Annotated in this window: 52 protein-coding genes, 1 pseudogene and 1 riboswitch (1 of these 54 only partly in view); of the genes and pseudogenes, 29 read left to right on the top strand and 24 right to left on the bottom strand. The window is 65.1% G+C overall.

Translation table 11 applies throughout. The features are described from left to right. A protein-coding gene (locus FJ417_RS26445) for an SDR family oxidoreductase (protein ID WP_140785455.1) crosses the window boundary here: on the bottom strand, positions 1 to 227 show its 5' end (the start). It extends 508 nt beyond the left edge of the window; 227 of the gene's 735 nt are visible here — the first part of the coding sequence; its start codon is at positions 225 to 227; the stop codon falls past the left edge of the window. A gap of 266 nt (positions 228 to 493) precedes the next feature. Here FJ417_RS26445 and FJ417_RS26440 point away from each other — a divergent pair, with 266 nt between their 5' ends. Continuing rightward, on the top strand, positions 494 to 1,390 hold the full coding sequence (locus FJ417_RS26440) for a LysR family transcriptional regulator (protein ID WP_140785454.1): 897 nt from the start codon (positions 494 to 496) through the stop codon (positions 1,388 to 1,390). Positions 1,391 to 1,783: 393 nt separating this feature from the next. After that, on the top strand, positions 1,784 to 2,914 hold the full coding sequence (locus FJ417_RS26435; RefSeq protein WP_181182738.1) for a DUF6551 family protein: 1,131 nt from the start codon (positions 1,784 to 1,786) through the stop codon (positions 2,912 to 2,914). Between the two features lie 270 nt (positions 2,915 to 3,184). Here the strand turns inward: FJ417_RS26435 and FJ417_RS26430 are convergent. Together FJ417_RS26430 and hutH are read right to left on the bottom strand one after the other, a co-directional pair. Further along, positions 3,185 to 3,546: pseudogene (locus FJ417_RS26430) on the bottom strand (acetyl-CoA C-acetyltransferase); the annotation flags it as partial. 132 nt (positions 3,547 to 3,678) lie between these two features. Beyond that, positions 3,679 to 5,175 carry a histidine ammonia-lyase gene (gene hutH / locus FJ417_RS26425; RefSeq protein WP_140704997.1) on the bottom strand — a complete coding sequence of 499 codons (1,497 nt, stop codon included), beginning with the start codon at positions 5,173 to 5,175 and terminating at the stop codon, positions 3,679 to 3,681. A 261-nt stretch (positions 5,176 to 5,436) separates the two neighbouring features. Here hutH and FJ417_RS26420 point away from each other — a divergent pair, with 261 nt between their 5' ends. Next, the gene (locus FJ417_RS26420; RefSeq protein ID WP_226891947.1) at positions 5,437 to 5,706 is read left to right on the top strand and encodes a hypothetical protein; all 270 of its coding nucleotides are present in this window, start codon (positions 5,437 to 5,439) and stop codon (positions 5,704 to 5,706) included. A gap of 183 nt (positions 5,707 to 5,889) precedes the next feature. On the opposite strand, the gene FJ417_RS26415 is transcribed toward FJ417_RS26420, so the two are convergent. Then, entirely contained in the window at positions 5,890 to 6,792 is a 903-nt protein-coding gene (locus FJ417_RS26415) for an SDR family oxidoreductase (protein ID WP_140785452.1), read from the bottom strand. A gap of 98 nt (positions 6,793 to 6,890) precedes the next feature. Between FJ417_RS26415 and FJ417_RS26410 the strand changes: the two genes are divergently transcribed. Both FJ417_RS26410 and FJ417_RS33670 read left to right on the top strand, forming a co-directional pair. Then, positions 6,891 to 7,727 (top strand): helix-turn-helix transcriptional regulator, encoded by an 837-nt coding sequence (locus FJ417_RS26410; protein ID WP_140657364.1) that lies wholly within the window; start codon positions 6,891 to 6,893, stop codon positions 7,725 to 7,727. Between the two features lie 212 nt (positions 7,728 to 7,939). Then, complete coding sequence (locus FJ417_RS33670; RefSeq protein WP_348639951.1) at positions 7,940 to 8,170, top strand: hypothetical protein; 231 nt, start codon at positions 7,940 to 7,942, stop codon at positions 8,168 to 8,170. Positions 8,171 to 8,308: 138 nt separating this feature from the next. Here the strand turns inward: FJ417_RS33670 and FJ417_RS26400 are convergent, their stop codons facing one another. Further along, entirely contained in the window at positions 8,309 to 9,289 is a 981-nt protein-coding gene (locus FJ417_RS26400) for a LysR family transcriptional regulator (RefSeq protein WP_140785451.1), read from the bottom strand. Between the two features lie 85 nt (positions 9,290 to 9,374). Between FJ417_RS26400 and FJ417_RS26395 the strand changes: the two genes are divergently transcribed. Together FJ417_RS26395 and FJ417_RS26390 are read left to right on the top strand one after the other, a co-directional pair. Then, the gene (locus FJ417_RS26395; RefSeq protein ID WP_140705004.1) at positions 9,375 to 10,202 is read left to right on the top strand and encodes a class I SAM-dependent methyltransferase; all 828 of its coding nucleotides are present in this window, start codon (positions 9,375 to 9,377) and stop codon (positions 10,200 to 10,202) included. Between the two features lie 95 nt (positions 10,203 to 10,297). Beyond that, entirely contained in the window at positions 10,298 to 10,801 is a 504-nt protein-coding gene (locus FJ417_RS26390) for a hypothetical protein (RefSeq protein WP_140785450.1), read from the top strand. On the opposite strand, the gene FJ417_RS26385 is transcribed toward FJ417_RS26390, so the two are convergent. Next, the gene (locus FJ417_RS26385) at positions 10,798 to 11,337 is read right to left on the bottom strand and encodes an Lrp/AsnC family transcriptional regulator (RefSeq protein WP_140785449.1); all 540 of its coding nucleotides are present in this window, start codon (positions 11,335 to 11,337) and stop codon (positions 10,798 to 10,800) included. The genes FJ417_RS26390 and FJ417_RS26385 overlap by 4 nt on opposite strands. A gap of 48 nt (positions 11,338 to 11,385) precedes the next feature. On the opposite strand from FJ417_RS26385, the gene FJ417_RS26380 reads away from it, so the two are divergent. Both FJ417_RS26380 and FJ417_RS26375 read left to right on the top strand, forming a co-directional pair. Beyond that, complete coding sequence (locus FJ417_RS26380; RefSeq protein WP_140785448.1) at positions 11,386 to 12,570, top strand: MFS transporter; 1,185 nt, start codon at positions 11,386 to 11,388, stop codon at positions 12,568 to 12,570. A gap of 95 nt (positions 12,571 to 12,665) precedes the next feature. After that, positions 12,666 to 13,091: a GNAT family N-acetyltransferase gene (locus FJ417_RS26375; protein ID WP_140646893.1), complete on the top strand. Its 426-nt coding sequence runs from the start codon at positions 12,666 to 12,668 to the stop codon at positions 13,089 to 13,091. Here the strand turns inward: FJ417_RS26375 and FJ417_RS26370 are convergent, their stop codons facing one another. Beyond that, a complete protein-coding gene (locus FJ417_RS26370) occupies positions 13,092 to 14,207 on the bottom strand; it encodes an anhydro-N-acetylmuramic acid kinase (RefSeq protein ID WP_140785447.1) in 1,116 nt (371 codons plus the stop codon). Between the two features lie 189 nt (positions 14,208 to 14,396). On the opposite strand from FJ417_RS26370, the gene FJ417_RS26365 reads away from it, so the two are divergent. The 5 genes from FJ417_RS26365 to FJ417_RS26345 all read left to right on the top strand — a co-directional run bounded on the left by FJ417_RS26365 (position 14,397) and on the right by FJ417_RS26345 (position 19,555). Further along, positions 14,397 to 15,086: an SDR family NAD(P)-dependent oxidoreductase gene (locus FJ417_RS26365; protein WP_140785446.1), complete on the top strand. Its 690-nt coding sequence runs from the start codon at positions 14,397 to 14,399 to the stop codon at positions 15,084 to 15,086. Between the two features lie 200 nt (positions 15,087 to 15,286). Next, positions 15,287 to 16,123: a transporter substrate-binding domain-containing protein gene (locus FJ417_RS26360; protein WP_181183304.1), complete on the top strand. Its 837-nt coding sequence runs from the start codon at positions 15,287 to 15,289 to the stop codon at positions 16,121 to 16,123. Positions 16,124 to 16,125: 2 nt separating this feature from the next. Continuing rightward, on the top strand, positions 16,126 to 17,490 hold the full coding sequence (locus FJ417_RS26355) for a cation:dicarboxylase symporter family transporter (RefSeq protein ID WP_140785445.1): 1,365 nt from the start codon (positions 16,126 to 16,128) through the stop codon (positions 17,488 to 17,490). Between the two features lie 85 nt (positions 17,491 to 17,575). Next, on the top strand, positions 17,576 to 18,280 hold the full coding sequence (locus FJ417_RS26350) for an amino acid racemase (RefSeq protein ID WP_246687548.1): 705 nt from the start codon (positions 17,576 to 17,578) through the stop codon (positions 18,278 to 18,280). A 255-nt stretch (positions 18,281 to 18,535) separates the two neighbouring features. Next, positions 18,536 to 19,555, top strand: a complete 1,020-nt coding sequence (locus FJ417_RS26345; protein ID WP_140785444.1) for an isopenicillin N synthase family oxygenase — start codon at positions 18,536 to 18,538, stop codon at positions 19,553 to 19,555. Between the two features lie 219 nt (positions 19,556 to 19,774). On the opposite strand, the gene hpaH is transcribed toward FJ417_RS26345, so the two are convergent. From hpaH to FJ417_RS26320, 5 genes are read right to left on the bottom strand one after another with little or no spacing between them, the layout of a single operon-like run. After that, entirely contained in the window at positions 19,775 to 20,578 is an 804-nt protein-coding gene (hpaH, locus tag FJ417_RS26340; RefSeq protein WP_181183303.1) for a 2-oxo-hept-4-ene-1,7-dioate hydratase, read from the bottom strand. After that, entirely contained in the window at positions 20,575 to 21,450 is an 876-nt protein-coding gene (locus FJ417_RS26335; protein WP_140785443.1) for a fumarylacetoacetate hydrolase family protein, read from the bottom strand. The genes hpaH and FJ417_RS26335 overlap by 4 nt, the downstream gene beginning before the upstream one ends. A 12-nt stretch (positions 21,451 to 21,462) precedes the next feature. After that, complete coding sequence (hpaD, locus tag FJ417_RS26330) at positions 21,463 to 22,443, bottom strand: 3,4-dihydroxyphenylacetate 2,3-dioxygenase (protein WP_140785442.1); 981 nt, start codon at positions 22,441 to 22,443, stop codon at positions 21,463 to 21,465. 13 nt (positions 22,444 to 22,456) lie between these two features. After that, positions 22,457 to 23,974: a 5-carboxymethyl-2-hydroxymuconate semialdehyde dehydrogenase gene (hpaE, locus tag FJ417_RS26325; RefSeq protein ID WP_140785441.1), complete on the bottom strand. Its 1,518-nt coding sequence runs from the start codon at positions 23,972 to 23,974 to the stop codon at positions 22,457 to 22,459. A gap of 20 nt (positions 23,975 to 23,994) precedes the next feature. Beyond that, positions 23,995 to 24,381, bottom strand: coding sequence for a 5-carboxymethyl-2-hydroxymuconate Delta-isomerase (locus tag FJ417_RS26320; RefSeq protein WP_140785440.1), 387 nt, complete (start codon positions 24,379 to 24,381; stop codon positions 23,995 to 23,997). Between the two features lie 221 nt (positions 24,382 to 24,602). Here FJ417_RS26320 and hpaR point away from each other — a divergent pair, with 221 nt between their 5' ends. Continuing rightward, the gene (gene hpaR / locus FJ417_RS26315) at positions 24,603 to 25,007 is read left to right on the top strand and encodes a homoprotocatechuate degradation operon regulator HpaR (protein ID WP_246680882.1); all 405 of its coding nucleotides are present in this window, start codon (positions 24,603 to 24,605) and stop codon (positions 25,005 to 25,007) included. A 5-nt stretch (positions 25,008 to 25,012) separates the two neighbouring features. Here the strand turns inward: hpaR and FJ417_RS26310 are convergent, their stop codons facing one another. Then, positions 25,013 to 25,522 carry a flavin reductase gene (locus FJ417_RS26310; protein WP_140785438.1) on the bottom strand — a complete coding sequence of 170 codons (510 nt, stop codon included), beginning with the start codon at positions 25,520 to 25,522 and terminating at the stop codon, positions 25,013 to 25,015. 23 nt (positions 25,523 to 25,545) lie between these two features. Continuing rightward, positions 25,546 to 27,090: a 4-hydroxyphenylacetate 3-hydroxylase N-terminal domain-containing protein gene (locus FJ417_RS26305; RefSeq protein WP_140785437.1), complete on the bottom strand. Its 1,545-nt coding sequence runs from the start codon at positions 27,088 to 27,090 to the stop codon at positions 25,546 to 25,548. A 95-nt stretch (positions 27,091 to 27,185) separates the two neighbouring features. Here FJ417_RS26305 and FJ417_RS26300 point away from each other — a divergent pair, with 95 nt between their 5' ends. Further along, positions 27,186 to 28,058, top strand: coding sequence for a helix-turn-helix domain-containing protein (locus tag FJ417_RS26300; protein ID WP_140785436.1), 873 nt, complete (start codon positions 27,186 to 27,188; stop codon positions 28,056 to 28,058). A 73-nt stretch (positions 28,059 to 28,131) separates the two neighbouring features. Here FJ417_RS26300 and FJ417_RS26295 read toward each other — a convergent pair whose 3' ends face one another. The 4 genes from FJ417_RS26295 to FJ417_RS26280 are packed head-to-tail and all read right to left on the bottom strand — an operon-like array spanning position 28,132 to position 32,224. Next, positions 28,132 to 29,487, bottom strand: coding sequence for an aminotransferase class III-fold pyridoxal phosphate-dependent enzyme (locus tag FJ417_RS26295; RefSeq protein WP_140785435.1), 1,356 nt, complete (start codon positions 29,485 to 29,487; stop codon positions 28,132 to 28,134). A 23-nt stretch (positions 29,488 to 29,510) separates the two neighbouring features. After that, positions 29,511 to 30,176: an HAD-IA family hydrolase gene (locus tag FJ417_RS26290; RefSeq protein ID WP_140657333.1), complete on the bottom strand. Its 666-nt coding sequence runs from the start codon at positions 30,174 to 30,176 to the stop codon at positions 29,511 to 29,513. Continuing rightward, positions 30,173 to 31,432: a Tm-1-like ATP-binding domain-containing protein gene (locus FJ417_RS26285; RefSeq protein WP_140785434.1), complete on the bottom strand. Its 1,260-nt coding sequence runs from the start codon at positions 31,430 to 31,432 to the stop codon at positions 30,173 to 30,175. The genes FJ417_RS26290 and FJ417_RS26285 overlap by 4 nt, the downstream gene beginning before the upstream one ends. 30 nt (positions 31,433 to 31,462) lie before the next feature. Beyond that, the gene (locus FJ417_RS26280; RefSeq protein ID WP_140785433.1) at positions 31,463 to 32,224 is read right to left on the bottom strand and encodes an IclR family transcriptional regulator; all 762 of its coding nucleotides are present in this window, start codon (positions 32,222 to 32,224) and stop codon (positions 31,463 to 31,465) included. A gap of 166 nt (positions 32,225 to 32,390) precedes the next feature. On the opposite strand from FJ417_RS26280, the gene FJ417_RS26275 reads away from it, so the two are divergent. From FJ417_RS26275 to FJ417_RS26260, 4 genes are all read left to right on the top strand, one after another. Beyond that, on the top strand, positions 32,391 to 33,848 hold the full coding sequence (locus FJ417_RS26275) for an APC family permease (protein ID WP_181183302.1): 1,458 nt from the start codon (positions 32,391 to 32,393) through the stop codon (positions 33,846 to 33,848). A 69-nt stretch (positions 33,849 to 33,917) separates the two neighbouring features. Further along, positions 33,918 to 35,105, top strand: a complete 1,188-nt coding sequence (locus FJ417_RS26270) for a cytochrome P450 (RefSeq protein WP_140785431.1) — start codon at positions 33,918 to 33,920, stop codon at positions 35,103 to 35,105. A 2-nt stretch (positions 35,106 to 35,107) separates the two neighbouring features. After that, entirely contained in the window at positions 35,108 to 36,595 is a 1,488-nt protein-coding gene (locus tag FJ417_RS26265; protein WP_140785430.1) for an aldehyde dehydrogenase, read from the top strand. Between the two features lie 135 nt (positions 36,596 to 36,730). Beyond that, positions 36,731 to 37,690, top strand: coding sequence for a dihydrodipicolinate synthase family protein (locus tag FJ417_RS26260; RefSeq protein ID WP_140657321.1), 960 nt, complete (start codon positions 36,731 to 36,733; stop codon positions 37,688 to 37,690). Between the two features lie 75 nt (positions 37,691 to 37,765). On the opposite strand, the gene FJ417_RS26255 is transcribed toward FJ417_RS26260, so the two are convergent. Continuing rightward, entirely contained in the window at positions 37,766 to 41,170 is a 3,405-nt protein-coding gene (locus FJ417_RS26255) for an acyl-[ACP]--phospholipid O-acyltransferase (protein ID WP_140785429.1), read from the bottom strand. Positions 41,171 to 41,599: 429 nt separating this feature from the next. Continuing rightward, entirely contained in the window at positions 41,600 to 42,346 is a 747-nt protein-coding gene (locus tag FJ417_RS26250; protein WP_140785428.1) for an IclR family transcriptional regulator, read from the bottom strand. Positions 42,347 to 42,504: 158 nt separating this feature from the next. Between FJ417_RS26250 and FJ417_RS26245 the strand changes: the two genes are divergently transcribed. The 9 genes from FJ417_RS26245 (at position 42,505) to FJ417_RS26205 (ending at position 52,838) form a co-directional block, all read left to right on the top strand. Next, positions 42,505 to 43,899, top strand: coding sequence for a transaminase (locus FJ417_RS26245; protein ID WP_246687547.1), 1,395 nt, complete (start codon positions 42,505 to 42,507; stop codon positions 43,897 to 43,899). Positions 43,900 to 43,902: 3 nt separating this feature from the next. After that, positions 43,903 to 44,700, top strand: coding sequence for an SDR family oxidoreductase (locus FJ417_RS26240; RefSeq protein WP_140785427.1), 798 nt, complete (start codon positions 43,903 to 43,905; stop codon positions 44,698 to 44,700). Next, entirely contained in the window at positions 44,697 to 45,470 is a 774-nt protein-coding gene (locus FJ417_RS26235) for an SDR family oxidoreductase (protein ID WP_140785426.1), read from the top strand. The genes FJ417_RS26240 and FJ417_RS26235 overlap by 4 nt, the downstream gene beginning before the upstream one ends. Before the next feature lie 63 nt (positions 45,471 to 45,533). Further along, entirely contained in the window at positions 45,534 to 47,198 is a 1,665-nt protein-coding gene (locus tag FJ417_RS26230) for an amidohydrolase (RefSeq protein ID WP_140785425.1), read from the top strand. Next, complete coding sequence (locus tag FJ417_RS26225) at positions 47,185 to 48,273, top strand: GTP-binding protein (RefSeq protein ID WP_140785424.1); 1,089 nt, start codon at positions 47,185 to 47,187, stop codon at positions 48,271 to 48,273. Before FJ417_RS26230 ends, FJ417_RS26225 begins: the two co-directional genes overlap by 14 nt. A gap of 37 nt (positions 48,274 to 48,310) precedes the next feature. After that, positions 48,311 to 49,495 (top strand): ABC transporter substrate-binding protein, encoded by a 1,185-nt coding sequence (locus FJ417_RS26220; RefSeq protein ID WP_140785423.1) that lies wholly within the window; start codon positions 48,311 to 48,313, stop codon positions 49,493 to 49,495. A 58-nt stretch (positions 49,496 to 49,553) separates the two neighbouring features. Next, positions 49,554 to 50,423, top strand: coding sequence for a branched-chain amino acid ABC transporter permease (locus FJ417_RS26215; protein ID WP_140785422.1), 870 nt, complete (start codon positions 49,554 to 49,556; stop codon positions 50,421 to 50,423). Then, complete coding sequence (locus FJ417_RS26210) at positions 50,410 to 52,128, top strand: ATP-binding cassette domain-containing protein (RefSeq protein WP_140785421.1); 1,719 nt, start codon at positions 50,410 to 50,412, stop codon at positions 52,126 to 52,128. Before FJ417_RS26215 ends, FJ417_RS26210 begins: the two co-directional genes overlap by 14 nt. Further along, complete coding sequence (locus FJ417_RS26205; RefSeq protein ID WP_140785420.1) at positions 52,125 to 52,838, top strand: ABC transporter ATP-binding protein; 714 nt, start codon at positions 52,125 to 52,127, stop codon at positions 52,836 to 52,838. Before FJ417_RS26210 ends, FJ417_RS26205 begins: the two co-directional genes overlap by 4 nt. A 6-nt stretch (positions 52,839 to 52,844) precedes the next feature. On the opposite strand, the gene FJ417_RS26200 is transcribed toward FJ417_RS26205, so the two are convergent. From FJ417_RS26200 to FJ417_RS26185, 4 genes are all read right to left on the bottom strand, one after another. Then, on the bottom strand, positions 52,845 to 53,570 hold the full coding sequence (locus FJ417_RS26200; protein ID WP_140785419.1) for an MgtC/SapB family protein: 726 nt from the start codon (positions 53,568 to 53,570) through the stop codon (positions 52,845 to 52,847). Positions 53,571 to 53,684: 114 nt separating this feature from the next. Next, positions 53,685 to 53,843: a peptide ABC transporter permease gene (locus FJ417_RS26195; RefSeq protein WP_140785418.1), complete on the bottom strand. Its 159-nt coding sequence runs from the start codon at positions 53,841 to 53,843 to the stop codon at positions 53,685 to 53,687. 132 nt (positions 53,844 to 53,975) lie between these two features. Next, complete coding sequence (fba, locus tag FJ417_RS26190) at positions 53,976 to 55,040, bottom strand: class II fructose-bisphosphate aldolase (RefSeq protein WP_140675387.1); 1,065 nt, start codon at positions 55,038 to 55,040, stop codon at positions 53,976 to 53,978. A 161-nt stretch (positions 55,041 to 55,201) separates the two neighbouring features. Continuing rightward, complete coding sequence (locus FJ417_RS26185; RefSeq protein ID WP_140785417.1) at positions 55,202 to 55,669, bottom strand: 6,7-dimethyl-8-ribityllumazine synthase; 468 nt, start codon at positions 55,667 to 55,669, stop codon at positions 55,202 to 55,204. A 78-nt stretch (positions 55,670 to 55,747) separates the two neighbouring features. Continuing rightward, a riboswitch (FMN riboswitch) is annotated at positions 55,748 to 55,895 on the bottom strand. Positions 55,896 to 56,079 lie beyond the last annotated feature (184 nt).

Raw genomic sequence — 56,079 nt, 5'->3', positions numbered from 1 at the left:
CGCTTGACCGTATCGAACAGACGGTCGAGGTCGTCGAGATTGGCCGCGTCGCCGCGCACGCCGGTCGCGTTCCGGCCGATCAGCCTGGCGGCCTCGTCGAGCGCCTCCTGTTTCCGGCCCGTGATGAAAACATAGGCGCCTTCTTCAACGAACCGCTTGGCGCTCGCCAGTGCCATGCCGCTCGATCCACCTGTGATGACTGCAACCTTACCATCTAACTTTCCCATGACTTTCCTTCCAGGCTCCATCTTTGGTCGTTCGGGGAGGCCCCGAGAACCTCAAGATGGGGCGGCCGCAGTCAGGCGTTGAGTGCGGAAGCGCGCACATCGGTGGTGCGAAATCGATCCGGTTGGACGACTGACGCCAGCCACGACGATCGGTTGTCCGCCGTTTGGAATTGGGCCGCGCTTGTCCGCTTAGGCTATGACGGCCGCCCGTTCTGCTGTTAGATGCGGGCTTTGGAAGGCGCACCCCAGCGGTGCTGGATTGCACCATGATCGACTGGGATGACGTTCGCTACTTTCTTGCCGTCGCGCGCGCAGGCTCGGTGCGGGCTGCCGCCGAGCGCCTCGGAGTGAACCACTCGACCGTGCTGCGACGCGTCGCTCAGCTCGAGGAACGGCTCGGGGCGCACATGTTCGAGAAGCTGCCTTCGGGTTATCGCCTGACGGCTGCGGGGGAGGAGGTCCTTGAGCTTGCCGACCAGATGGAAATGTCGTCGCACCAGCTGGAGACGCGCGTCCTTGGCCGCGACCAGAGCGTGCGCGGCTTACTGCGGGTGACACTGGCGCCGCCGCTGGCGACACACCTGCTCATGCCGGACTTCTCCGATTTCGCGCGTCTGTATCCGGACATCGAGATGGAAATCTTGTCGTCCGGCGAGCTGGCAAATCTGACCAACCGCGAGGCCGACGTCGCGATCCGCGTCGTCTACGACCGCAAAACCCTGCCGCTCAATCTTCACGGCCTCAAGGGATCGGATGTATTCGGCGGTATCTACATGTCCCGCGATCGACTGGCCGCGTGGCATGCGGGCGCGCCTGATCCCATCCGATGGATCGTCATAAGCATTCATGGAATCCCGGACTGGGCCCACTCGGGTGAGGTTCGCGCCGCCGAGGTTCCGTTCAGGGTCACGGATGCCGAGGCGCAAGTCGTCGCGGTGCGGCAGGGGCTCGGGATGACGACGCTGCCGTGCTTCGTGGGAGATGCCGACCCTCTGCTGGCGAGGGTGCCGGGTACCGACCTGCACATGTACGGAACGCTCTGGCTTCTCACGCAGGGGGAGACACGCAAGACGAAGCGCGTACGGCTCTTCACCGAGTTCGTATCCCGCAGGCTCGCCGCCTACGCGCCGCTTCTCGCGGGACTGTCCTTATCGCCGGACTGACGCGCGACAGGTAGCCGGCGACGCCTGCCGCAATCCGGATGGAAGCCGCAATCGCTCCAAGTGTCAGTCCGTCCTGCCAAGCCAGCTCAACCACCGAACTATGACATATCGGCGGGGATTCCGCCGATACCTGCGTATAGTGGTGGACAACTGCCCGGGATCGTTGAGCGCCGATTTCACTGAGACAGGACCTTGGCGTCCATCAAACCAATAACGTCCAAGAAGAATCCCTACGCGAGCGTGTTCAGCGCCTCTTTCTCTGGAATTCTTGCGAAAGTCGGATCAGCGCCACCTCAGGCGGCGTTGATCTTAAGTCATCCAGATTGCACGTCCGCAATGCATTTCCTTCTCGCTCGCCGGCATGAAGCTTGCGAGACTTTTAGGAGACGCCACATGGTAATCGAGCAAACTTTCGGCCAATCCCGCGACGTTCGCAATTGGAAGAATGACAGATCGGCCATTCCGGATTGGGTACGCAATCAAATGTCTGGCGGCGTTGCATCCAATGGTACCTTCCTTATAGCCACACCTGTAGGCACCGTACGCGTGCACTTGGGCGACGTTGTCGTCGAGCACCGAGGCCAACTTTGGTCCCGCTCGCCTGATGAAATTTCGCAACTGATCAACGGGTTCGAGGCAGAAGTCGCACTGCCAATCGCTGCCATAGGTCCTGGCAAGGACGCTCAGTTCGGGACGAGGAGCAAGGCCGGAAAGGCTAGAATCCGCGGAGGTGAACGCAAAACCGGATTTCGGCCACCCGTTGGAAAAATGCCGAGCATCGAATGGGTGCACACTACTGAACTGACCGTCGACCAGTCCTATCAGCGGTCGATCGATAATGCAGGGTCTCGACGCCTGATTGCGAGCATTGCGGCCAACTTCGACTGGCGCCTTTGCGCTCCGCTCGTCATTTCGAGGCGTCCAGACGGATCGAAGGTCATCATAGATGGCCAGCATCGATGGGCTGCAGCAGTGCGAAGGGGTGATTTGCTACAATTGCCGTGCTGTCTTTTCGCCTATGACAATCCCGAAGATGAAGCTCGGATGTTCATTGTCGCGAATCGTGCCCGCAAGCCCATGAACCGCCTGGACGATTTCCATGCAGCCTTGGCGGCGGCAGATGAAGATGCCGTCGAGATTCAGCGACTTGTAACCGAAGCGGGATTGAAAATGGCCCGCAATACTTCATCGACTGCGTGGAAGGCCGGTGAGGTTGCTTTCACATCTTCTATAGCAACTGCACTGCGGCGACATGGGCCGGCGATTGTATCTGCTGCACTGACTAGCATAGCTGAGGCCTATGAGGGGCGTTCTCTTACCTACGGCGCATCAATATTCGGCGCTCTAATCAAGCTCTTTGCAAATTCGCCTTGTGGCTTTGATCCTGACGACGTCGTGCCCACGTTGCGACGGTTCGATATGGCTGTGCTGGGCGAGATCGTGACAGGCCTTAGCGGTGGCGATTCCCGTGCGGTAGCCGTTCACGCAGCCATTCTCGAAAGCCTGAGCCGGCAAAAAAATTGACGGTCAAACGTTGAAGCAATTTCGATGATTAAATGGATGTCGCGCTCGGAGTTTGTTCCGAGCGCGACATGTTCATTCCTGCTGGGCCTTGATCAAGATCCACGGGACATCAGCAGTCCGACCGGGAATTGTCATATCGAAGATGCGAGAGTTTTGCCCCATCCTGAGGCATCGCACGTCGGCTATGGCGTGAATAGCGAAAGAGTGGCCAAGCGGTCTTGGTGATTAAGCGCCGCATTGACCGAACGAGCCTGCACAATCGCCCCGGGCTCACCGCTGCAGGCAGATCGCCACGCCCTGGCCGCCGCCGATGCAGAGCGAAGCCAATCCTTTGCGCGCATCGCGGCGGATCATCTCGTAGAGCAGCGTCACCGCGATGCGGCAGCCGGAACCGGCCAGCGGATGTCCTGGCGCGATGGCGCCGCCACTTAAGTTGATGATGTGTCCTCGTTCCAGCCCATCTCGCGATTGACGGCGATGGCCTGGGCGGCAAAAGCCTCGTTGACCTCCATCACATCGAGGTCAGAGGCCTGCCATCCCGCCTTCTCCAGCGCCAGGCGTGAAGCAGCGACGGGACCGAGCCCCATATCTATCGGCTCGACATCGGCGGAAGCATAGCAGGCGATGCGGCTGTTCTTCGCCTAGGATCTCTCGGCCTTCGTCACCGGGCAGGCGCTCAACGTCGCGGCGGTATCTACTACCACTGAGGCCAGGCACGATCTCGCCGACTGACGCGGCGCTGGTAGCGGGCCTGTCGGCCCGCTCTACAGCCGAGGCCCCGCCACCATGCGCGCCACCCGCGCCATGTCGGCGCTCATTTCGCGGTCGTCGTCGAGCGGGGCGACCAGCGCCCGCACGGCCTCATAGCTGCGCCGCGGCCCTTCGCCCATGCTGTCCAGCACGCCGCGCAGCTCGACGCCGGTGGCGGCGAAGATCAACTCCATCGCCACCAGATAGCGCAGGCGTTCTATGATAGCGGCGGTCTTGGCTACCACGCGTGGCGCCATCGACGACTGGTCCTCGACGCCATCCGAGATGGCCAAGGGGCTGAGCGACATCGGATTGGCAAGGTGGCGGATCTCGGCTTCGAGCGCCGCGATCGGCTTCTGCAGTTCCGCATATCCCTGGCGGCTGCCGCCTTTGGCCGACAGGAACCGGGGCAGCTCCGCCACCGTCGGCGACATCAGCTTCATCGAGCGGTTGGCGGTGCCGACGGCGCAATGCGCCAGCGCCTGGCCGAGATTTTCCCAGGTCAGCGTGAACGCGGTCAGGTCGAAATTGCCGTTGGAGACGACCCGCTCAGCCTCCGGCAGGATGACGGGATTGTCGCCCGAATGGCCAAGCTCGATCTCCGTCGCCAGCTTCGCCTGCTCATAGGCGTGGAGCAGGCCGCCCCACACCTGCGGAACGCAACGGAAGCTGAGCGGATCCTGCAGGCGTCGCGCGGCATTCTCCTGCCACAGCCCACTGCCCGAAAGCTCCGTCCGCAGCCGCGCGCCGATCTCGACTTGGCCGAAGGCCGGCCGCGCTGCCAGCGCATCCTCGTCGATGGCCTTGAGGGACGAGCGGAATGCCTCGTAATTCAGCGCCACCGCCGCCAGCGACCAGTCGATCAGGCATGCGATCTCCTCGAGGGCGAGACAGGCCGTTCCGGTTGAAAGGCTGTTGGCGACGATGATGGCGTGGCCGTCCTTCTCGCGCAGGGCGAGCGGTTCGAGCCCGGCGAGCTTGAGCGCCTCGGTCGATGGCATGATCCTGCCCTGATATTCGCTCTCGCCGTCGCCGCGCAGCGCCCTGGCCAGATGACCGAGCGGCGCAAGGTCCGCGGCGCCCACCGATCCCCAGCTCGGAATGACCGGATGAACGCCTGCGTTGAGCGCCGCGACCAGGCCCATGACGACGCCCTCCGACGTGCCTGTGCCGCCCGCGGCCATGCCGCAGATGCGCGCGACCATCAGCGCCCGCACAGCCTCGGTCGGCAGCGACGGCCCGGCGCCCATCGAGTGGCTGAGCGGCACGCTGTGCTGGAAGGCGATCAGGTCGGCCTCGGCGAGCGGCGTGTCGACACACGCGCCAAGCCCGGTGGTGACGCCATAGAGCGGCTTGCCGAGCTGGGTGAGATGCTCGATGAGTGCCCGGCTGGCGCGGATGCGGCGCATGGCTTCCTCGCCGAGCGCGAGCCGGGCATTGCGTCGTGCGATCTCGGCGACGTCTTCCGTACCAAGCGGCTTGGCGTCGAGGACGATCACTCTGGCTGTCATCGGGCTATTCCTTGGCCTTCGGGAACGGTGGCCGAACGAATGCAGGATATCCGGCATCGGCGCCGGCCATTGTCGAAAATCCGCCGTCGCGACTGCCGTTATCTTTCTTCGATTGGCGATACGGCAGGCAAAAATCGGACGCCGATGTCACAACAGGCCGAGCCTCGCTCGCCTTGAAGTCGGCGGCGGGCAAACGGGAACTTTTGCTCTGCTGGCGATTTTGGATATGCTGCAGATCCAAATTGCCAGAAGGTCGCTGCCATGACGAAACATTTTGCAATCGCCGCGCTCACGCTTGCCGCGGCAGCCGCGATGGCCGGCCCGGTTGCCGCCGGCGAACATCGCCACCGCGTCACCGAACAGGAACGTTATGTCCCGGCCAGCGACGATATCATCGAGACGCTGTTTGGCGGGCCGCGCTATTACGATCAGCAGATGACCAACACGGCGGCGGGCGCCTGCGCGTATCACCGCGTCGGACCGGACGCGAATGCGGTGAACGACATCAACGACCACTATTGCGGGAAGTAGGGTTCCCCGACGGTATTCCTCCGGAGCCGGCGACAGCGCCGACGCGGCCGCCCTGATGAACAGCCATCTGGTCGACCTTCTGTCCGGGCTCGACCTCACCGACAAGGTCGAAAAGTCTGACAGCCTGGCGCACCTGCTGCAGACTGCGGTCCAGCCGGGTCGCTGAACCGCCGGAGGACTGGGCTAGGCCGCGGCCGCCTGCGAATAATCCATCCGTTCGAGATCGGCGATCAGGCCGGGTCCCGACGGCTGCCAGCCGAGATGCGCGCGCGTCCATTCGCTCGAGGCCGGCATATCGAGACCGGCGAAGATCGAAAGCCATCCGAAATGATCGGCCGCTTCTTCCTGCGAGAGCGAGACCACCGGCACGTCGAGGCCGGCGCCGATCACTTCCGCGATCTCGCGCATGGCGATGCCTTCCTCGGCGACGGCGTTGTAGCGCACGCCGGCTTCCTGCTTGTCCAGCGCCAGACGGTAGAGCTTGGCGACATCCAGCACATGCGCCGCCGACCACCGGTTGCGGCCCTCGCCAAGATAGGCCGACACGCCCTTGGCGCGCGTCTGCGCGATCAGCGGCGTGATCAGGCCTTGCTTCATCGTGTCATGCACCTGCGGCAACCGCACCACCGATACCTTGACGCCCTTCTCGGCCATCGCCGCACCGGTAAGCTCGGACAGGATACGCGGATTGCGGTGTTCGGTGTTGAAGATGTCTTCTCTCGCCGGCTGTCCGTGTTCGGCAGAACCCATGCCCACACCCGAGGTGATGATGAGCAGCCGGTCCGACCCGGCGAGCGCCCCGCCCAGCGCTTCGATCACGCGCTTGTCCTTCTCGCAATTCGCGACGAAATTCGAGAAATTGTGATCGAAGGCGGTGTGGATCACCGCATCTGACTTCGCCGCGCCGTCGCGCAGGCTGTCGAGGTCTTCGATGTCGCCGCGATGGGGCTCGGCTCCGGCAGCCGCAAGCGACCGCGCACCGGCTTCGGAGCGGGTCAGGCCGAGCACCTGATGGCCCGCGGCGAGAAGCTCAGGCACGATTCTGGAACCGATGAAGCCGGTAGCGCCGGTGAGGAATACACGCATGGGAGATCTCCGCTTGTTGTTCGGAGGCCTTATTTGCGCTATAAATCATTCTGTTAAAGTAGTGACTTTATCATGGTATAACAGCCAACAGGATCGCAATGCCAGCCGAGACGGCCAACAAGCTGGGCACCTTTCTACGGGACCGCCGCATGCGCCTCGATCCGGCCGCCTTCGGTTTTGCCACGGGGCGGCGGCGCACCCAAGGGCTGCGCCGCGAAGAAGTGGCACAGCGCGCCAATATCAGCCCGACCTGGTACACCTGGCTGGAGCAGGGACGGGGCGGCGCGCCCTCGGCGGACGTGCTCAACCGCATCGCGACCGGGCTGATGCTGACCGAGCCCGAACGCGAGCATCTGTTCATGCTGGGTCTCGGCCGGCCCCCGGAGGTCCGCTACAGAAACGTCGACAGCGTGACGCCGCGCCTGCAGCGCGTCCTTGACGCTTTGGACCCCAGCCCGGCGATCATCAAGACCGCGACATGGGACGTGGTTGCCTGGAACCGTGCAGCCGCGGCGATGCTAACCGACTATTCCAAGCTGCCGCGCGAGCAGCGCAACATCCTTCGTCTGATGTTCGGCAACTCGCGCGTGCGCGACGCGCAGGACGATTGGGAGAGTGTCGCGCGCTTCGTGGTCGGATCGTTCAGGGCGGATGCCACGAGGGCGGGCGCAGGCGCGGAAATCACCCAACTCGTCGAAGAGCTTTGCCGGATCAGTCCGGAATTCGAGGCGCTGTGGCGCGACAACGACATCGTGCCGGCCCACGGCGAGGGCGTGAAGCGCCTGCGGCATCCCGAGATCGGGCTGATCGAGCTGGAGTTCTCCGTCTTTGCGGTCGATGGCCGCCCGGAACTCGGCATGATCGTCTACAATCCCGCCACGCAGGCGGATGCAGAACGTATTCGATCACTAATCGCGGCTCGTTCCGCAGAATGATGGCCGCCATGTGCGGTATTCCGCCAAGGTGCGGCGGCGAAGCGGAAAACAGGTCACAAGGCGACTCGGTTAGGATAATATCCACCGCCCGATTCTTCGTGGAAGATGTCTATGACCTTGAATGAGCTTAGTTGGTCGCCCTCGGAAAAGAAAGTTGCCCGCGCCGCATATGACAAGGCTCTTGAGAGGGCACTGGCCAGCATCATGGCCGAATTCAAAAGACGAACGCCGCGACCACGCCCTCCGAGATATGGGAGGTCGAGGACTATCTGAAGGAGCAACGTCGCGATTTGGATCGGACGTTCGACTATCGCTATTCGCAACTGACCGTCGTTTTCGCAACTCTCATCCGGCAAGGATACCTGGACGAGGACTTACTCTCGGGTCTGTCGGAAGAAAAACGCGAGGAGATCCGCAGAATGCTTGCGTGGCACAAAGGATAAGGGTTTAGAAGCGTTACCTTCGCGCCGTCGCACGCTGGATCGCTTGCGGTGGTTGGCCGAAGCTCCTCATGAAGACGCGGCGCATGCGGCCGGCATCGCCGAAGCCGCTCTGTTCGGTCGAGCGGCTTATTGCCTGGCTCAACCGCCTTCACGGGCCTTCGAAGCGTCAGCTTTGCCACCGCCTGCCCGATCGCTTCGGGGGACGTCAGCGGCGCCCGGCTGCCGGATATGGTTGATGAAGGCGCGCAGCTTGGGCAGCACCTGGTGCCTTTCCGGGTAATAGAGAAAGACGCCCGGCGTGGTCACCGCGAAGCGGCTAAGCAGCGCCTGCAGGCGCCCGTCGGCGATCGGCGCTTCGGCGATCGGGCCTGGCACCTGCGCCAGCCCGACACCCTGGATCGCCGCACCGAGAAGCGAGGGGTAGTCATGCGCGATTAACGGTCCCGAGACGATCGCCTCTATCGTCTTGTTGCCGTCGACAAAGGACCAAGGCGCGACCGAGCCGTTCGAACGGCGCAGGCGCAGGCAGGCATGGTCGCGTAGATCCTCGATGCGCTCGGGCGCCGCGCCCCGGCGCAAGTAATCGGGACTGCCGACCACCACCATCGGAAAGGAGGGCGTCAGCCGGACCGCGACCATGTCGGGCGCGATCAGATCGCCCATCCGGATGCCGGCGTCGAATCCTTCGGTCGCGAGATCGGCGAGCTCGCCGCTGGCGACGATCTCCAGCTCGATCTCGGGATAGGCCTGGCAGAAGGAGGCGACCATCGGCTCCAGCAGCATCGGCACCACGGCCGGCGGTACCGAAAGGCGCAGGAGCCCCGCCGGCCGCTGGCCCATCCCGCGCGCGATCTCGCTTGCCGCGATCAGTTCCTCGAAGGCCGGCCGGGCACGCGCGAAAAAGCGCTCGCCGGCTTCCGTCAGGCCGACGCTGCGCGTCGTGCGGACGAAGAGCGCAGCGCCGATGCGCGCCTCGAGCGTTCGTATCGCCTGGCTGATCGCCGACGGAGTGACGGCGAGCTCGACCGCCGCCTTGCGGAAATTGCGGTGCTTGGCCACACTCAAAAACGCCTCGACACCATCGAGCGCGCCGTGCCTGACTGTGAAGTTCTGCTTCATGACCCATCGACATTATCGTGGATAGTGGTTCGCGGAAAGCGGCCGTATTTCTTGCGTGACTTTGGAAGCCTGAAGGGAAATGGCAATGACCGATGAACTCGATCGCGTGCGCGATCACTATCGCGCGACCGGCCTGACCGATCGGTTGAAGACCGCGCTGGCGGTGTTTGGACCCGAGCAACAGCGGCTGAAGCCCGAGCAACTGGCGACCCTCGATCAGTTCCACACCCGCGGGCTGGCCGCGACGGCGGAGCTCGCCGATCTTGCCGTCATCACCGCCGACATGTCGGTGCTCGACGTCGGATCTGGCATCGGCGGGCCGGCTCGCTTCCTGGAGGCGACATATGGCTGCGCGGTGACCGGTGTCGATCTCAGCGAACCCTTCGTCGAGGCCGCGCACTATCTGACAGCGCGAACCGGGCAGGCCGGCCAAGTGTCGTTCGAAGCCGGTAGCGCTTTGTCGCTTCCCTTCGAGGATGGCCGTTTCGACGCCGCGCTTTTGCAGCATGTGGCGATGAACATCGCCGACCGGCCGTTGCTCTACCGCGAGGTCAGGCGCGTTTTGAAGCCGGGCGGAAAATTCGCCACATTCGACGTCGTGCTGAATGGTGGCGATCCGCTCTATCCGGTGCCCTGGGCGAAGACGCCGGGCGAAAGCTTCCTGTTGACGGCCGAGGAGACCTGCGAAGCGATCGAAGCCGCCGGCTTCGGCACGCTCGTCCGCCGTGACGACACGGCTGCCGCCAAGGCCTGGTTCGCCGAGCTCCGTGCCTCCGGCCCGCCGCCTTCGCTCAATCTCGGGGTCGTCATGGGCCAGGGTTTCGCCGAATTCGCCACCAACCTCGGGCGCAATCTCATGGAGGGACGGCTGGGCATTCTGACGGCTGTGTTTGAGGCCGTTCCGGTCAATTGAGCAATTCCAGGAAAATCGTTCGGCGGTCAGGCTCGGCGGTTTGGCCGTAGCCTTCCGTCCGGAATTGCGAAAAACCAACACTGAAGGAGGCGAAGATGTCACCAGCGATGATCTTCAACATCCACCTCGCGCTTGGCTATGTGCCGTGGCTGCTTTGCTTCGTCGCCTATATCTTGCCAAGGCTGAGGTCGATGGAGCCGATAGAGGCGCAGCGCGCGATAGCAACGCTGCACAGCTTCCGCTTCTTCGGCCTCGTCTTCCTCATCCCGGGCGTGGTCGGTCCCGACCTTGCTCCTGACTTCGCAAGCTTCGCCGCCTATGGCGACTTCGCCACCGGCCTGCTCGCCATGCTGGCGCTGCTCGCGGTGGCGAGGCCTGCGATCTTCTGGCCGTTGGTCGTCGCCTTCAACGTCGCGGGCGTGGTGGACCTTGTCGGCGACTACTATCTCGGCACCGTGCTCGACCTTCCTGGCCATGCCGGCCAGTTGGGCGCGACCTATGCGATCCCGATCCTCTACGTGCCGCTGCTGATGATCACGCATGTCGCGGCGTTCTATCTGCTGGCGCGTTCCAGGCGCCACCAGATCGCGGCGACTTAATAAACCGGTGTCGCCATGTGCTTCGGCGCCGGCCATTCGTTTGTGATCTCGGGCTGCACCGGCCGCTCGAGATAGGTCGAGAGCACCACATAGCTGCGCGTCGAGGTGACGCCGGGCGTATCGTAGAGACGGGCCAGCAGGCCCTCCAGCGCGCGCGTGTCCTCGGTGCGCACCTTGAGCAGCATGCAAGTGTCGCCGGCGACTGTGTGGATCTCCTCGACTTCCGGATATTTGGAGACCGCCATCAGTTCCGGCGTCTTGCCCCAGCCCCTTGTGTCGATATGCACGAAGGCCAGCAGCGGCTTCTTCACCGCCCTCGGATCGATGATCGCCGAGGTGGCGCGGATGGCGCCGCTGCGCTTCAGCCGCTTGACCCGCTCATGCGCCGCCGGCGGCGACAGGCCGACGCGTTCGCCGAGCTCGGCATAGCTGATGGTCGCGTCCTCGACGAGGACGCCTAATATCTTTCGGTCGATAGGGTCGACCTCGCGGGCCGGATGCTTGTTCCGCTGAATGTCATCTGTTTCTGTGTCCATATGGAAATTCTCCATTGCTGCGGAATTAAATTCGGCCATTATGGAGATATGTCGAACACCAATCAATCTGCAATTATGACCCACGCGCCTCGGGCGCCGATACCGGCCGCCGCCTATCTGCTGACGGGCTGTATCGCCGTCATCGGCTCCAACTCGCTGGTTCTGGGACCGATCGCGCCGGCGGTGGCTGCATCATTCGGCGCCAGCGTGCCAGCGGTGATGACGGCTGCCGCCGCCTTCGGCCTCGGCACGTCGGCCAGCGCGCTCTTCCTTGCCCGCTACATCGACCGGATCGGCGCGCGCCGCATGCTGCAGGGCGCATTGCTGTTGCTGGCTCTGGCGCTCGTCGCCAGTGCTTTGGCGCCGACGGTCGTGTTGCTCGTCACGGCGCAACTCGTTGCCGGCATTGCCGCCGGCATCGCCATGCCGGCGATCTATGCCAGCTCGGCCGCGATCGCGCCGCCCGGCCGCGAGAGCGGCACCATCGGCGTGGTGCTGACCGGCTGGACGCTTTCGATGGTCGCCGGTGTCTCGCTGTCGGCCGTGATCGCCGATCTCATCCATTGGCGCGCCGTCTTCGCGGCCGTGGCGCTGCTGGCGGGAGCGGCCGTTGCCGGCCTTGCGATGAGTTCGCTGCACGACGTCAGGAAAAGCGGTCCGGCGCCGTCGCCGCTCGGCGCGCTCGCCGTTCCCGGCATCCTGCCGCTGCTCATTGCTTGCGGCGCCTTCATGACCGCCTTTTACGGCGTCTACGGCTATCTCGGCGACCATCTTCATGAAGCCCTCGGCGAGCCGGTCAGCGCCAACGGACTGGCGGCGGTCGCCTACGGTCTCGGCTTCGGCGCGGCCGCTTTGCTCGATGGCGTCATCGACCGGCTCGGTGCGCGCCGTGTCATGCCGTTCGCCTATCTGCTGGTCGCCGCCGTCTATGTCGCCATCGCCTTGGCAAGCGCCGGCTTCGGCCTGCTGCTTGCGTCGATAGGCGTATGGGGTCTCGCCAACCATTTCGGGCTGAACGTGCTGGTCATGCGCCTCACCGCGCTCGATCCGGCGCGGCGCGGCACCATCATGGGTCTGAACAGCGCGGTCACCTATCTTGCCGTCACTGTCGGCACCGCAGGCTTCGGCCCGCTCTACACGACCCTCGGCTTCGCCAACTGCTCCTTGATCGCCGCGGGACTGATGCTGGTTGCGGCGGGCGCCGCGGCGTGGCGGCCGGCTGGTCCTCGATAACAGGCCTGCCTCACTCTTCGCTTCCGGCCGGAAATCCGTTTCGCACTTTTCCTGGGATTGCTCTAAGGCTGGCTTGCGAACCGGAGTCGCAGCCGATGAAGACGAGCCTCCAGATCACCGCCGAGCCCTTGCCGCAGGACCTCGCTTTCCTGAGCGGGAGCCTCACCGCCTTCAACGATGCCGATGTCGGCGCGTCAGGCAGGAAGGCGCTGGCGGTTATCGTGCGTGACGAACATGGTGTCATCGTCGCCGGCATTTCCGGCTACACCGCCTGGGGCTGGCTCTACGTGCAGTGGCTGTGGGTCGACGAAAGATTGCGCGGCCGGCGCGCAGCCGCCGGCATGCTCGACGCCGCCGAACGGGAAGCCATCGCACGCGGTTGTCACGGTGCCTGGATCGACACCTTCAACCCGGTCGCCGAAAAGGTCTATCGGCGTCAGGGCTACCAGCCGTTCGGCACGCTGCCTGACTTCCCCACCGGCCGCAGCCGCATCTTCCTGCAGAAGAAGCTGCCGTCCTGATCAGCCAGCCAGCTTTCCGCCGCGCATCGGCGCGGGCGCGCCGGTGGTGCTTGGAAAGCTGATCGGCAGGCCGCGCAGCACGCGCACAGCTAGGAAAGCAAAGCATTCCGCCTCCACCGCGTCGCCCTTCCAGCCCAACGTCTCGGCCTGCGCGACCTCGACGCTGGCGCGGCTTTCGAGCATTGCCATCATCGTCGGATTGTGGCGGCCGCCGCCGCTGACCGCCAGCCGCTTCGGCCGGCGCGGCAACAGGTCGAGCGCCTTGCCGACGGCTGACACGGTGAAGGCCGTCAGCAATGCTGCGCCGTCCTCCGCGCCGAGCCCCTCGGCCATCGCTGCGGTGAAGTCGAAGCGGTCGAGCGATTTTGGATAGGGTTTGGTGAGATACGGATGCTGCAGCAGCCGGGCGAGCCGCTCCTCGTCGACCTTGCCGGCAGCCGCCAGCTTGCCGTCGCGGTCCATCTCGCCGAGGCCTTTCGACTTGATGAAATCGTTGACCGGCGCATTGGCCGGGCCGGTGTCGAAGGCGACGATATTGTCCTTGCCGTCCCACCAGGTGATGTTGCCGACACCGCCGAGATTGAGCACGGCGGTGTCGCCGCTGGCGTCCGCCTCTTTAAGCAACGCGGCATGATAGGCCGCGGCTAGAGGCGCGCCTTGTCCGCCAGCCGCGACATCGGCCGAGCGGAAATCATAGGCGACCTTGGTGCCGAGCAGCGAGGCCATCAGCTCGCCATCGCCGAGCTGGCGGGTGCGGCCGATACGTCCCGGCTGCGGCGCGCGATGCAGCACGGTCTGGCCGTGGAAGCCGACGACGCCGATATCGGTCATTCGCATGCCCTGGCTCTCGACCAGATCCCTGACCGCCGCCGATTGCGCGCGCGTCAGCGCCTCCTCGGCTTCGCGAAAGATCGCCGGCTCCGGTCCCTCGAAATTCCAGGCGCGCGCCTGGCGCAGCGTCTCTTCGAGCAAGGTGCGGATCGACTGCGGGTAGGGGGCCAGCGTGTAGGTGCCGGTGTCGGCGATGCGTTCGCCATCGGTCTTGATCAGCGCCACGTCGATATTGCCGTCGAGCACCGTGCCGGTCATCAGGCCGACGGCCCAGATTGGTTCCATGGTCGTTCCTCGAATCGCCCTTCATCCACGTGTCGGATGGATCAGCCCCGCAGGCAAGTCTTTCGCCGCGCCCTTCCAGGTCGCCTTTTGCGCCAAATGGCGAAAATCGAGCAGCCACGTTCTTGCCTCTTGGCGCCAAAGGCGCGAGCCTGCGGGTTCGACATCGAGGTACCTCAAGGAGGAAACGTCATGGCAGCCAATGTTGCGGTGATCGCGGGCGCCGGCTCCGGGCTAAGCGCCTCGCTGGCGCGGCTTCTAGCCAAGGAGGGATTCCGCGTCGTCCTTGCCGCGCGTAACGTCGACAAGTTAGCGGCGCTGGTCAAGGAAACCGGCGCGCAAGCCGTCGAAACCGATGTGTCGGACGCTGCTTCCGTCGAGCACCTGTTCGAGGCGGCCGACAAGGAAGGCCCGCTCGAAATTGCCGTCTTCAACGCCAGCGGCCGCACGCGCGGTCCAATCGCCGAGCTCGATCCCGAGGCGGTCAAGCAAGCCCTGCTCGTCGGCGCCTATGGCGGCTTCCTTGTCGGCCAGCAGGCAGCGCGCCGGCTTCTGGCACGTGGTTCCGGCTCGATCCTGTTCACCGGCGCCAGCGCAAGCCTGAAAGGGTTCTCCGGCTCCGCCGGTTTCGCCATGCCGAAATTCGGCCTGCGCGGGCTGGCGCAATCGATGGCACGCGAGCTCGGCCCGAAGAACATCCATGTCGCGCATTTCATCATCGACGGCCAGATCGAGCCGGCCGGACAGGCGCCCGAGTCCGACCGGCCGGATCGTCGCCTCTCGCCCGATGCGATCGCCGAGACCTATCTCGCCGTCCATCGCCAGCATCGCAGCGCCTGGAGCTTCGAGGTCGAGTTGAGGCCGTGGGTCGAGACGTTCTGACGACCCATTGCGCGAAACGTACAGTAACACACCTCGATGCTGCTCATTATTTTAGAAAGTATGCATATTTCCTGACGCCGTTTTAGCGGTCTGCAATGTAAAAAAGCGCAAAATAAAATATACCTTTACTTAACTTCGGCATGCATACTGCGCGTTGTCAGATCTGTTGTCCGGCTCTCCTGCACGAATTGAGAATGGGCATGCCGCTTACACGTCGCACGCTGTTTGCAGCCGGAGGCGGAGGGCTGCTCATTGCGCAGGCGCAAGCCGCGGCCACGCCGGCCCAGGCGCAAGACGCTCCAAAACCCATCGTCAGCGACAACAAGCTGCGCATCGCCATGCCGGTCTTCGCGTCCGATCCGTTCTTTCCGGCCGACGGCTCCGGTGACAAGGGCATCGACATGGACCTGGCGCGCGGCATAGCCGCGGAGCTTGGCGTCGAACCGGTGTTCGACCGGTCCGCCGTGACCTTCGACGCCATGGTGCAAAAGCTGACTTCCGGTGAGGCGGACCTGGCGATCGGCAAGTTGAGCCGCACCCTTCAGCGCGGTCGCTCGATCCTCTATTCCCGGCCCTACGCGATGCTGCACCAAGGGTTGCTCGCCAACCGCGTGAACCTGGCGCGCATCGCGCAAGGCGAGCCGCCTGAGCGGATCATCCGCGATTTCTCCGGCGATCTCGGCGTCATCGAAGGCTCGTCTTTCGCCACTTATGCGGCCACCACGTTCCCGCACGCGCAGATCCGACGCTTCGCGGGCTGGAATACGGTTGTCGATGCGATCCGCAACGGCGCAATCGACCTGGCCTATCGCGACGATTTCGAGATCAAGAAGCTGATGGTCGACGATCCCTCGATGACGGTCGTCGCGCGCTCGATCACGCTGACCGACAAGGTCGACACGATCGCGGTCGGCATCAGTCCGGACAATCCGCATCTCGCGGCCTTTGTCGATCTCTATCTCGACCTGGCAAGGGGCCAGCAGGTCCTCAACACCGACGAGATCATCGCGCGCTACCGCCAGGGGAGCAAAGCCTGACAATGGCCGTCTCGGATGTAGCCGCACCCATGCCCTTCGATTGGCGCCTGGCGGCGAAACGCATCCTGCGCTCGCCGGCGACGACGATCATCATGATCCTGGCCGGAATCCTGTGCGGCCTCTACTACCCGGCCTTCGCCCATGCGATCAGCCCCCTCGCGCAGATCTACCTGAATTTCCTCAAGATGGTCGTCCTGCCCTATCTGGTCTCGTCCGTCATCTTCTCCATCACCGCGATGGTCCAGGATCCGAAATCGGTCCGCTACCTCGGCAAGGTGGGCATAGCCGTGCTGGTCGTGTCGTTCCTCGCCGTGCTGGTGAGCGGCACCTATTCGCTGATCCTCAAGCCCGGCCAGATCGAGAACCCGCAGTCGCGCATCGAGCTCGGCGAGTTCATCAATTCGCAAGGCAGCGTATCCACCGATCTCGCATTTCCGTTCCAGCCGCCGCCGCTCACCGGCGATCCGAATGGCGGGCATTCGATCTTCATGGATCTGGTGCCGAACAACGTCTTCAACGCGCTGGCCTCGGGCCAGACAATCCAGGTCCTGTTGTTCTGCCTGCTTTTCGGTCTGGCGATGGGCAAGATCCCCCAGCCCTCGTCGCTCAGCCTGTCGCAGGCGCTCAACGCGGTGTACCGGGCGTGCACGGTGCTGACCAACTGGTTCGTCTGGGGATTGCCCTTTGCAACCTTCATCCTGATCGCCGACCAGACTGCGTCGACCGGCACCAAGCCGCTGATGCTGATGGGCGGCTACCTGCTGGTGATGGGCCTTTCCTGCCTGACATTTCTCGCCGGCGCGTTTGCAATTATCGCCATACGCTCGCGGCGGAGCTACTGGGCCACGATCAAGACCTGCCAACCGCTCCTGATGGTGGCCATCACCACGCGCTCCTCGGTCGCCTCGCTGCCCTGGGTCATCAACCTGTTGAGCGAGCGGCTGCGCTTCAACCTGGTGGTCGTCGAGCTGCTCGTGCCGCTGCAGGCGGCGCTGCTGCGAACGGGCCCGGCGCTGGTCTACACCTCGGGCGTCCTGTTCATCGCCCAGCTCTACGGCCATCAATTGGCGATCCCGGACCTCTTGCTCGTCGGTATCGTCTCGGCGCTTCTGGCGCTGACCACCGGCGGCATGGGCAGCCTGCTCATCCTGTCCCAGATGTCCATCGTCTGCGGCTATCTGAAGCTTCCCTTCGAGGCGGCGTTCGCCCTGTTCGTCGCGGTCGACGCGGCTGTCGATACGTTTATGACGCTGTCCAGCGTCTGCACCGTGGCGGCGAGCACGGCTATGATCGCGCCCAGCCACAGGGAGGCGACACAATCTGAAGAACCCGTCGCGGACGAGCTCGAAGCCGAGCCCGTCCGATGATCGACGACAGCATCTGCCCCCAGCTTGGCATCATCGGCGGTCTCGGGCCGCTGGCATCGGCGGACTCTACTTCAAGCTGACCCGGATGACCGAAGCGCTCGGCGACAACGACCATGTGCCTTCCGTCATCCTCAGCGTGCCGCAACTGCCTGACAGGACCGAAGCGATCCTTGGCGGTCATGACGGACCGCTGGCGCCGCTGCAGGCCGCGGTCTCGACGCTCAACGAGCTCGGCGTCGCCTGTATCGCCATGCCCTGCAACACCGCCCATCTTTGGTACGATCGATTGGCGGCGAACTCGCGGGCCGAGATCATCCATATCGGCGACGCGGCGGTGGCGGAAATCCGTCGCGGCCTGGATCGCGGCAGGGTCGCGAATCTCGCAACCCGGGGCACGCTGGCCTCCGGCTTCTACCAGGACAGGATATCGGCGGCGGGTTTCGAGCTTTGCCTTCCGCAAGGCACGGAGTTCCAGGAGCGCGTCGACAGCGCCATCGGCCTCGTCAAGGCCGGCTCGATCGCGCAGGCCGCGACCGAGACCGAGCGGGCGCTTCATCTCGCGCAACTGGCTGGCGCCGATGCCGCACTTCTCGGCTGCACCGAACTGTCGGTGGTGGCGGCCAGCCTCGGCGATACGAACGGATTGATCGTCATCGACAGCAACGCCGCCCTGGCGCGGGCCAGCCTGACGCGATTGGGCTTCGGCATTCAGGAAGCGCGAGGCCTGCCGACGGTGCTGCGGCCAACGGCGCATGACCGGTTGCCCTGGCGCGCCGCGCAACGCGTCTGATGCGCGCTGCCGCCCGGTAGAAATGCCTGATTTGCGTCGGCCGAAGCCCATTTGAACGCGATTTGCCGCAAAACCCGGGAATTGAGCGCCGGCTTGCTCCGTTTGCAGTGAGATTGGTTGGTGCGTTTCTTCACCCGCAATGGCGCACATGTCATCGTGCCGCGGGGGGTCGCTAGAGCAATTCCAAGGAAAGTGTGCAGCGGTTTTCCGTCCGGAATTGCGAAAAACAAGAGTTACCGTAGGAGGAGCCTGTCCATGCCCAGAATAATTCCGGTGCTCGATCTCGATCGCTTGGAGCAGGGTCCGTCGGAGCTTCGAACTTTTCTGTTTGACTTGCGCACAGCCGCCCGCGACGTCGGCTTCTTCTATCTCAGCGGCCACGGCATCACCCAACCGGAGGTCGATGCGGTGCTGGGCGCCGCCCACCGCTTCTTCGCTCTGCCGGAGGCCGACAAGCTCGGCATCGAAATGGTGAAGTCGCCGCAGTTCCGTGGCTATACGCGCGCCGGCGGCGAACTGACCAGGGGCAAGGCCGACTGGCGCGAGCAGCTCGACATCGGCGTCGAGCGTACGACCATTGCGCAGGGTCCGGGAGTGCCGGCCTGGACGCGGCTGCAGGGTCCAAACCAGTGGCCGGCCGCATTTCCCGATCTGAAGCCCGCGCTGCTCGCCTGGCAGGCAAAGGCGACCGACGTGGCGATCCGGCTGCTCAAGGCTTTCGCGCTGTCGCTCGACCAGCCGGAGGACGCTTTCGATCCGATCTATCGCGGCGAACCGAACCATCGCATGAAGATCGTGCGCTATCCCGGCCGCGACGCCACCGGCGACGAGCAGGATGTCGGCGGGCACAAGGATGGCGGTTTCCTGACCCTCCTGCTGCAGGACGAGAACAAGGGCCTGCAGGTCGAATATGACGGCAGCTGGGTCGATGTCGACCCGATCCCGCAGACGCTCGTCGTCAACATCGGCGAACTGCTCGAACTCGCCTCGAACGGCTATCTCAGGGCTACCGTGCATCGCGTCGTCACGCCGCCGGCTGGCGTCGAGCGCATTTCGGTTCCGTTCTTCTTCAGCGCTCGGCTCGACGCCACGATCCCGCTTCTCGACCTGGCCAAGGAATTGGCGGCCGAAGCGCGCGGCCCGGCTAGCGACCCTGACAATCCACTCTTCCGCAACGTCGGGACCAATGTGCTGAAGAGCCGGCTGAGGTCGCATCCCGACGTGGCGCGGCGTCATTATGCCGATCTGTTGGAAAAGGCATCGGCCGCTGGCTGAAGATTTCGCGCAGTCGAGCGAGTTTTTTTCGCAATTTCGATCTTTTTTGGAATTCCGTTCGTGGAAAATGTGCCGCTCAGGCCCCAAATAAGAGTCATCGCTCGGTGTTTTCCTCCCATTGCGCCGGGCGATGTTCCCCTCTGAAGGTTATGACCTTCATGCTTGGCCGGGCCGCTTTCGCGCCCGGCCTTTTTCTTTCCTGTGCTGGGAATAAGCCGATCAGGCGAAGCTTAAACGGATGGTTCCGTATGGGCCGAAATCCGAGACGATCTCGTCGCCATGTCGGCATTCGACCGGCCGGATGAAGGAGCCCGACAGCACGACCTGACCGGCCTCGATGCGCATGCCGTACTGATGCAGCCGGTTGGCGAGCCAGACGATGCCCTTGGCTGGATGATCGAGCACGCCGGCGCCCAAGCCCGTCTCCTCCACCTCGCCGTTGCGCGACACGATGGCGCCGATCCAGCGCATATCCGCCTCGCGCGGGCCGGCCTTGCGGCCGCCGACGACGATGCCGGCATTGGCGGCATTGTCCGAGATCGTGTCGAAGAAGGTCCTGATCTTGCCCGTCTCCTTGTTCATCCGCTCGATGCGGGTGTCGAGGATTTCAAGCGCAGGCGTGATGTGATCGGTGGCGTCGAGCACATCGTCGATCGAGATGTCAGGACCAGCCAGAGGCGCCTTCATGACGAAGGCGATCTCGGCCTCGATACGCGGCTGGATGAAACGATCGGCCGGCACCGTGCCGCCGTCCTCGAAGAACATGTCGTCGAACAGGATCCCGGAATCGGGAATGTCGATGCTGAGCGCCGACTGCATCGCCTTCGAGGTCAGGCCGATCTTCCAGCCCTTGATCGTCAGTCCCGATGCGGCCTTCCGCTTCACCAGCGCCGCCTGCACGCGATAGGCGTCGTCCATCGTCGCTTGAGGAAAATCGAGGCTGAGCAGCCTGATCTGCCGGCGGTCGCGCTCGGCTTCGAACAGCCTGCGGGCGGCGTCCTCGACTTGGCTTTCCGTCATCATCGGCCGGTTCCCTCGTCGACGACGCCGTTGCGAAGCTGCCCGATGCCGTCGGCCTCGACCTCGACCACATCGCCCGGCTTCAGCCAGACCGGCGGGTCGAAGCGGGCGCCGGCGCCGGTCGGCGTGCCGGTGACGATGACGTCGCCCGGCACCAGCGTGGTGAAGGTCGAGATGTAATTGATGATCTTGGCGAACGAAAAGATCATGCGCCCAGTGCGGTCCTGCTGGCGCAGCTCGCCGTTGACGCGGGTGGTCAGCGAAATGTCGGCGATCTGCGCTTCGTCGATGAACGGCACCAGCCAGGGACCGATCGAGCCGGTCCGGTCGAAATTCTTGCCTTGGGTGACGTTGAACTTGGCGTGACGCACCCAGTCGCGGATCGTGCCTTCGTTGCACAGCGAGAGCGCCGCGATATGGCCGAGCGCATTGGTCTCCGATATGCGGCGGCCGCCCTTGCCGATGACGACGACGACCTCGCCCTCATAGTCGAGCTGCGGTGATTCCGGTGGTCGCACCAACGGCGCGCTATGGCCGACGAAGGAACGCGGGAAGCGGATGAACAGCGACGGGTTCGAAGGCGCCGCCTGCCCGTCCTTGTACTCCTCGTTGCGGTCCGGATAGTTGACGCCGACGCAGATGATCTTTTCAGGTGAGGGGATCGGGATTTCGTAGGCGATGTCCTTGACGCTGAAATCGGCTGCTAGACCCTCGGCCTCTTCGGCGAGTTTGCCGAGCGCGCCGGCCTCGATCACTTCGCGCAGCGTCGGCAATTCGGGATGACGCGCCGAGAGCTCGACGACACCCTTGTCGGTGATGGCGCCGTAGCGCGTCTTGCCGCCGGCGGTGAAGGTGGCGAGGCGTCCCGCGCTCATGCTGATGCTCCGTTAAGGCGCCACGATCGGCGAGGCCGCCAGGTCGGACTTGCGCGGCTCGACACCCGCGAACACGCTGCCTTCCTCGAACCAGCTTCGCGGCGCCGGCGCGCCCCACAGCGTCTGGCGCTGCGGGTCCTTGAGGTCCCATTTGATCGGCTCGAGATCGGGATCGACCGTCTGGTAGTCCGAGCAATAGATTTCGATGCGATGGTTGTCCGGGTCGCGGATGTAGAGGAAGAAGGCGTTGGAGATGCCGTGCCGTCCAGGCCCGCGCTCGATATTGCCGACATAGCCGGTGGTTGCCATCAGGTCGAGCAGGTCGATGATGTTGAGCGGCGTCGGCACCCAGAAGGCGACATGGTGCAGCCGCGGGCCAAGGCCGTTGGTGAAGGCGATGTCGTGCACGCCGCCCTTGCGGTGCGTCCAGGCCGCCCACAGCTTTCCGGTCTCGGCGTCCTCGGTGTATTCGGTCACGCGGAAGCCGAGCTCGTTGTAGAAGGCAACCGATTCATCGACATTCGGCGAGAAGCAGTTGAAGTGGTCGATGCGCAGCGGCTTCACGCCCTTATAAAGCGCGTATTTCTGGTGGATCGGCGGCAGCCGCTCCATCTTCGAATAGAATTCGAGCGGGATGCCGTGCGGGTCGCGGGTGCGGAAGGTGCGCGACTGGTAGGGCCGCTCGACCCACTCCACCGGCAGGCCCTTGGCTTTGAAGAAATGCTCGGCCTTGTCGAGGTCCTCGTCGGAGAAGACCTTGAAGCCGAGCTCGCGCGCTTCCGGCGCCGTCGCCTTGCGCAGCACGATGCAGTGATGGCCGCGCTCTTCCATGGCGCGCAGATAGATGGCGCCGCTGGTCTCGTCCGTCACCTGCAGGCCGAGCGTGTCGACATAGAAGGCGCGGGATTTCGCCAGGTCGGTGACGGCGAGCTCGACATGGCTGAGCCGCACGATGTTGAAGGCGGGATAGAGATTGGGTTGGGGCAGGGCCATCATGTGTCTCCGGTCAGCCGCCGAGCTTCTGGATCGAATGCGGCGCCGTGGCGAACGCAATGTTCTTGGTTTCCATGTAGAAGTCGAACGACCAGTCGCCGCCGTCGCGGCCGATGCCGGAGCTCTTGACGCCGCCGAACGGCGTCGGCAGATGCCGCACATTCTCCGAATTCACCCAGATCATGCCGGCGTCGAGCGCGTCGGTGAAGCGCAGCGCGCGGGTGACGTCGGAGGTCCATAAATAGCCGGTGAGCCCATATTGCGTGTCGTTGGCCAGAGCCAGCGCATCGGCCTCGTCCTTGAACGGGATCGCCGTCAGCACCGGCCCGAAGATCTCCTCCTGGGCGATGCGCATCTTGTTGGTGGCGCCGACGAACAGCGTCGGGCTGACATAGCAGCCGCCGCCCGGGCCGGCGAACTTGCCGCCGCCGGCGGCGACCACCGCGCCTTCCGATTTGCCGATCTCGATATAGGAGAGCACTTTTTCCTCGTGCACCGGATGGATCAGCGGCCCGACCACAGTTTCGGGATCGAGCGGATGGCCGATCCTGATGCGCTTGGCTTTCTCAGCCACCATGTCGGTGAATTTGTCGTGGACGGATGCCTCGACCAGCAGGCGGGACGACGAGGTGCAGCGTTCGCCGTTCAGCGAATAGATCATGAAGACGGCGGCGTCCGCCGCGCGTTCCAGGTCGGCGTCGGCGAAGACGATGACCGGGTTCTTGCCGCCGAGCTCGAAATGCACGCGCTTCAGCGTTTCGGCGCCCTGCTTCATGATCATCGAGCCGGTGCGGCTTTCGCCGACGAAGCCGATCGCCTTGATGTCGGGGTGCTCGGTCAGCGCCCGGCCGGCATCCTCGCCGAAGCCGTTGACCAGATTCCACACGCCCTTGGGCAGGCCGGCTTCCTCCGCGATCTCGACCAGCAGCCGTGCCGTCAGCGGCGACAGCTCCGCCGGCTTGTGCACGATAGTGCAGCCGGCGGCCAGCGCCGGCGCGATCTTCCAGGTCGACAGCATGAAGGGCGTGTTCCACGGCGTGATCACGCCGACCGGGCCGATCGGCACGCGCGTCGTCAGATTGAGCTGATTCGGCGCTCTCAGCGAGCGGCCGTCACGCGCTTCCGGCGCGCGGTCGGCATAGAAGCGGAAGTTCTCGGCGCCGCGCAATGCCGCCTTGGCCATGAATTTCAGCGACTGCCCAGTGTCCATGCATTCGACGAAGGCGATCTCTTCGGCACGCGCGATGATGGCGTCCGCTATTCTATGCAGCAGCTTCTTGCGTGCGTCGCCGGGGATCGCCGCCCAGTCCTTGAAGGCAGCCTTGGCCGCTCTTGCCGCGCGGTCGATGTCGGCGGCCTTGCCGCGTGCCACGGTGGCAATCGGCTTGAGGTCGACGGGCGAAAGCGTCTCGAAGGTCGAGCCGTCCGCGGCAGGCGCCGCTTCGCCGCCGATCTGGTTGAGCACGCCGTCCTTCCGGAAGCGTTCCAGATAGGCCTCGGCCTTTCTCAGATTGTCGTCCAGTGCCGCCATGATTTCTTTCCCGTTCTAGATCACTTGCCACGCAGGCGCGGATGGATGGCGTTCTTCTTCCAGCTCAGTTCGGCGTCGATCTCGCGGATCTCCAGCGACAGCGCGAAATGCGGCGTGGCGAACAGTGACGAGAGATAATCGGTGACAGCTGCGAAGATCGCCTCGCCGGCGCTCTTCTTTTCCGCCGCGCTGCGGCCCTTGCCGATGCGGAAATTCATGTCGATGAAGCCGTTCTCCGGCAACCGGTCGGCAATCGCGTACGCTTCGGCGCGGAACGCGCGCACCCTGACCGCGCCCGGTTCGAACAGCCCGGTTTCGAGAATGGTTCGCGAGACCAGCGCGCAAAGCTCGTTGATGTCGACCTTCGCGTCGAGATTGGCCGAATATTCGATCGCCATGTGGGGCAAGGTTTCCTCCACCTTGTAGTTAACATGTGAATTACATCTTGACGACCGAATGTCAAGCGTCGTTCTCTGCGCGGATGCAGCTTCCGGGTGGGATTGCCGCTCTCGGCAAAATCGCGGATATAGCTGCGATCCGGGCCCTAATCTTTGTTGCGAGTCGTACTGGACTGGAATTTTTCGGAGACTTGATTTTGCTACCGCTCAGCACCCGCCGCTCCTTGCCCATGGCTCTGCTTCGCGCCCGCGAAGTGATCATGGCGCATTTCCGGCCGATGCTCGCACGCCACGATATCACCGAGCAGCAATGGCGCGTGCTGCGCGTGCTGGCCGAAACCGGGCCGCTGGAGGCGACCGAGCTCGCCAACCGCGCCTCGATCCTGCCGCCGAGCCTCACCCGCATCATCAAGGCGATGGAACAGCGGGAGTTCATCACCCGCAACAAGGTCAAGGATGACGGCCGCCGCGCCTTGCTCGCGATCAGCCCGGCCGGCGTGGCCTTGATCGAGGAACTGGCGCCCGAGCGTGTCGCCATCTACGACGCCATCGAGAAGCGCTACGGCGCCGAAGAGCACGAGCGCTTGCTGGACATGCTGGAGAGCCTGATCCAGTCGGAGTCGGTGGACGGCTGAGAAGCCTACCCTCCAAAACTCCCCAGCGCGCTCGGCTGCATGTAGTTGCGCCCGACATAGAGCAGCGCCGCCTCGTCGCTGCCGTGGCGGATGTCGACGACACGACCGAACATCACGTGATGCGTGCCGACCTTGTTCACCGCGCCGATCTCGCAATCGAAGCTGACGATGGCGTCGAGCAGCGCCGGCATGCCGGACGGCATGGTCTGCCAGCGCGCGGCCTGATAGCGCTCGGCCATGTCGCGGATCGCGCCGGCGAATTTTGCCGCCAGATGCATGTGCGATTGGGTCAGCACGTTGACGCAGAAGCGTTGGTTGGCGAGGAACATGCCGGTCTGCGCCGAACGCTCGTTCATGCAGACCAGCAGCGTCGGCGGATCGTCGGAGACGCTGCACATGGCGGTCGCGGTGAAGCCGCCGCGCCCGGCCGGACCGTCCGTGGTGACGATGTTGACCGGCGCGCAGACCCGCGCCATGGCCTCGCGGAATTCCAGCCTCGCGACTTGTGTTGTCATGGCCGCTTCCATCGCCGGCCCCGTCAGTTGGGCTGGGCGGCAATCGGCGGCAGCCAGGTGTCGCCGGTCCAGCCCTTTTCGTCATAGTCGGCCATGCATTGGTCGACCAGTTCCTCCATCTGCTTCAGCCGGCCCCCGCGCTCGGCGCCCTTCAGCACCTGCAGCCGCACCTCTTCCGGCGCACCTGCATAGTTGAGCTCGTAGAGCGCGTGGCGGCCGCCGAATTCGGTGCCGGTCGCGTCCCATAACAGCTTCATGATCTTGATGCGCTCGACATGGCCCATGTCGTCGGAGCCGCGCACATATTGCGCGAGATAGCGGTCGATCTCGGGATTGTCGAAGTCGCGCGCCGAGGACGGCAGATAGATCAGCCCCGAGGCGATCACCCGGCGCACCGTGTCGATGACGCGCGGATACGCTTCCGACATGAAGGTCCGGTAGGCGAGCGCGGCCTCGAGATTGGGCAGCACCGCGCCGTTCGCCCACGGTATCGGATTGTGCGCCATCGCATTGGAAAAGCTCCAGAACATGTGGCGCAGCGCAATCACCTCGCCGAGCGCCGCCTGGTTGCCGCGAAAGGCATCGCCGCCTGTCGCCCGCAGCGCCTTGGCGAGCAGTCCGGCGAGGAAGTCGAGCTTGACGGCGAAGCGCGTGCAGCCCTGGAAGCAATAGCCATGCATGAAGCCCGACGCCGGATGGAAGGACAGGATCTTCTGCGCATCGCGCAGCACCAGCACGTCCTCCCAGGGGATGAAGACGTTGTCGAGCACCAGGATCGCGTCGTTCTCGTCGAAGCGCGACGACAGCGGATAGTCGAAGGGATGGCCGACTGTGTTGGCCGTCTGCTCATAGGAGACACGGCAGAACATCTTTATGCCAGGCCCATTCATCGGCACGATGAACATCACCGACAGCGATGGATCTTCCGTCACTGTCGCCGAGCTCTGCGCCAGGAAATTGTAGTGGGTGAGCGCCGACGACGTCGCCACCACCTTGGCGCCGGACACCCAAATGCCGGCGTCGTTCTCCTTGGTGATGTGCACGAACACGTCCTTCACCTGCTCGGCCGGCTTGTGGCGATCGATCGGCGGGTTGACGATGGCGTGGTTCATGAACAGGACCGCCTCCTGGGCCCGCTTGTGCCAGGCGCGCGCATTGTCCTTGAACGGGCCGTACCATTCGGCATTGGCGCCGAGCGTGTTCATCAGCGCCGCCTTGTAGTCGGCGGTGCGACCCATCCAGCCATAGGTCATGCGCGCCCAATGCGCGATCGCGCTTTGCTGCGCGGCAAGATCGGCAGGGGAATGGGCGACGCGGAAATATTTGTGGGTGTAGCCGCCCGAGCCGGTATCGGTCGGCGAGGTCAGCACAGGCTGCTGGTTCGGATCGTGCAGCGCGTCGTAGAGGCGGGCCAGCGAACGCACCGAATTGCGCATTGCCGGATGGCTGGTGACATCGGCCACCCGTTCGCCATTGATGTAGACCTCGCGCCCGTCGCGCAGGCTCGCCAGATATTCGGCGCCCGTGAACGGCCGCGAATTGTCGGCCCGGAATTCTTCCGATCGCATCATGATCCTCCCTTGGATTGTTGGAGAGTAGCCGCAAGCCGCTGGATGGTTTATGGACGAAAGCGTAAAACCGATTGGACTTTTTCGGGCGTCTCATGAGCCAGACCGCCATCCCGGAATTCTTCGTCTACGGCGAGCCGGCGCGGGCGCTCGACGTCGGCTTCCTGCATGTCGAGACCGTGCAAGCCCGCGCTTCCATGCACCGCGGCCGGGTTCTGGCGCACAAACATCCGCAAATGGCGCAGATCACCTTCTGGACGAGCGGGCAGGGCGTCTATCGGATCGAGGACAAGACCTGGAGTTTTTCGGCACCGACGGTGAGCTTCATGCCGAGCGGCGTCGTGCATGGGTTCGACATCGAGCCGGGCACCGACGCCATCGTCGTCTCGGTCGCGGACGCTGCGCTCGCGGCCATCGCCGAGCAATCGGCCCTCCAGCTTGATCAGCCGGTTTTCGTGACCGGGCGGGGTGACGCGGCGCCTTGGGAGCGGCTTACCGACACCATCAAGATGATCCAGGCCGAATATGTCGAGGCTCAAGCCGGCGCGGAAAAGATCCTGCCGCCGCTGATCGCTGTGGCATTGTCGCACATCGCCCGTCTCGACGCCCAGTCGCATGCGGTGACCGTGCCGGCCGTGGTGGCTCTCGGCGGCCGGCTCAGGCGGCTGATCGACCGGCATTTTCGCGATGACTGGCCGGTCGAGCGCTATGTCGGGGAGCTCGGCACCACGCGCCATCTGCTCGACAAAGCGGCGCATCAGGTGCTGGGCTCGGGCGTGCGTCAGGCGATCGGCGAAAGACGCCTGGTCGAGGCCAAGCGCCTGCTGCTCTTCACCATCCGCACGGTCGAGGACATCGCCTACGAAACCGGCTTCAACGATCCCGCCTATTTCTCGCGCTTCTTTCGGCAGGCGGTTGGCGTGTCGCCGGCGGCGTGGCGGAAAGAGCGAATAGTGAGTAGCAAATAGCGAATAGCGAGTAGGTTCGGTCACTACTCACTACTCACCTACTCCCTACTCCCTACTCCCTATTCCCTATTCCCTAGGCCGCGGCAGCGGCCAGCCCCGCATCCAGCCCCTCGGCAATCTTCGCCACATCGGCGGCGGTTATGATCAGCGGTGGCGACAGGATGATGTTGTTGCCGGAGACGCGCAGCATGACGCCGGCCTCGTAGGCGCCGTCCGCGACGGCGGCCATCGTCTTCTTGTCGACCGGCTTCTTGGCGGCGCGGTCCGAGACCAGCTCAAGGGCCGCCATCAGGCCTTGGTAACGAACATCGCCGACCAGTTGGTGCTTGGCCTTCAGCGCCTCCAGCGCCTTGCCGAGCTCGACGCCGCGCGCGGCAGCATTCTCGTTGACGCCCAGCCGCTTCGTCTCGGCCAGAGCCGCCAGACCGGCCGCGCAGCCGACCGGATGGCCGGAATAGGTATAGCCATGGCCGATCGCGCCGAAGCTCGTCTTGTCGGCCTCGAAGACGTCGGCGACCTTGGCGCCGATCAATGTCGCGCCGAGCGGGAAATAGCCCGATGTGATCGCCTTGGCGATGGTCATGAAATCCGGCTTCGTGCTGGAGAGCCGCGAGCCTGACCAGGCGCCGGTGCGGCCGAAGCCGGTCACCACCTCGTCGGCAATCAACAGGATGTCGTGACGGTCGCAGATCGCCCGCACCATCGGCATGAAGCTCTCATGCGGGACGATGACGCCGCCGGCGCCGAGCACCGGTTCCATGATGAAGGCGGCGATCGTATCGGCGCCCTGGAAGGCGATCTCTTCCTCGATCGCCCGCGCGCAGAGTTTCGCAAGCTTCGCCGGGTCGGTCTCGTCGAAAGGGTTGCGGTAGGTCATCGGCGCCGGCGTGTGGAAGACGCCGGGCAGGAGCGGTTCGTAGTTGCGTCGGAAATTGGCATTGCCGTTGACCGAGGCGCCGCCGAAATGCGTGCCGTGATAGCCCTTCTTCAGCGCCAGGAATTTCGTGCGGTCGCCCTGGCCGCGGATCTTCCAATATTGCCGCGCGAGCCGCAGCGCCGTCTCGACCGAGTCCGAGCCGCCCGAGGTGAAGAAGGCGCGCGCCATGCCCTCTGCCGCGAACCACTGGGTCAGCTCGTAAGCGAGCTCGATCGATGGCCCGGTCGAGGTGCCGCGAAAGCCTGAGTAATAGGGGAGCGCGTCGAGCTGTCCCGTCATCGCCTTCTTGATCGGATCGCAGCTGTAGCCGAGGTTGACGTTCCAGAGGCCGCCGACGGCGTCGAGCACCGTGCGGCCTTCGGCGTCGGTCACCGAAACGCCTTCGCCCTTCATGATGATCTTCGGCGGGCTCGCCCGCATTTCGGCCGGATGCGCCATCGGATGCCAGATCGGCTTGGCGTTGTTTTCGGTGAGGAAGTTGATGTCACGCATCGGGAGGAACTCCGGTTTTGCAATCAGGAGAGCGTTAGGCCGAAATGGCTGAGCGCCTCGGCATAGCTTTGCGCCGGTCGGGCGACGTCGAAATGAACGGTCGGCATGCCGGCGGCAATCGCACCGTCGACATTGCGCTTCTGGTCGTCGACGAAGACGCAGGCCGCAAGCGGCAGCCGCAGCGCCTCGCCGACCATCGCATAGGCGCGGGCATCGGGCTTGAGGATTTTCGTATAGGTCGCATCGACGATCGTCTCGAAAAGCGAAAGCAGCGGCAGGCGCTGGCGAAAATCAGCGCCATAGAACAGGTCGAGCTCGTTCGACAGGATGGCGAGGCGGACACCGGCGGCATGCGCCGTGCGGATGGCTTGGTCGGCCTCCGGTCGCAGCACTTTTTCCGGCTCCGCTCCGCGCGCCCGCTGCACGAAGGTCTGCATGTCCTGCCAGTCTTCTCCGACCAATTGGCCGACTTCGCGCGTACGCGTTTTCCAGTAGTCGCGTTCGCTGATCTCGTCGGCCTGCATTGAGCGCCACAACGCATCGGAAACCGGGTCGAATGGTCCGCGCCAACCGAGCGTGCCGGGCTTGAGGCCAAGCGCCTGCTCGGTCAGCGCATGCGTCTCGAACAAAGTGCGGGTGACCACGCCGCCGAAGTCCAACACCAGCGCCCGCGGCTTCACCTGGCTCATGCCGCGCGCCTGCCGGTCACGCCGGGCGGAACGATGCCTTCCGCCACCCAGCGGTCGAAGATTTCCAGCGCCTTGGCGCTGAAGGCGGCGTCGTTGATATGCCCGACGATCTCATGCAGCTCGGCATTGTCCGGCACGCGCGCCCTCATCTCCTCGACGAAGGCCGACAGCGCTTCCGGCTCGTAGAGCGGCTCGCCTTCTCGGTCCCATTGCTGGATGCCGCCGGCGGGCAGGATGAAGGCGGTCGGACCGGTCGCCGCGGCGAGCTTGTCGCCGATGGCGCGCGCGATCTCCCGGCGTGTCGCGCCGTCGGAGGTGACCGAGGCAAGCAGGCGGTTATGCGCGTGGTACGGCCGTTCCGTAAAGCGCGACGGCACGGCCTGCCAGGTCGGGAAATCCACCATGTCGATGGCGCCGGGCGCGACGATCTGCGGGATGCCTTGCCGCCCGGCATTCTCTAGCCGGTCAGTGCCCGAATTCACCACCGAGCCGGTAAGCTGGTTGGCAAGCTCCTGCAGGCTGAAATCGAGCACCGCGACGAAGCCTTTCTGCGCGGCGATCGCCTCCAGCGCCCGCCCGCCCATGCCGGTGGTGTGGAAGACGATGACCTCATAGCCGCGCTTCTCCAGCTCAGGCTTCAGCGTGACCATATATTGCAGGCAGCTTTTGCCCAGCGAGCTCATGCCGACCTTCGGCCGCGACATATCGGGTTTGACGACAGCCCGCGCGGCGCCGACGACGGCGCCGCTGGCCTGCGACAGCACCGCCTTGCAGGCGCTGTTAAGCCCGTAGAGGCCGCCGGCCCACAGGATCATCATCAGGTCGGTGGCGATGCGCTCCGGCGGTATGAGATGCGAATAGGCGATCGTCGAGACGACGAATTTCGGCGCGCCGAGCGGCAGCGCCAGTGCCACGTCGAGCGCAAGGTCGGTGCCCATCGAGCCGCCCAGCGCAATGAAGCCGTCGATTTCGCCCCTGTCGTGCAGCGAGCGCGCAAGCCGCGAGGCGCCAAGCGCCATCAGCGTCATCGCGGTATTCTCGTCGCCGCTGGCGATGATTGCCTCCATGGTGGTGTCCGCCGCGCGCGCCACCGCATGCTTGTCATGCTCCGGCTTGTAGGGCGGGTCGCCAAGCACGCTGACGTCCATCATCACGGCAACGCCGCCGACGGCCTCGATGCGCTCGCGCATGAACAGAAGCTCGTCGGCCTTGGTGTCGCCGGTGCCGATAACCAGGATTCGGCGTTTCTCCTCCACATCAGTCTCCCTGCAGTCTCTCGTTGGTTGTCAGGCCCGCTTCTGGCCGGCCAGCCGGCCGAACAGCCGCTCGCCGATCTCGCGACCCGCGGCGGTCACGCTGACGCCAAGCCGCTCGATGTCGGCCTTTTGGGTGCGCACTCTCGGCGCCGCCACCGCGATGGCGCCGATGGCGTAGCCGTCGGTGCCGAGAACCGGTGCGGCGACGCTCATCACGCCCTCCTCGAAACCCTGCGCGCCGATGGAATGGCCGCGCGCGCGGGCGGCGGCGACTTGTTCGGCCAAAGTGTTTGCATCGCCGATGGTGAAGGGCGTGAAAGCCGGCATCGGTCCGGCTAGGATGGCCTCGCGGATGCGCTCCTCGGTGAAAGCCAGGAATGCGATCCCGGACGCCGTCGCATGCATCGGCAGCACGCCGAGTTGCACGCTGACACGATTGGCCTTGGCCGATTCGATGACCTGGACGGTGATCAGGCCGCGCTTCGAATATTCCGAGAGATGCACCGTCTCGCCGGTCTCGGCGGCCAGCATCTCGACCACCGGCACGGCCATGCGCAGGAACGGAAACTGCGCCTCGCGCATCAGCGCCAGCCGCGTCAGGCCGGCTCCGAGTCGGTAGAGGCGCGTCGCCTCGTCCTGCTCGACCAGCCCTTGCGCAATGAGCGAAACCAGCAGCCGGCGCGTCGTCGCCTTGTCGAAGCCTGCGCCCCTGGCAAGGTCGGCAAGCGCCGCCTCGGGCGCGCCGCCGCCCAGCACCTCCAGCAGCGAAATGGCTTTGGCCACCGTGCTCATCGCGTGTCCGATCCTCCGTCAGATACTTAACGTGCGAATTAACTTGACAGCAAGTCGATTCCTTTGCAAGTCTAATATCGAAATGCCGTTGCAAATAATGAAATGCGCATCGGCCCTCTCAGAAGGCCCTCGGCATCTCAGGGACACTTGGTTTCCGCAATGCGGAATGGAGGGAAAAATGACCACAGTTGAAGCCGGAGAAGTGAACCGGCTGAGGAAGAACAGCCTTGGCGTCGGCGCCATCACCTTCATGGTGATTTCGGCCGCCGCACCGCTGACGGCCGTTGCCGGCGGCACGCCGCTCGGCATGCTGATGGGCAACGGCGCCGGCTTTGCCGGCACCTATCTGATCGTGACGCTGTTGCTGCTCCTGTTCGCGGTTGGCTATGTCGCCATGTCGCGCCACATCGGCAATGCCGGCGCTTTCTACGCCTATGCCGCGCGTGGGCTGGGCGGCCTGGCCGGCGGCGCCGTCGCGCTGATCGCGATCCTCTCCTACAACGCCATGCAGATCGGCGTCATGGGCCTGCTGGGCGCGGCCACCGCCGGGCTGTTCGCCGGCTGGGGCATCAATCTGCCGTGGTGGGTGTGGAGCTTCATTGCCATCGCCATCGTCGCCGTGCTCGGCTACCGGCAGGTCGACCTGTCGGCCAAGATCCTGACGGTGCTGGTGCTTGCCGAATACGTCGTCGTGCTGATCCTCGACCTCACCATCCTCAAGACCGGCGGCGACAGCGGCCTGTCGGCGGCGCCCTTCAGCTGGAGCCAGATCGCCAGCGGCGCGCCGGCCATCGCCATCCTGTTCTGCTTCGCTGCCTTCATCGGCTTCGAGGCGACCACGATCTATGCCGAGGAGGCGCGCGACCCGAAGGTGACCATTCCGCGAGCCACCTATTTCTCCGTCATCCTGATCGGCCTGTTCTACATGATCACCGCCTGGCTGATGGCGGTCGGCGCCGGCGTCGACAAGCTGTTGCCGTCGCTGCAGGCTTTGCAGGATCCGACCACCTTCCTGTTCGGCCTCTCCGACCGCTACGCCGGAACGCTGCTCACCCATGCCATGAGCATCCTCTTCGTCTCCAGCTTGTTCGCCGGTGTGCTCGCCTTCCACAATGCGGTCGCCCGCTACATCTACGTCGCCGGCCGCGAAAAGCTCCTGCCGCAGTCGATCGGCGTGACGCATTCGGCGCATCAGAGCCCGCATGTCGCCTCGGTGATCCAGACCGTGCTCGCGGCCGTCGTTATCGGGCTGTTCGCGGTGCTCGGCCTCGACCCGGTGCTGGCGCTGTTCTCGTGGCTCACCAACGTCGCCACGCTCGGCGTCATCGTCATGATGGCGGTGGCCTCGCTCGCCGTCGTGATGTACTTTCGCGCCAACCCGTCCAACCAGGAGAACGGGCTGAAGACCACGATCCTGCCGGCGCTGACCTTCATCGCCTTTGCCATCATCATCTACCTGATCGTCGTCAATTTCGGCAGCCTGTCGGGCGCCGGTGGCTTCCTCGGCGTATTCCTGCCGGCGCTGGTGCTGATCGCGGCCGTGGTCGGCCTGTTGCTGGCAGGCGCTTTGCGAGGCCGTGATCCGGCTGCCTTCGAACGGCTCGGTCAGCCGCTCGGCGATTGATGGGCAGGTGATTGATGGACAAGGGGCGGCGTCCGCGCCGCCCCGCCTTAACGGAACGGGAGCAGCGGCATGAGCTTTACCGACGGTATCACGGTCGAGGCGCTGGAAGCCGACCCCTATCCGATCTACGCCGAGCTCAGGCGCAACGCGCCGGTCGCTTTCGTGCCCGCGGTCAATCTCTGGTTCGTCACCCGCTGGAAGGACGTCGAGACCGTCGCCAAGTCGCCCGACATCTTCTCGGCGGCTGTCGGCACCTCGCCGGTCGAGCGCTCTTTCGGCAAGCCGACCATCCTGACCACCGACGGTGAGACGCATAAGCAACTGCGCCAGGGCGTCGATCCGAAATACCGGCCCCGCACCGTCGCCTCCTATGCCGGCGATCTCGTGCGCGCGATCGCCGAACCCTATCTCGACAGAATTGCCGCGCACGGCTCGGCCGAGCTGATGGCCGACTATTTCGAGCCGGTGTCGACGCTGAGCCTGGCGCGCTCGCTCGGGCTTGCCGACGTCGACATGCCGACCTTGCGGCGCTGGTTCTATGGCCTTGCCCAGGGCGCCATCAATTTCGAGAACGATCCGAAGCGGCAGGAAACCGCCGACGCGATCAGCGCCGAGGTCGGCGCCGCCGTCCGGCCAACGCTCGAGCGGCTGATCCGGGAGCCCGACGACTCGGCGCTCTCGCATATGCTGCATGACGGCATGCCTGAGGGCTCGACCCGCTCGATCGATTTCCTGATGCCGACCATCAAGGTCATCTTGCTCGGAGGCATGCAGGAGCCTGGCCACGGCGCCGGCTCCATCCTCGTCGGTCTGCTGACGAGCCCTGAGCAGTTGCGGCAGGTGCTCGACGATCCTGAAACCTTCGTGCCCAGAGCAGTGGACGAGGGTCTGCGCTGGGTGGCGCCGATCGGCACCCAGACGCGTGAAACGACCCGTGCCGTGGAGATCGGCGGGGCGACGATACCCGCCGGAGCTCCCGTTGCGGCGCTCGTCTCCTCGGCCAGCCGCGACGAAAGTCGCTTCACCGATCCCGACAGCTTCGATATCCATCGCAACGAGGGCAACCACGCCGCCTTCGGCTTCGGCCATCATTTCTGCTCGGGCCGCTTCTTCGCGCGCGAGCAGATGTGCCTCGCGCTAAGGTTGCTGCTGGAGCGTTTTCCGGATCTCAGGCTGGTGCCGGGCAAGGAGCCGGTGTTCCGCGGCTGGGAGTTCCGCGCGCCGGCGGCACTTCATGTAGAATTTGGAGCAAATTGAGAATGATCAGCCAGGACACTATCGACACGCTGCGCAAGACGGAGGTCGGCGCGCGGCGTCTGTTCATCGATGGAACTCCGGTAGATGCGCAAAGCGGCGGCAGTCTGCAGGTGATTTCGCCGATCGACGGCCGCCCCTTTGCCAGCATTGCCGACGCTGGCGCCGCCGATATCGACCGCGCCGTCGCTTCGGCGCGCAAGGCGTTCGCCAAGGGCTCCTGGTCACGCGCGGCGCCGTCTTTTCGCAAGAAGGTGCTGACGAAATTCGCCGAGCTGGTCGAAAAGCGCGCGCTGGAGCTTGCCGTGCTCGGCGTGCGCGACAATGGCACCGAGATCGGCATGGCCTACAAGGCCGAGCCGCTGTCGGCTGCCGGCACCATCCGCTACTATGCCGAAGCGATCGACAAGGTCTATGGCGAGATCGCGCCGACCGCTGACAATGTCCTTGGATTGATCCACAAGGAGCCGCTCGGCGTCGTCGGCGTCATCGTGCCGTGGAACTTCCCGCTGATGATCGGCGCCTGGAAGATAGCGCCGGCACTCGCCGCCGGCAACGCCATCGTCGTCAAGCCGCCGGAGATCGCCTCGCTGACCTTGCTGCACCTGGCGGAGCTTGCCGCCGAGGCCGGCTTGCCCGAGGGCGTCTTCAATGTCGTCACCGGCCGCGGCTCGGTCGCGGGCGAGGCGCTCGGCCTGCATATGGATGTCGACGCCATCGCCTTCACCGGCTCCGGGCCTGTCGGCCGCCGCTTGCTCGAATATTCCGCGCGCTCGAACCTCAAGCGCGTCTTCCTCGAGCTTGGCGGCAAGTCGCCCAACATCGTCTTTGCCGATGCGCCGGACCTGAAGCAGGCGGCGGTCGTCTCGGCCAACGGCATCTTCCGCAATTCCGGACAGGTCTGCGTCGCCGGTTCGCGCCTGCTGGTCCAGACCTCGGTCTACGACCGCTTCATGGACGAGCTTCTCAAGGCCACCGGGAAGCTGAAGGTCGGCGATCCGCTCGATCTCGGCTCCGATGTCGGCGCGGTGTCGAGCGCCGAGCAACTGACCAAGAATCTCGGCTTCGTCGCCAAGGCTTCGGAGGAGGGCGCCCGTCTCGTCACCGGCGGCGAACGCATCCTGGCGGAAACCGGCGGCAGCTATATGGCGCCGACGATCTTCGAGAACGTGACCGAGAAGATGCAGCTCGCTCGCGAGGAAGTATTCGGGCCGGTGCTCGCCGTCACGCGCTTCGAGACCGAGGAAGAGGCGGTGCGCCTCGCCAACGCGACCGTCTATGGTCTTGCGTCGGCCGTATGGACCTCGAACCTGTCGACCGCGCACCGGATGGTGCGCGCCATCAATGCCGGCGTCGTCCATGTCAACACCTATGGCGGCGCCGACATCACCGTGCCGCTCGGCGGCTTCAAGCAGTCCGGCTTCGGCCGCGACAAGTCGCTCCACGCCATCGAGAAATACACCGACCTCAAGACGGCGTGGGTAGCGCTCTGAGCGGAGTGCCTAAGAACAAATGGCCACGATCGTACCCATGCTGAGCGCGCATGAACCTCGACTATCCACTTGGCAAGCGGTGCCGCGCCGGGCCAAACTGGTCAATCTGCATGCCTGCCTCAAGGAGACTTCGAAATGACCGCCAATGTTTTTTCCGGCTGCATGCCGGCGCTGATGACGCCTTGCACCGATGACCGCCTTCCCGACTTCGACGCGCTGGTGCGCAAGGGGCGCGAGCTGATCGCCGCCGGCATGTCGGCGGTCGTCTATTGCGGCTCCATGGGCGACTGGCCGCTCTTGACCGACGCGCAGCGCATGGAAGGCGTCGAGCGCCTGGTTAAGGCGGGCGTTCCGGTGATCGTCGGCACCGGCGCGGTCAACACCGCCAGCGCCGTGGCCCATGCCGCCCACGCGCAAAAGGTCGGCGCGCGGGGCCTGATGGTGATCCCGCGCGTTCTGTCGCGCGGGCCATCGGTGACGGCGCAGCGTCATCACTTCAAGGCGATCCTTGCCGCTGCCCCCGACCTGCCGGCCGTCATCTACAACAGCCCCTATTACGGCTTTGCCACGCGCGCCGATCTCTTCTTCGCGTTGCGCGCTGAGCATTCGAACCTTGTCGGCTTCAAGGAGTTCGGCGGGCCGTCGGATCTGCGCTACGCGGCGGAAAACATCACCAGCCGGGACGATGAGGTTGCGCTGATGATCGGCGTCGACACCGCCGTCTTCCATGGTTTCGTCAATTGCGGCGCGTCCGGCGCCATCACTGGCATCGGCAATGTCCTGCCCAAGGAAGTGCTGCATCTCGTCGGCCTCAGCCAGGCGGCGGCCAAGGGCGATGCCGAAGCGCGTCGGCTGGCGCAGGAACTGGACGCGGCGTTGGCCGTGCTGTCCTCTTTCGACGAGGGACCGGACCTTGTGCTCTATTTCAAGCACATGATGGTGCTGAAGGGTGGCCCCGAATACAGGCTGCACTTCAACGAGACGGATGCGCTGAGCGACAGCCAGCGCGGCTATGCCGAACAGCAACTCAAGCTGTTCGACACCTGGTATGCCCAGTGGTCGAGGCAGCCGGTGATGGCGAGATACGCGGCCTGAGCAGACATCTCGGCCGGACCTGCCGGCCGGGATGAATAGGCCCGCGCTTGTCGCCGGCCTGTTCGTCCATTCAGCTTAGGCCGCCTTGACCTTCAGCTCTTCCGCGCCGCGCACTATCCTGGTCACCCCGGCGAAGTCGAGCTTGCCGGAGCCGAGCACCGGCACTTTCGGCACGACGCGCACTTCGGCCGGCACCATCAGGTCCATGGCGCCGTTCGCCTTGGCGAAGGCGAGGAAGTCCGCACGGGTGGCACCCGAAGCTTCCGTGATCAGGATCAGCTTCTCGCCCTTGCGCGCGTCCGGCACCGTGGCGACGGCGGACAGCGAGCCTTTCCAGAGTTCCCCGGCCAGCGCCTCGACCGCGGCAAGAGAGACCATCTCGCCGGCGATCTTGGCGAAGCGCTTGGCGCGGCCGCGGATCGAGATGAAGCCCGCATCGTCGACGGTGACGACGTCGCCGGTGTCGTGCCAGCCGTCGGCCAGCGGTTCGATCACGCCGGGGTTCTCGGCGCGCAGGTAGCCGGCCATGACGTTCGGACCGCGCACGAACAGCCGGCCGCCCTCATCGACGCCGGGCACCGGCTCGAGGCGGTACTCCATGCCGGGCATGATTTTGCCGACGCTGCCCGACTTGTTGTACATCGGCGTGTTGATGGCAATCACCGGCGCGGTTTCGGTCACGCCGTAGCCTTCCAGGATGCGCAGGCCGAACTTCTCCATATAGGTCTGGCGCGTCGCGGCCTTGACCGGCTCGGCGCCGGCGAAGCAGTAGCGCACCGAACGGAAGTCGTAAGGATGCGCTGTGCGGGTATAGCCGGACAGGAAGGTGTCGGTGCCGAAGATGATCGTCGCGTTCGAGGCATAGATCAGCTCGGGCACGATGCGGTAGTGCAGCGGCGAGGGGTAGAAATAGACCGGCACGCCGGAGATCAGCGGCAGCACCGTGCCCGCCGTCATGCCGAAGGAGTGGAAGATCGGCAGCACGTTGAACACCTTGTCGCCCGAGTGGAAGTCGATGCGTGAGGCGGCCTGGGCGGCGTTGGCAAGGATGTTGCGATGGGTGAGCACCACGCCCTTGGGGGTGCCTTCCGAGCCCGAGGTGAACAGGATCGCCGCCGGATCGTCCGCCTTGCGCGCCACCCGCGGCGTCGCCTTGCGCAACAGGCCGAGCAGCTTGTCCTTGAGACCGATCGTGGCCCGCAGATCGTCGAGCCAGACGATGTCGACCGAGCGGCCGATCTCCTCGACCATCGGCCCGAGCTTTGCCTGTTCGACGAAGGCGCGGGAGGTGAGCACGGTGCGCACCTCGGCCGCCTTGCAGGCCGACAGGATGTTCGCGGCACCCGCGGTGAAGTTGATCATCGCCGGAACCTTGCCGGCCGACATGACGCCGAGAAGTGCCGCGCAGGCGCCGTTGGCGTTGGGCAGCATGATGCCCAGCGTCTGCTGTCCGGCATAGAGATGCTCGAACTTCTCGCCGAGCACGGCGGCGGCGGTGAGCAGCTTGCCGTAGCTCAGCGAACCGGTGACCGGATCCTGCACGGCGAGCTCTTTCATGCCGCGCTCGTTGGCCGTCTCGATGATCTTCTCCAGAACGGTCTTGTCGATGTCCTGGGTGCGGAAGACCAGGTCCGACATCACCTGATAGAGCGCGGAGCCCGCCGCGGCGCGGCGCTGGCGGCCCTTCAGTTCCTGCGGCACTTCGAGCTTCACCGGCTCCAGGATGGTTACCTTGACCTTCGGGAACAGGCGGCGGCGCACATGCTGCGAGGAGAGCCGCGAGAAGTAGCTCTTCTCCAGCCCGTCGATGCGCACCGGCACCACCATCGAGCCGGTCTTGTCGGCAACCATGGCTGCGCCGTCATAGACCTTCATCAGGCCGCCGGTGACGGTGATGCGGCCTTCCGGAAAGATGACCAGAGGATCGCCACCCTGCACGATCTTGATAAGGGTGCGGGTCGACATCGGCTTCGCCGGATTGAGCGGCAGCGCGCGGGCAAGCTTCATGAACGGCTTCATCCACCAGGCCTGCGCGATCGTGTAGTCGATGGCGAAGACCGGCTCCTCGTCGGTCAGCGTCAGCGCCAGCGGGCCGTCGAGGAAGCTGACATGGTTGAGCGCCAGGATCGGCGCCTTGCCGGCCGCCTTGAGGTTCTCGATACCCTCGACCTCCAGGCGCAGGAAGGCGCGGAACAGGATCGAGACGAAATCCCGGAAGGGATTGGTCGGCAGGTATTTCAGCATCAGCCGGGCGGCGATGGCGTTGGCGACGACGAGGCCGAACAGGATGCCGGCGATCGAGACGCCCGCAGCCTGGATGGCCGCGACGAGAATGCCGCCGACGGTCATGAAGCCCGCATTGACGATGCTGACGGCGGCCACGACGCGGGCGCGGCGCGCTTCCGGCGACCAGGCCTGCACGGCGGCGAAGGTCGGCACCACCAGGAAGGCGGCGGCAATCGCCATGCCGGCGAGGTCGATGGCGACGCGGATGGTGTTGGGGCCGGCGAAGAAGGCCGAAAGGCTAGCGGCTGTTGGCGAAGGCTGCATGCTGCCGATGGTCCAGGCCAGATGCAGGCCGAACAGCGCCAGCAGCGCGGTGCCGACCGGTGCCGGCAACAGCACCATGCGCCCTTGCGACATCCAGGCGGCGATGGCTGAACCGATGGCGATCGAGACGGCGAACACGGCGAGATAGGCGGTGACCGCGATCTCGTTGCCGCCAAGCGAATCCTTGATCAGCGCCGGCAGGATCGAAAGCACGATCGCGCCGACCAGCCAGAACCACGAGGTCATCAGGCCGGCGCGCCAGATGCGCGTGTCGGTGCGCAATTCGGCGACCTGCCGCCAGGTCGAGCGGAAGATGTTCTTGTCGATGGCAAGGTTAGGGGCGGCCGAGCCAGTGGACGGGATGTAGCGGCTGACCAGCCAGCAGCCGACGGCCAAAGCCATCATGATCGGCCCGAACACCGCGACCCCGATGCCGTCGGCGGAAACGACGCCGCCGGCGATGGTACCGCCGAGGATTGCGGCGAAGGTCGCCGACTCGATCCAGGCGTTGGCCTTGGGCAGTTCCTTGCGCTCCAGGTGATCCGGCAGGATGCCGTATTTGATCGGCCCGAACAGCGCCGAGATGATGCCGAACATCAAGAGTGCCGTCATCAGCACCGGGATCGAGGACAGCGCGATGCCGACGACGGCGACGGCGGCCGCGGCGATCTCGGTGAACTTCAGCCGCCGCGCGATCAGCGCCTTGTCGAAGCGGTCGGCAATCTCGCCGCCCAGCGCCGAAAGCAGCAGGAAGGGGGCCATGAAAATGGCGCCAGCCAGCGTCACCAACGACGCGGCCTGATCCTTCGCCAGCGTGAAGAGAATGAGGAACACCAGCGTGTTCTTCAGGAAATTGTCGTTGAAGGCCGAGAGGAATTGCGTCCAGAAGAGAGGCGCGAAGCGCCGCGACATCATCAGATGGGTGTTCATGGCAACTTCCATTGGGCAAGTCCGGCCGGCAATCCGATTGGACTGAGCGGACACTTGCGCGGTTTGAGCCTTGTTTATCGGGAAGCGGTTAAACTTCGTTATTGCGGTTCAATCCAATCCATTTGTTTCTTGTTCTTGGCGCCTGAAATCCGTCGTCCATGATCGGTCTCCAGGCCTTCCAGGCACTTGACTGTTTGCGGGCTTGGCTGTCGGCGAGCATCGATATGATCCTTTCGTTTCGGCGTTAAGCCGGATCGGCACCGGTCTATCCAGGCCGGATACATCGCTTTGAACGTTGTTCACGGGTGCACCATAGCACATCATGAACGGCGTTCAAGAGAAAAATGAACGACGTTCACAAGCGGAACGCGTAGGTCAAAAATGCCTCAAGCAGAGGTTCCGTGGGCTTTGAGCGTCGGTGAGCGCGCCTCACGCCTCGCCGGTCAGCCGCGCCGAGATCAGCCGGGCTGCCCTGACCGCCGCCTCGCCTTGTCCGGCCGCTGTCGCATCGTCGACGCGCGAGACGGGCGAGGCCACGGCCAGCGTGCCGATCGGCTGGCCCTCGGCGCCGCAGATGGCCGCGCCTATGCTGTGCACGCCTTCCTCATAGCCTTGGGCGCTGCGCGAATAGCCGCGTGAAGCGGCAAGCGCGATGGCTTTCACCAGGTCGTCCGGCTGCGTCATCGTGAACGAGGTGAAGGCCTGCAGCGGCTTCTCCAGATAGGCGCCGACCGCTTCCAGGCGTGAGGCGGCGAGGAACGCGATGCCCGAGGCAGTGCCGTGCAGCGGCAGCACCTGGCCGACATCGACATTGACGCGGTTGGCCTTGGCCGACAGCTCGACATGCAGCGTAAGCAGCGCGCCGGCGCTGAACTCGGACAGATGCACCGTCTCGCCGGTTTCGAGCGACAACTCGCGGATGACTGGCGCGGCCAGCCGCACGAAGGGAAAATGCGCGTCGCGGATGCGGGCGAGCCGCGACAGGCCGGCGCCCAGCCGGTAGCGGCGGCTGCGCGGCTCCTGCTCGATCAGCCGGTGCGCGGCGAGCGCCATCAGAAGCCGCCTGGCGGTGGCCTTGTCGAGGCCGGCGCGGCGCGCAAGGTCGGAGAGGCCGATCTCCGGTTCGTGCAGCGTGAACAGCTCCAGCAGCGACACCGCCTTGCCCACCGTACTCATTGCGCATTCTCCGAGATACTTCGCATGTGAATTAACTTGACAGGAGCCCTTCCTGCCTTCAGTGTGTCTATAACATACAAAACACTGGTTCAAATAGTGAACCGACAGGGAACGGCTACGCGCCCCGGAATTTGGCGCGCCAGGGAGAGTTCAGCGCCGTGACGGCCGCCAGCAAGACCGCTTTGCAATCAGCAACGATCGAAGACCTGCTCGACCGCGAGCAGGCGCGGTTCCTCGACACGCATCCGCGCTCGGCGGCGGCCTGGGAAGAGGGCAAGACGCATTTCCTCTATGGCGGGCCGTCGCACTGGATGCGTCGCTGGGCCGGCGGTTTCCCGGTCTATGCCGCCTCGGCCCGTGGCGCGCATATCACCGACATCGACGGCCACGACTATGTCGATTTCGCGCTTGGCGACACCGGCGGCATGTGCGGCCATGCGCCCGAAGCGGTGACGCGCGCGGCAATCCACCAATTGCAGAACGGCACGACGATGATGCTGCCCACCGAGGACAGCCTCTGGGTCGGCGCCGAGATGACGCGCCGCTTCGGCCTGCCTTACTGGACGCTGACAACCTCGGCCACCGACGCCAATCGCGGCGCCATCCGCATCGCGCGGATGATCACCGGGCGCCCGAAAGTTCTGGTCTTCTCCGGCTGTTATCACGGCGGCGTCGAGGAGGCGCATGTCGAGATCCGCGACGGCAAGATCGGCATGCGCAACATGATCCACCCGAACGGCGTCGATCATTCGGCCGTCTCCAGGGTGGTCGAGTTCAATGACGTCGCGGCGCTGGAAGAAGTGCTGTCGCATGGCGACGTCGCCTGCGTGCTGACCGAGCCGCTGATGACCAATTTCGGCATGATCCCGGTCGCCGAGGGTTTTCACACCGCACTGCGCGAGATCACGCGCCGCACCGGCACGGTGCTGATCATCGACGAGACGCATACCATCTCCAGCGGGCCTGGCGGCTACACCGCGCTGCACGGGCTGGAGCCGGACATGCTGGTGGCCGGCAAGGCGATCGCCGGCGGCATTCCAGCCGGCATCTTCGGCGTCTCGCGGGAGATTGCCGAGCGGCTTTGGAGCATCGTGCCGATGGTCAATCCGCGCGTGCGCCAGTCGGCGCATCTCGGCATCGGCGGCACGCTGGCCGGCAACGCGCTCACCGTCGCCACCATGCGCGCGGTGCTGGAAGAAGTGCTCACGCCGGCCAATTTCGAGCGGATGATCGCCAACGCCACGCGCCTTGCCGAAGCCGCGAGCAAAATCATCGCCGTGAACAAATTGCCCTGGCACGCGACGCAGATCGGCGCCCGCGCCGAGATCATGTTCATGCCGAACCCGCCGCGCAGCGGCGCCGACGTTATCGCCGGCCGACGCGGCGACCTCGAGACGCTGCTGCATGCCTTCTACATGAACGAAGGCATACTGGTGACGCCCTTCCACACCATGTTCCTGATGTGCCCGGCGACGTCGCCGGCCGATATCGACCGCCATACGGAGGTCTTCGGCCGCTTCGTCGATCTCGTCCGTGGCGCGGGCGTCGTCTGAGCGATGGCGACCCCGTTCGATCTCACGGGCAGGGTGGCGCTGGTGACCGGCGGCGGGCGCGGCATCGGTGCCGCCATCGTCTCGCGCTTTGCCGAGGCCGGCGCCTCGGTGGTCATTGCCAATCGAACGCTCGATGTCGCCGAGGCACTTGCCGCGGAGCTCTCCGCACGCGGCCTGTCCGCACGCGCCGTTGCGCTTCCCGGGCTCGACCGCGCCGCGCTTCGCACACTTGTCGGCAATGTCGCGCGCGAGGCCGGCCGGCTCGACATCGTCGTCCACAATGCCGGCGGCTGCCCCTGGGCCTCGGTCGAGGAGCTCGACGAGGACAAGCTCGAAGAGGCGCTGGCTATCAACCTGAAAGCCTGTTTCTGGCTGGCGCAGGCGGCGGCGCCCGCAATGCGCGCCAACCGTTTCGGCCGCATCCTGGTCACCTCGTCGGTTTCGGCGCGCGTTGCCATGGCCGGCGGCGCGCACTATTCGGCCGCCAAGGCCGGCGTCAACGCCTTCATCCGTGGCGCCGCCTTCGAACTTGCCCGCGACGGCATCACCGTCAACGGCGTCGAGCCGGGGTTTATCGCCAAGCCCGGCCGCGGCACGATGAGCAAGCCGGAGGTGGCGAACCGCCTAGGCCAATTCATTCCCATGGGCCGTCTCGGCGAGGCCGACGACATCGCCTACGCCATGCTCTACCTCGCTTCGAGCCAAGCGAAATACACCACGGGCCAGACCATCGTCGTCGACGGCGGCTCGACCCTGCCGGAGACCGGCTACGCCGTGGAGCGGCATTGGGGGCTGGCATGAGCCGGCGCCTCGAAGGCCGCACGGCCCTGGTTACCGGCGCCGCCACCGGCATGGGTCGCGCCACCGCCGAGCTGTTCGGGCGAGAGGGCGCCAGGGTCGTCGCCTTCGGGCATGGTGGCGAGGTGCTGGAGGAGGCGGCCGAGGCCAGCGGCGGCACCGCCGTGCGCGGCGACATCACCGATGCCAACGATATCGCTCAGGCCATCGATGCCTGCGACGGGCGTCTCGACATCGTCGTCAACGCCGCCGGAGTTATGATCCTCGACGAGCCTGAGACGCTGAGCGACGAGACCTGGACCAAGAGCTTCGCCGTCAACGTCACCGGCTCGATGATGGTCTGCCGCGCCGCGCTGCCGCTACTCAAGGCGCGCGGCGGCGCGATCGTCAACATCGCCTCGGTCGGAGCCTTCAACGCCAGCGGCCAGAACGCCGCCTATTCGGCGAGCAAGGCGGCGCTCGTCTCCTACACCCGCTCGCTCGCGTTCGCGCACGGCGTCGACGGCATCCGCGCCAATGCGGTCGCGCCCGGCTGGGTGCGCACGCCGATGAGCGTCTACGAGATGAAGGTGGCAGCAAGCGCCAACGGCTCGACTCCCGACGAGGAGTTCAAGGCGCTGACCAACCGCATCGCGCTGCGCCGCGTCGCCGAGCCTGAAGAGATCGCCTCCTGCTGCCTGTTCCTTGCGTCGGACGAAGCGTCCTTCGTCACCGGTGCGGTGCTGGTGGCGGATGGCGGCGGCCGCGCCCCGACACAGAACAGGGCGGTGTGACGTGAATTGAAACTTGCTCGCTCGCCAGCATGAGGGTGCGGTTAGCGGAGAGGAGGAGAGAGAATGCCCGACAGAAGCGCCGACCTGGTTTTCACCAATGGCCGCATCTACACGCTCGACCGCAAGCGGCCCTGGGCCTCGGCCGTCGCCGTCAAGGGCGGCCGCATCGTCGCGGTCGGCGAGGGCGCTGACGTCGCCGCGCTGATGGGCTCTGCCACCCGCGTCGTCGACCTCAAGGGCGCGATGATGATGCCTGGCATCGTCGACGTGCATGCGCATCTGATGATGGGCGGCCAAGCCGAGCTTTTCGAGATGCGTTTCCCGCCGACCGCAAGCTTCGAGACGCTGATCGCGCGCGTCGGCGAGGCCGCGGCCAAGGCGCCGGAAGGCTCCTGGATCATCGGCGGACAATGGGGCAGCGATCTGTTGCCGAAGCTCAACAGGCTGGAGGCGCTGGCGGCGCTCGACCGGGTGAGCCAGGGCCGGCCGGTGATGCTGCGTGACGACACCTATCACAACCGCTGGGTCAATTCGCAGGCGCTTGGCTTGGCCGGCCTTTCCGCGTCGTCGCCCGATCCGGAGAAGGGCACAATCGGCCGCGATCCGGCGACCGGCGCGCTGACCGGCATGATGATCGAATCCGCCGCCGGCATCATCGAGCGCACCATCGCGCAATCCGGCCACTACACCGAGGAAATGGACCGCGCCGCGATGGCACGCTCGATCGCGACGCTCAACTCCTACGGCGTCACAGCATTTCTCGACGCCGCCGCCATGCAGCCGATCCTCGCGGCGCTGAAAGGCCTCGACGATCGCGGCGAGCTGACCGCCTGGTCGGTGTCGGCCATGCCGGCCGTCGAGCCCTCCTTCATGTTCGGCATTGCCGGCGACGAGCTGATCGCCCTGCGCGAGCAATATCGCGGCGTTCACGCGAAGCCGGATTTCGTCAAGATATTCCTCGATGGTGTGCCGGGTGCGCGCACCGCCGCTTTCCACGAGCCCTACACCAAGGACCCGGTGCTGGGCTGCTGCTTCCGCGGCTCGACCATCGTCACCGTGCCGGAGCTGATCCGCTGGATCGGCAAATGCGAGAAACTCGGGCTCGGGGTAAAGATCCACTGCGCCGGCGATGCCGCCGTCAGCCAGGCGCTCGACGCGATCGACGTCGCGCGCTCCTTCAATGGGCCGACCAAGCTGAAGCATCACATCGCGCATGCGAGCTACATCGCGCCGCACGATATCGCCCGCTTCGCCGAGCTCGGCGTTGTCGCCGACCTCTCGCCTTTCCTGTGGTATCCGACCAGCTTCCTCGAAGGCCACAAGCAGACCATGGGCGAGGCGCGGGCACTGCGCTTCTGGCCGAACAAGGACCTGCTTGCCGCCGGCGCGCTGCTGGCCGGCGGTTCCGACTGGCCGGTGATGCCTAACCCCGATCCGTGGGATGGCATCGAAGGCCTGGTGACGCGCCGCAACCCGAGCGGCGAATTTCCGGGCGCGTCGCTTTGGCCGGAGCAGGCGATCGATATCGCTACCGCGCTCGAAATCTTCACCATCAATTCGGCCCGCGCCATCGGTCTCGCCGAGACCGTCGGCTCGATCGAGATCGGTAAATCGGCCGATCTCATCGTGCTCGACCGCAACGTGCTGGAGACGCCGGCCGAGGACCTCGCCGACACAAAAGTGCTGACGACCTGGTTCGAGGGGAGGGTGGTCTATGAGCGCGCCTGATCCCTCAAGCGACGCGAGGATACCGGTGACAATCCTCACCGGCTTCCTCGGCAGCGGCAAGACGACGGTGCTCAACCGCCTGCTGCGCCAGTCCTCGCTTGCCGGCGCCGCCGTCATCGTCAACGAGTTCGGCGCCGTCGGGCTCGACCATCTGCTGATCGAGGCCAGCGAGGAGCAGTTCACGCTGCTCGACAATGGCTGCGTCTGCTGCACGGTGCGCGGCGATCTGGTCGCCACGCTGAAGGAGCTCGACCGCAGGAGCCGGGCCGGCGAAACGCCACCGCTCAGCCAAGTGATCATCGAGACCACGGGTCTTGCCGACCCGGCGCCGATCCTGCACACGCTGATGGCCGGAGCTGAGCTCACGGCTCGCTTTCGCATCGGCGGTGTCGTCACCACCGTCGATGCGGTGAATGGCGCGGCGACGCTTCACCGTCATCCGGAAGCCGCCAAGCAAGTCGCCGTCGCCGACCGGCTGCTGATCACCAAGACCGATCTCGTCTCGAACGAGGCACTCGGCGGCTTGCAGCACCGGCTGGATCATCTGGCACCGGCCGTCGAGCAAACCGTTGCCCGCAACGGCGAAATCGAACTCGATCTGCTGAAGAGCCTGCCCGCCGATGCCGCGGCGGATGTGAACCGCATCGCCGCGCGGCTCGAAGCGGCTGATCACCACGACCATGAATGCGGACCTGATTGCCACCATGGTCACGATCATCATCGCGACACACACCACGGCATCCGGTCCTTCAGCTTCATCATCGACAAGCCAGTCGAGTGGGCCGCTTTCGCCCGCTGGCTGGACTATGTCGCGGCGCTGAAGGGCGAGGATCTGCTGCGCTTCAAGGGCATCGTGCGCACCACGGACGAGCCGGAGCAGCCACTGGTGCTCCACGGCGTGCAGCATGTCTTTCATCCGCCGGCGCGGCTCGACCGCTGGCCGTCGGCGGACCGCCGCACCCGGCTGGTGTTCATCGTCCGCGACGTCGAGCGCGAGACCATCGCCCGCACGCTGGTGAAATTCGCCGCCATCGACGCCGCCAGCATTGCCGCGCCGGCGCTGGCCGCCGCCTGAAAACAAATAACGTATGACAAAAATGGGAGACTGAAACATGGATTGGAAATCGAGACTGCTCGCAGCGGCATTTGCCGGCATCGGCCTTGCCGCCATGGCCGGCACGGCTTCCGCCGCCGGCCCAACCTGCAAGGATGGCGCCATCAAGGTCGGCGCCGTGTCGACCGTCACCGGCCCGGCTGATTTCTCCGAAGTGCCGAAGGCGACCCAGGCCGCCTTCGATGCGGTCAACGCCGCCGGCGGCATCAATGGCTGCAAGATCGACTACACCATCGCCGACGACAAGGCAGACCCGGCGGTCGCCGCGCAAGCCGCGCGCGACCTGATCGACAACAAGGAGGCGGTAGCGCTGGTCGGTTCGGCCAGCCTGCTCGACTGCGCGGTCAACTCCGCCACCTACAGCCGCAAGAAGATCCTTTCGGTGCAGGGTCTCGGCGTCGACGCCGCCTGCTTCTCCTCGCCCAATGTCGCGCCCGTCAATGTCGGCCCTTACACGCTGTCGACGGCGATGGCCTACTACGCCACCAACGAATTGAAGACGAAGAAGCTCTGCGCCTTCTTCATCATCATCGGTGGCACCCAGGAGGCTTACAAGAAGGCGATCGTGAACTGGGAAAAGATCAGCGGCCAGAAGATCCACCTGATCGATCTGACGCTGCCCTTCCAGGGCGATCTCACGCCTTACGTCATCAAGGCGCGCGACGCCGGCTGCGACGCCGTGCTGACCAACCAGGTCGAGCCGCAGGTGGTGCAGCTGATCAAGACGGTGGATGCACAGAAGATCACCGGCATCAACTGGCTCTTCCTGGCGCCCGGCTACACCGAGCAGGTCGCCAAGGCGCTGGCCGACACCAAGCAGCCGATCTATGTCGGCACCGAGTGGGAGCCCTACACCGAGAAGAACTCGGCCGCCAACGCGCAATGGATTGCCGACATGCAGAAGGCGAACCGGCCGCTCACCGCCTTCTCGCAGGGCGGCTATCTCGCCGCGGAGTTGTTCCTCAAGGTGGTCGCTTCGATCGACGGCGAGGTCACGCGCGAAAGCGTTGCCAAGGCGCTGCACGACATGCAGCCGCTCACCAACCCGCTCGCCGGCTCGCCTTACGTCTTCGGCACGGCCAAGACGCATTCGCCGATGCAGGCCACCAAGGTGATGAAGCTCGATGCCGGCGCCTGGAAGGTCGAGACGCCGGACTGGCTCGTGCTGCCGCAGGCCAAGTGATGGTCGCTTGAACCGGACGGCGCGGCTGGCCGCGCCGTCCTCCGGATCGGGATACGAGATGAACGCATTGCTCACATCCGCCGTGGCGGGACTGACGGCCGGGGGCACCTATGCCCTGCTCGGCGTCTGCGCCGTCTTCACCTACCGGCTCGTCGCCGTGGTGAATTTCACCGGGGCCGCGATCGGCACCGCTGGCACCTTCGTGCTGATCGCGTTCTTCGAGGCCGGCTTCCCGATCTGGCCCTCGGTGCTGGCGGGGATTGCGGCGGGCACGGCGACCGGCGTCGCAATCGGCTACATCATGACGCGGTGGTTCGGCGAAGCGAGCGCTTCGACCAAGGCGGCGGTGACGGTGGCGCTGCTCGTCGGGCTGATCGCCGTCGGGCTGCGTCTCACCGGCGGCCAGCATCCGCACAACATGCCCGAGTTGTTCCCAGGCTCGGCCTTCCGTCTCGCCGGTGTAGAGGTGACCATCGCCTCGGTGCTCACCATCGGGCTCGCGGTGCTGTTCACCATCCTTTCTGACCTCTTCCTCAACCGGACAAAGGTCGGCCTCAATCTGCGCGCGCTGGCCGACCGGCCGATGGCGGCCGAATTGCTCGGCGTGCGGGTGCAGATCCTGTCGCTGCTGGTATGGGGCATGACGGGCGCCTTCACCACTTTCGCGCTGATGATCATCACGCCGCAGCGCTCGCCGAACTTCATGACGCTTAGCCTGCTTGTCGTGCCGGCGCTCGCCGCGGCACTCATCGGCGTCTTCCGCAGCTTCTGGTGGACGCTGGCCGGCGGCATTGCGCTCGGCATCGTCGAAGGGCTGGCGAGCTCCATCGACAGCATCAGCCAGTATCGCAGCGCCATACCCTTCCTGGTGGTGCTCGCCGTTCTTCTCTGGTCGCAGCGGGAGGCCCGTTGGGATGAAGCGCGCTAGCTTGAGAGCCTCGTTGATCGTCGTCGTCGTGGCGCTTATCGCCGGCGGCGTCGCCTATGCCGGCCTGCTGCCCTCCTATTGGGTGTTCCTGGCAACCTCGGTGCTGATCACCGGCGTCGCCTTGCAGAGCCTCGGTCTCGTCGCCGGCCGCACCGGCATGATCGCGCTCAGTCAGATGTCCTTCGCCGGAGTCGGCGCCTGGACGGTCGGCTATCTCAACCTCGCCGAAGCGCCAGGTGGCCTCGCCACATGGATCCTGGTTGGCGGCCTCGCGGCCGTGCCGTTCGGCGTTGCCATCGGCCTGCCGGCGCTGAGGCTGCGCGGCATCAACCTCGCCATCGTCACGCTGTCCTTCGCCACCGCCTTCGACACCATCCTGGCCACCATGACCTATCCCGGCCAGACCGACTTCCTGCAGGTGCCACGGCCGGAACTGTTCGACAGCGACGAGGGCTATTTCGTCTTCGTGCTGCTGTTCTATGTGGCGATCGCCGTGGCGCTCGAATTCATCAGCCGCTCGCGGCTAGGCGCGTCCTGGCTGGCGGTGCGTCACTCGGAGCGCGCCGCCGCCGCGCATGGCGTCAGCATCGCCACCGCCAAGCTCTCGGCCTTCGCGCTCAGCGCCTTCGTCGCCGGCATTTCCGGCGGTCTGCTCGCTGGCTATCTCGGCACGCTGGTCGCCGAGAATTTCAGCATGATGCAGTCGCTCTCGCTCTACGCGGTGTCGGTGATGGCCGGCGCGCATTTCGCCGAGGGCGCGATCATCGGCGGCCTGCTCGTCGTCATGTTCCCCGAAATCCTGCGCCGGCTGGACTGGCCGCAGGACATCGGCAATGTGCTGTTTGCCATCGGCGCAACCCAGGCGCTGTCGACCGGCGAGACGATGAGCGAGACCTTCCGGCGCCAGTTCCGCAAGCGGCTTTCGGCGCGCGCGCCGAAAGCCGCTGCCGCGTCCGCCTCCGACCTGCCGGCAGCAGTCGAGCGTGCCGCCGGCCCGGCCCTTATCATCGAGGCTTTGACGGTCCGCTATGGCAGCGTGGTCGCGCTGAACAATGTCAGCCTGAGCGTTGCCGCCGGCACCGTGGCCGGACTGATCGGCCCGAACGGCGCCGGCAAGTCGACCTTCATCGATGCGGTCGCCGGCTTCCTGTCGTCCTACCAGGGCAGTGTGCGGCTGGGCAGCAAGCCGCTCGAAGGTGCGCCGGCGCATCTGCGTGCCCGCGGGGGCGTGCGCCGCACCTGGCAGACCAACCGCATCGCGCCGGAACTCACCGTCGGCGGTTATCTGGCCTTGGCGGCCAAGGGCCTGTCGGTGAACGAGACCAAAGCTGTGCTCGACTGGCTCGACTGCCCGCATCCCGACACGCTGGTGGCTTCGGTCGATGCCGGCACCAGGCGCCTGCTCGACGTCGCGGGCGTCGTCGCGGCCCGCCCGGCTGTCGTGCTGCTTGACGAGCCGGCCGCCGGCCAGTCGCATGAGGAAACGCTGCGGCTTGGCCGGCGCATCGCCGAGATCCCGAAGCTGTTCGGATCGGCGGTGCTTCTGGTCGAGCACGACATGGACCTGGTTCGGGCCGTCTGCTCGGAGGTCACCGTACTCGACTTCGGCCAGGTCATCGCCTCCGGGCCACCGGCCAAGGTGCTCGGCGAGCGGGCGGTGAAGAAAGCCTATCTCGGCATCGAGGAAGAGAGCGTGGCGGCATGAGCAGGCTCGTCGTTTCCAACCTGTCGATCAACCGCGCCGAGTTGCCCGTCGTCACGTCGGTCGATCTCACCGCCGAAAGCGGCGCGATCAGCGTCGTGCTCGGCGCCAATGGCGCCGGCAAGACGACGCTGCTCGAAGGCCTGTCGGGCATCATCCCGGTTGCCGGCGGCTGCATCGCCATCGATGGCCGCCAGTTGCAGAAAGCGCGTCCGGGCGCCCGCTCGCGCGAAGGGCTTGCCCATGTCGAGCAGGGCCGCACCGTCTTCCGCCAGCTGACGACCGAAGAGAATTTGCGCGTCAGCCTGCAGCCTGGCGCCGACATCGCGGAAGCCTATGCGCTGTTTCCCGAGCTGGTGCAGCGCCGTTCGGTGAAGGCAAGCCTGCTTTCGGGCGGCGAACAGCAGATGCTGGTCATCGCGCGCGCGCTCCTCACCCGGCCGAAGGTGCTGCTCATCGACGAGATGTCGGCCGGTCTGGCGCCGGTCATCGTCACGCGGCTGATGACGGCCGTGCGCAAGCTCGCCGATGACGGCCTGGCCGTCGTCCTCGTCGAGCAGTTCGCGGCGCTTGCGCTGTCGATCGGCAACCGCGCCTATGTCATGCGCCGCGGCCGCGTCGTCTGTGACGGCGATTGCGCGAAGCTGCGCCAATCGCCCGACGAACTGCACCGGCTTTATCTCGGAGGGGCGGAGATGGCTGCCACATCCTGATCCTGCTCAGGACGAATTCTCGCCGATCACGTCGAAGCGCTCGACCGTGCAATGTTCACCGACTACGGCCAGCACTTCGGTCGAAGGCCTTTCCGCGTCGGGCTGCTTCCATTGCATCTTGAAAGAAAATACGAAGCGTTGGTGGTCGACGTCATGTTCCATGCCCACGAAGCGGGCATCGTAGCCAAGCGGCCGCACAATGTCCGGGAGATCGGGCGGCGAGCTTTTCGGCCATGAGACCGACAGGATCGCCTTGTGGTTGCGCGCGATCTTGAGGTCGACCCATTTCAGCGCCTGCAGCGTCACCAGCGTCAGTACCGTCGCGATCGCGCCGAGGCCGTACTGGCCGCCGCCGAAGGCAAGGCCGATCATGGTCATGATCCACATCGTCGCGGCTGTGGTGACGCCGGTGACCAGATCGCCGCGCCGCAGGATGGCGCCGCCGCCGATGAAGCCGACACCGGTGAGCACGCCCAGCGCAAAGCGCATGACGTCCATGCGCACGAAGGAATCCGGCCCTTTGCCGGAAACATCGAGCAGCATGTTGGCCTGGACCATGGCCACGCAGGCCGCCAAGCCGACCAAAATGGTTGTCCTCAGCCCGGCGGAATGCCCGCGCGCCTCGCGGTTCAAGCCGATGAGGAAGCCTGCCAGCAGCGTGACCAAGAGCCGCCCGACGAGGTCCGGCCAGGTCGGATGAAGCGGCATGTCGCAGCAAAGCGTCTCGAACATGGTTTCGACACGGCGGTGAAAGGTCGCCGCGCCTCAGTTTCGTCTGCGACGTTCAACCGGCGGAGCCGGTGATGGTTCCTTGGCGCAAGCCCGGCTTTTCGCGGGCGACAACCCTCAATGCGCGGCGAGACTGACCACCAGCGCCAGCACCACGATACCGACCAGCCCTGCGATGAAGATGATGCGTTGCGCGCGCGTATGCAGGATGATCTCGCCCTGCCGGGCATTCTGGCCGGAGAAAACCGGCCCTTCGTCGTCGCGATCCTTGCTCATGACGTGCTCCTTCCCTTCGATGGGTGCGGAAGGTCTCTGAGCAGGAACCACTTTGTTGGCTTGAAGTTCCGCCCCGCTTCGGCGGGGTACATGCCCGCGACCGGGATCGAACCGGTCGCGGGATTGATCGGCTCAGCCGAATTTCGGATCCAGGCTGCCCGACTTGTAGCGCTTGGCCATGTCCGCCAGCGGGATCGGCTTGATCTTCGGCGCGTTGCCGGCGGTGCCGAACTGCTCGAAGCGCTCCTTGCAGAGCTTCTTCATGGCCGCCATGGCCGGCGTCAGATATTTGCGCGGATCGAACTCCGACGGATTCTCGGTCAGCACCTTGCGGATGGCACCAGTCAGCGCCATGCGGTTGTCGGTGTCGATGTTGATCTTGCGCACGCCATGCTTGATGCCGCGCTGGATCTCTTCCACCGGCACGCCCCAGGTCGGCTTCATCTGGCCGCCATACTTGTTGATGATCTCCTGCAGATCCTCCGGCACCGAGGACGAGCCATGCATGACCAGATGCATGTTGGGCAGGCGGCGGTGGATCTCCTCGATCACGTTCATCGCCAGCACCGCGCCGTCCGGCTTGCGCGAGAATTTATAGGCGCCGTGGCTGGTGCCCATGGCCACCGCCAGCGCGTCGACATGCGTGTCGCGCACGAATTGCTCGGCCTGCACCGGATCGGTCAGCAATTGGTCATGGCTGATCGCGCCTTCGACGCCGTGGCCGTCTTCCTGCTCGCCGCCGCCGCTTTCCAGCGAGCCGAGCACGCCGATCTCGCCTTCCACCGACACGCCGCCCCAATGCGCCATGTCGACGACGCGGCGCGTGATGCCGGAATTGTAGGCGTAGTCGGCCGGCGACTTGCCATCCTCCTTCAGCGAGCCGTCCATCATCACCGAGGTGAAGCCGTACTGGATCGCGGTGACGCAGGTGGCTTCGTTGTTGCCGTGGTCGAGATGCATGCAGACCGGGATGTCGGGATGGATCTCGACCAGCGCGTCGATCAGCTTGGCCAGCACCACGTCATTGGCATAGGCGCGCGCGCCGCGGCTGGCCTGCAGGATGACCGGCGACTTGGTCTCCTCGGCCGCCTCCATGATGGCGAGGCCCTGTTCCATATTGTTCATGTTGAAGGCAGGCACGCCATAGCCATGTTCGGCGGCATGGTCGAGCAATTGTCTCAGTGTGATGCGAGCCAACGAATAGTCTCCCGTATCTGGTTCGAGCCCGTGTTTGAAAAGGCCGCCCGACGCCCGGGCGACCCGTTGCTTCTGGCCGGATTTCGGAGCTACCGCAACCTTTTGAAGCCTTTTCGGCCGCAATTCTTGTTGCAGGGCTGAAATCCGGCCTCGGTTGGGGCTTAGGCGGCGATCCGCGCACGCGCGGCGAGGATTTCGACGCAGGCCCTGGCCGCTTCCTTGCCCTTCACGGTGAAATGCTCGTGGAAGAAGCGGTGATGCTCGGCGCTGTCATGGTAGTTGTGGGGCGTCAGCACCGCCGACAGCACCGGCACGCCGGTCGCAAGCTGCACATTCATCATGCCGTCGATGACGGCGCTTGCCACGAAATCGTGGCGATAGATGCCGCCATTGACGACGAAGGCGGTACCGAGGATCGCGGCATAGCGCCCCGTCTCGGCAAGCGTCTTGGCGTGCAGCGGGATCTCGTAGGCGCCCGGCACGTCGAAGACGTTGACGGTGAAGCCGCCAAGCGCGGCGAGCTCCGCCTCGAAAGCTTGCACGCATTGATCGACGATGTCGGCGTGCCATCGCGCGCGAATGACGGCGATGCGGCGGGTTTCATAGGCTTTTGGGGAATGCTGATTCATGGGTCCATCCTTCCGTTTCGAACCAGAATCAGGACGCACGACGCAAAAACCGGCCCGCGCGAGCGGACCGTCTTCTGCGTACGTTCTCTTCCATCCGGACTGTAACCGTCGGCTCCGGAATCGCACCGGATCTGCTGACCCTTCCGATAAGGCTGGAAGGCGCTCGCGGGCTTGAGCCGAGGCTCTTACCGCCGGTGGGGACTTTCACCCCGCCCTGAGAACATTAACGCGGGTTTTATGGAAGAGGAGGGCAACAGTGTCAATTGGCGATGACATCGCGGTCGTCATTCTAGGGCGGAGCAAGGAGCGAAAGCGACGCGCGCAGACCCTGGAATCCACAGTACACGACGCAAGGGTGAGGACGGCTTGAAGTGATTTGATTGGAGGATTCTTCGCCAAAAGGATCCGCC

Source organism: Mesorhizobium sp. B3-1-7 (assembly GCF_006439385.1).
Taxonomy (GTDB): Bacteria; Pseudomonadota; Alphaproteobacteria; order Rhizobiales; family Rhizobiaceae; genus Mesorhizobium.
Note: the sequence above shows the minus strand (reverse complement) of the source record. Positions and strands in the feature narration are given on the sequence as shown.

Bases quoted from the DNA above. Each gene is read 5' to 3' on its own strand.
- hpaR (WP_246680882.1), top strand. From the start codon at position 24,603: ATGGCTCTGCTTCGCGCCCGCGAAGTGATCATGGCGCATTTCCGGCCG.
- FJ417_RS26205 (WP_140785420.1), top strand. From the start codon at position 52,125: ATGAGCAGGCTCGTCGTTTCCAACCTGTCGATCAACCGCGCCGAGTTG.
- hpaH (WP_181183303.1), bottom strand. From the start codon at position 20,578: ATGATGACGGAAAGCCAAGTCGAGGACGCCGCCCGCAGGCTGTTCGAA.
- FJ417_RS26395 (WP_140705004.1), top strand. From the start codon at position 9,375: ATGACCGATGAACTCGATCGCGTGCGCGATCACTATCGCGCGACCGGC.
- FJ417_RS26215 (WP_140785422.1), top strand. From the start codon at position 49,554: ATGAACGCATTGCTCACATCCGCCGTGGCGGGACTGACGGCCGGGGGC.
- FJ417_RS26355 (WP_140785445.1), top strand. From the start codon at position 16,126: ATGGCCGTCTCGGATGTAGCCGCACCCATGCCCTTCGATTGGCGCCTG.
- FJ417_RS26345 (WP_140785444.1), top strand. From the start codon at position 18,536: ATGCCCAGAATAATTCCGGTGCTCGATCTCGATCGCTTGGAGCAGGGT.
- FJ417_RS26420 (WP_226891947.1), top strand. From the start codon at position 5,437: ATGACGAAACATTTTGCAATCGCCGCGCTCACGCTTGCCGCGGCAGCC.
- FJ417_RS26225 (WP_140785424.1), top strand. From the start codon at position 47,185: ATGAGCGCGCCTGATCCCTCAAGCGACGCGAGGATACCGGTGACAATC.
- FJ417_RS26240 (WP_140785427.1), top strand. From the start codon at position 43,903: ATGGCGACCCCGTTCGATCTCACGGGCAGGGTGGCGCTGGTGACCGGC.
- FJ417_RS26270 (WP_140785431.1), top strand. From the start codon at position 33,918: ATGAGCTTTACCGACGGTATCACGGTCGAGGCGCTGGAAGCCGACCCC.
- FJ417_RS26275 (WP_181183302.1), top strand. From the start codon at position 32,391: ATGGAGGGAAAAATGACCACAGTTGAAGCCGGAGAAGTGAACCGGCTG.
- hutH (WP_140704997.1), bottom strand. From the start codon at position 5,175: ATGACAGCCAGAGTGATCGTCCTCGACGCCAAGCCGCTTGGTACGGAA.
- FJ417_RS26415 (WP_140785452.1), bottom strand. From the start codon at position 6,792: ATGCGTGTATTCCTCACCGGCGCTACCGGCTTCATCGGTTCCAGAATC.
- FJ417_RS26305 (WP_140785437.1), bottom strand. From the start codon at position 27,090: ATGCGATCGGAAGAATTCCGGGCCGACAATTCGCGGCCGTTCACGGGC.
- FJ417_RS26210 (WP_140785421.1), top strand. From the start codon at position 50,410: ATGAAGCGCGCTAGCTTGAGAGCCTCGTTGATCGTCGTCGTCGTGGCG.
- FJ417_RS26410 (WP_140657364.1), top strand. From the start codon at position 6,891: ATGCCAGCCGAGACGGCCAACAAGCTGGGCACCTTTCTACGGGACCGC.
- FJ417_RS26290 (WP_140657333.1), bottom strand. From the start codon at position 30,176: ATGAGCCAGGTGAAGCCGCGGGCGCTGGTGTTGGACTTCGGCGGCGTG.
- FJ417_RS26390 (WP_140785450.1), top strand. From the start codon at position 10,298: ATGTCACCAGCGATGATCTTCAACATCCACCTCGCGCTTGGCTATGTG.
- FJ417_RS26265 (WP_140785430.1), top strand. From the start codon at position 35,108: ATGATCAGCCAGGACACTATCGACACGCTGCGCAAGACGGAGGTCGGC.
- FJ417_RS26280 (WP_140785433.1), bottom strand. From the start codon at position 32,224: ATGAGCACGGTGGCCAAAGCCATTTCGCTGCTGGAGGTGCTGGGCGGC.
- FJ417_RS26440 (WP_140785454.1), top strand. From the start codon at position 494: ATGATCGACTGGGATGACGTTCGCTACTTTCTTGCCGTCGCGCGCGCA.
- FJ417_RS26235 (WP_140785426.1), top strand. From the start codon at position 44,697: ATGAGCCGGCGCCTCGAAGGCCGCACGGCCCTGGTTACCGGCGCCGCC.
- FJ417_RS26360 (WP_181183304.1), top strand. From the start codon at position 15,287: ATGCCGCTTACACGTCGCACGCTGTTTGCAGCCGGAGGCGGAGGGCTG.
- FJ417_RS26250 (WP_140785428.1), bottom strand. From the start codon at position 42,346: ATGAGTACGGTGGGCAAGGCGGTGTCGCTGCTGGAGCTGTTCACGCTG.
- FJ417_RS26365 (WP_140785446.1), top strand. From the start codon at position 14,397: ATGGCAGCCAATGTTGCGGTGATCGCGGGCGCCGGCTCCGGGCTAAGC.
- hpaD (WP_140785442.1), bottom strand. From the start codon at position 22,443: ATGGCCCTGCCCCAACCCAATCTCTATCCCGCCTTCAACATCGTGCGG.
- FJ417_RS26185 (WP_140785417.1), bottom strand. From the start codon at position 55,669: ATGAATCAGCATTCCCCAAAAGCCTATGAAACCCGCCGCATCGCCGTC.
- FJ417_RS26260 (WP_140657321.1), top strand. From the start codon at position 36,731: ATGACCGCCAATGTTTTTTCCGGCTGCATGCCGGCGCTGATGACGCCT.
- hpaE (WP_140785441.1), bottom strand. From the start codon at position 23,974: ATGGCGGCACTGGACGACAATCTGAGAAAGGCCGAGGCCTATCTGGAA.
- FJ417_RS26255 (WP_140785429.1), bottom strand. From the start codon at position 41,170: ATGAACACCCATCTGATGATGTCGCGGCGCTTCGCGCCTCTCTTCTGG.
- FJ417_RS26295 (WP_140785435.1), bottom strand. From the start codon at position 29,487: ATGCGTGACATCAACTTCCTCACCGAAAACAACGCCAAGCCGATCTGG.
- FJ417_RS26370 (WP_140785447.1), bottom strand. From the start codon at position 14,207: ATGGAACCAATCTGGGCCGTCGGCCTGATGACCGGCACGGTGCTCGAC.
- FJ417_RS26335 (WP_140785443.1), bottom strand. From the start codon at position 21,450: ATGAGCGCGGGACGCCTCGCCACCTTCACCGCCGGCGGCAAGACGCGC.
- FJ417_RS26380 (WP_140785448.1), top strand. From the start codon at position 11,386: ATGTCGAACACCAATCAATCTGCAATTATGACCCACGCGCCTCGGGCG.
- FJ417_RS26350 (WP_246687548.1), top strand. From the start codon at position 17,576: ATGACCGAAGCGCTCGGCGACAACGACCATGTGCCTTCCGTCATCCTC.
- FJ417_RS26400 (WP_140785451.1), bottom strand. From the start codon at position 9,289: ATGAAGCAGAACTTCACAGTCAGGCACGGCGCGCTCGATGGTGTCGAG.
- FJ417_RS26435 (WP_181182738.1), top strand. From the start codon at position 1,784: ATGGTAATCGAGCAAACTTTCGGCCAATCCCGCGACGTTCGCAATTGG.
- FJ417_RS26300 (WP_140785436.1), top strand. From the start codon at position 27,186: ATGAGCCAGACCGCCATCCCGGAATTCTTCGTCTACGGCGAGCCGGCG.
- FJ417_RS26195 (WP_140785418.1), bottom strand. From the start codon at position 53,843: ATGAGCAAGGATCGCGACGACGAAGGGCCGGTTTTCTCCGGCCAGAAT.
- FJ417_RS26230 (WP_140785425.1), top strand. From the start codon at position 45,534: ATGCCCGACAGAAGCGCCGACCTGGTTTTCACCAATGGCCGCATCTAC.
- FJ417_RS26200 (WP_140785419.1), bottom strand. From the start codon at position 53,570: ATGTTCGAGACGCTTTGCTGCGACATGCCGCTTCATCCGACCTGGCCG.
- FJ417_RS26310 (WP_140785438.1), bottom strand. From the start codon at position 25,522: ATGACAACACAAGTCGCGAGGCTGGAATTCCGCGAGGCCATGGCGCGG.
- FJ417_RS26220 (WP_140785423.1), top strand. From the start codon at position 48,311: ATGGATTGGAAATCGAGACTGCTCGCAGCGGCATTTGCCGGCATCGGC.
- FJ417_RS26375 (WP_140646893.1), top strand. From the start codon at position 12,666: ATGAAGACGAGCCTCCAGATCACCGCCGAGCCCTTGCCGCAGGACCTC.
- FJ417_RS26385 (WP_140785449.1), bottom strand. From the start codon at position 11,337: ATGGACACAGAAACAGATGACATTCAGCGGAACAAGCATCCGGCCCGC.